The organism is Acidiphilium sp. MT5 (assembly GCF_054767495.1).
In genome coordinates this window covers 1-57,671 of sequence record NZ_BAABMR010000014.1, presented here as the reverse complement: position 1 = coordinate 57,671, position 57,671 = coordinate 1, and the positions used below count along the sequence as shown (strand labels likewise).

At 60.8% G+C, this 57,671-nt stretch carries 52 protein-coding genes and 3 tRNA genes (1 of these 55 running past the window's edge); 17 read left to right on the top strand and 38 right to left on the bottom strand.

Annotation, left to right across the window (positions count from 1 at the left end; translation table 11 throughout):
* The 27 genes from ACYUCQ_RS14475 to mutS all read right to left on the bottom strand — a co-directional run.
* On the bottom strand, positions 1-212 hold the beginning of the coding sequence (locus ACYUCQ_RS14475) for a biotin--[acetyl-CoA-carboxylase] ligase (RefSeq protein WP_460255260.1). It extends 583 nt beyond the left edge of the window; 212 of the gene's 795 nt are visible here — the first part of the coding sequence; the start codon lies at positions 210-212; its stop codon lies off the left edge, out of view.
* Positions 209-1,654 (bottom strand): NADH-quinone oxidoreductase subunit NuoN, encoded by a 1,446-nt coding sequence (gene nuoN, locus ACYUCQ_RS14470; RefSeq protein ID WP_460255259.1) that lies wholly within the window; start codon positions 1,652-1,654, stop codon positions 209-211. Before nuoN ends, ACYUCQ_RS14475 begins: the two co-directional genes overlap by 4 nt.
* Positions 1,651-3,189, bottom strand: coding sequence for an NADH-quinone oxidoreductase subunit M (locus tag ACYUCQ_RS14465; protein WP_460255258.1), 1,539 nt, complete (start codon positions 3,187-3,189; stop codon positions 1,651-1,653). The genes nuoN and ACYUCQ_RS14465 overlap by 4 nt, the downstream gene beginning before the upstream one ends.
* A gap of 10 nt (positions 3,190-3,199) precedes the next feature.
* Positions 3,200-5,125 carry an NADH-quinone oxidoreductase subunit L gene (nuoL, locus tag ACYUCQ_RS14460; protein WP_460255257.1) on the bottom strand — a complete coding sequence of 642 codons (1,926 nt, stop codon included), beginning with the start codon at positions 5,123-5,125 and terminating at the stop codon, positions 3,200-3,202.
* Positions 5,126-5,127: 2 nt separating this feature from the next.
* Positions 5,128-5,439: an NADH-quinone oxidoreductase subunit NuoK gene (gene nuoK, locus ACYUCQ_RS14455; protein ID WP_460255256.1), complete on the bottom strand. Its 312-nt coding sequence runs from the start codon at positions 5,437-5,439 to the stop codon at positions 5,128-5,130.
* Positions 5,436-6,071, bottom strand: a complete 636-nt coding sequence (locus tag ACYUCQ_RS14450; RefSeq protein ID WP_460255255.1) for an NADH-quinone oxidoreductase subunit J — start codon at positions 6,069-6,071, stop codon at positions 5,436-5,438. Before ACYUCQ_RS14450 ends, nuoK begins: the two co-directional genes overlap by 4 nt.
* Positions 6,072-6,095: 24 nt before the next feature.
* Positions 6,096-6,584: an NADH-quinone oxidoreductase subunit NuoI gene (gene nuoI, locus ACYUCQ_RS14445; RefSeq protein WP_460255254.1), complete on the bottom strand. Its 489-nt coding sequence runs from the start codon at positions 6,582-6,584 to the stop codon at positions 6,096-6,098.
* Between the two features lie 15 nt (positions 6,585-6,599).
* Positions 6,600-7,616 (bottom strand): NADH-quinone oxidoreductase subunit NuoH, encoded by a 1,017-nt coding sequence (gene nuoH / locus ACYUCQ_RS14440; protein ID WP_460255253.1) that lies wholly within the window; start codon positions 7,614-7,616, stop codon positions 6,600-6,602.
* Between the two features lie 4 nt (positions 7,617-7,620).
* Positions 7,621-9,684 (bottom strand): NADH-quinone oxidoreductase subunit NuoG, encoded by a 2,064-nt coding sequence (nuoG, locus tag ACYUCQ_RS14435; protein WP_460255252.1) that lies wholly within the window; start codon positions 9,682-9,684, stop codon positions 7,621-7,623.
* A complete protein-coding gene (locus tag ACYUCQ_RS14430) occupies positions 9,684-10,070 on the bottom strand; it encodes a pentapeptide repeat-containing protein (protein WP_460255251.1) in 387 nt (128 codons plus the stop codon). Before ACYUCQ_RS14430 ends, nuoG begins: the two co-directional genes overlap by 1 nt.
* Before the next feature lie 9 nt (positions 10,071-10,079).
* Positions 10,080-11,375, bottom strand: coding sequence for an NADH-quinone oxidoreductase subunit NuoF (gene nuoF, locus ACYUCQ_RS14425; RefSeq protein WP_460255250.1), 1,296 nt, complete (start codon positions 11,373-11,375; stop codon positions 10,080-10,082).
* Positions 11,375-11,995: a complex I 24 kDa subunit family protein gene (locus tag ACYUCQ_RS14420; RefSeq protein WP_460255249.1), complete on the bottom strand. Its 621-nt coding sequence runs from the start codon at positions 11,993-11,995 to the stop codon at positions 11,375-11,377. Before ACYUCQ_RS14420 ends, nuoF begins: the two co-directional genes overlap by 1 nt.
* Positions 11,992-13,194, bottom strand: coding sequence for an NADH-quinone oxidoreductase subunit D (locus tag ACYUCQ_RS14415; protein ID WP_460255248.1), 1,203 nt, complete (start codon positions 13,192-13,194; stop codon positions 11,992-11,994). The genes ACYUCQ_RS14420 and ACYUCQ_RS14415 overlap by 4 nt, the downstream gene beginning before the upstream one ends.
* A complete protein-coding gene (locus ACYUCQ_RS14410; protein ID WP_460255281.1) occupies positions 13,191-13,778 on the bottom strand; it encodes an NADH-quinone oxidoreductase subunit C in 588 nt (195 codons plus the stop codon). Before ACYUCQ_RS14410 ends, ACYUCQ_RS14415 begins: the two co-directional genes overlap by 4 nt.
* Positions 13,779-13,833: 55 nt before the next feature.
* Entirely contained in the window at positions 13,834-14,412 is a 579-nt protein-coding gene (locus ACYUCQ_RS14405; RefSeq protein ID WP_460255247.1) for a NuoB/complex I 20 kDa subunit family protein, read from the bottom strand.
* Between the two features lie 15 nt (positions 14,413-14,427).
* On the bottom strand, positions 14,428-14,793 hold the full coding sequence (locus ACYUCQ_RS14400) for an NADH-quinone oxidoreductase subunit A (RefSeq protein WP_460255246.1): 366 nt from the start codon (positions 14,791-14,793) through the stop codon (positions 14,428-14,430).
* A 243-nt stretch (positions 14,794-15,036) separates the two neighbouring features.
* Positions 15,037-15,113, bottom strand: a tRNA-Asp gene (locus ACYUCQ_RS14395).
* A gap of 99 nt (positions 15,114-15,212) precedes the next feature.
* Positions 15,213-15,284: transfer RNA gene (locus tag ACYUCQ_RS14390), tRNA-Val, on the bottom strand.
* A gap of 175 nt (positions 15,285-15,459) precedes the next feature.
* The gene (locus tag ACYUCQ_RS14385) at positions 15,460-15,723 is read right to left on the bottom strand and encodes an HU family DNA-binding protein (RefSeq protein ID WP_460255245.1); all 264 of its coding nucleotides are present in this window, start codon (positions 15,721-15,723) and stop codon (positions 15,460-15,462) included.
* Between the two features lie 252 nt (positions 15,724-15,975).
* Positions 15,976-18,408: an endopeptidase La gene (lon, locus tag ACYUCQ_RS14380; RefSeq protein ID WP_460255244.1), complete on the bottom strand. Its 2,433-nt coding sequence runs from the start codon at positions 18,406-18,408 to the stop codon at positions 15,976-15,978.
* 192 nt (positions 18,409-18,600) lie between these two features.
* A complete protein-coding gene (gene clpX, locus ACYUCQ_RS14375) occupies positions 18,601-19,857 on the bottom strand; it encodes an ATP-dependent Clp protease ATP-binding subunit ClpX (RefSeq protein WP_460255243.1) in 1,257 nt (418 codons plus the stop codon).
* A 126-nt stretch (positions 19,858-19,983) separates the two neighbouring features.
* On the bottom strand, positions 19,984-20,640 hold the full coding sequence (gene clpP / locus ACYUCQ_RS14370) for an ATP-dependent Clp endopeptidase proteolytic subunit ClpP (protein WP_460255242.1): 657 nt from the start codon (positions 20,638-20,640) through the stop codon (positions 19,984-19,986).
* Between the two features lie 123 nt (positions 20,641-20,763).
* Positions 20,764-22,086: a trigger factor gene (tig, locus tag ACYUCQ_RS14365; protein ID WP_460255241.1), complete on the bottom strand. Its 1,323-nt coding sequence runs from the start codon at positions 22,084-22,086 to the stop codon at positions 20,764-20,766.
* 51 nt (positions 22,087-22,137) lie between these two features.
* Positions 22,138-22,219, bottom strand: a tRNA-Leu gene (locus ACYUCQ_RS14360).
* Positions 22,220-22,327: 108 nt separating this feature from the next.
* Entirely contained in the window at positions 22,328-24,307 is a 1,980-nt protein-coding gene (locus ACYUCQ_RS14355; RefSeq protein ID WP_460255240.1) for an autotransporter domain-containing protein, read from the bottom strand.
* 240 nt (positions 24,308-24,547) lie between these two features.
* The gene (locus tag ACYUCQ_RS14350; protein ID WP_460255239.1) at positions 24,548-27,346 is read right to left on the bottom strand and encodes a [protein-PII] uridylyltransferase; all 2,799 of its coding nucleotides are present in this window, start codon (positions 27,344-27,346) and stop codon (positions 24,548-24,550) included.
* A gap of 4 nt (positions 27,347-27,350) precedes the next feature.
* Entirely contained in the window at positions 27,351-30,050 is a 2,700-nt protein-coding gene (mutS, locus tag ACYUCQ_RS14345; protein ID WP_460255238.1) for a DNA mismatch repair protein MutS, read from the bottom strand.
* A 53-nt stretch (positions 30,051-30,103) separates the two neighbouring features.
* Here mutS and ACYUCQ_RS14340 point away from each other — a divergent pair, with 53 nt between their 5' ends.
* Entirely contained in the window at positions 30,104-32,908 is a 2,805-nt protein-coding gene (locus tag ACYUCQ_RS14340) for a hypothetical protein (RefSeq protein ID WP_460255237.1), read from the top strand.
* Here the strand turns inward: ACYUCQ_RS14340 and ACYUCQ_RS14335 are convergent.
* From ACYUCQ_RS14335 to hslV, 4 genes are read right to left on the bottom strand one after another with little or no spacing between them, the layout of a single operon-like run.
* Positions 32,819-34,228, bottom strand: coding sequence for a trypsin-like peptidase domain-containing protein (locus ACYUCQ_RS14335; RefSeq protein ID WP_460255236.1), 1,410 nt, complete (start codon positions 34,226-34,228; stop codon positions 32,819-32,821). The two genes, ACYUCQ_RS14340 and ACYUCQ_RS14335, sit on opposite strands and share 90 nt — an antisense overlap.
* Positions 34,225-35,082: a tRNA glutamyl-Q(34) synthetase GluQRS gene (gene gluQRS / locus ACYUCQ_RS14330; protein ID WP_460255235.1), complete on the bottom strand. Its 858-nt coding sequence runs from the start codon at positions 35,080-35,082 to the stop codon at positions 34,225-34,227. Before gluQRS ends, ACYUCQ_RS14335 begins: the two co-directional genes overlap by 4 nt.
* Before the next feature lie 6 nt (positions 35,083-35,088).
* On the bottom strand, positions 35,089-36,405 hold the full coding sequence (gene hslU / locus ACYUCQ_RS14325) for an ATP-dependent protease ATPase subunit HslU (protein ID WP_460255280.1): 1,317 nt from the start codon (positions 36,403-36,405) through the stop codon (positions 35,089-35,091).
* The gene (hslV, locus tag ACYUCQ_RS14320; protein ID WP_460255279.1) at positions 36,405-36,956 is read right to left on the bottom strand and encodes an ATP-dependent protease subunit HslV; all 552 of its coding nucleotides are present in this window, start codon (positions 36,954-36,956) and stop codon (positions 36,405-36,407) included. The genes hslU and hslV overlap by 1 nt, the downstream gene beginning before the upstream one ends.
* A 98-nt stretch (positions 36,957-37,054) precedes the next feature.
* On the opposite strand from hslV, the gene ACYUCQ_RS14315 reads away from it, so the two are divergent.
* From ACYUCQ_RS14315 to ACYUCQ_RS14295, 5 genes are all read left to right on the top strand, one after another.
* Positions 37,055-37,534 (top strand): phosphate-starvation-inducible PsiE family protein, encoded by a 480-nt coding sequence (locus tag ACYUCQ_RS14315; RefSeq protein WP_460255234.1) that lies wholly within the window; start codon positions 37,055-37,057, stop codon positions 37,532-37,534.
* A gap of 102 nt (positions 37,535-37,636) precedes the next feature.
* The gene (locus ACYUCQ_RS14310) at positions 37,637-39,181 is read left to right on the top strand and encodes a Hint domain-containing protein (RefSeq protein WP_460255233.1); all 1,545 of its coding nucleotides are present in this window, start codon (positions 37,637-37,639) and stop codon (positions 39,179-39,181) included.
* Positions 39,182-39,188: 7 nt separating this feature from the next.
* Complete coding sequence (locus tag ACYUCQ_RS14305) at positions 39,189-40,838, top strand: glycosyltransferase (protein WP_460255232.1); 1,650 nt, start codon at positions 39,189-39,191, stop codon at positions 40,836-40,838.
* Positions 40,786-41,136 carry a RidA family protein gene (locus tag ACYUCQ_RS14300; RefSeq protein WP_460255231.1) on the top strand — a complete coding sequence of 117 codons (351 nt, stop codon included), beginning with the start codon at positions 40,786-40,788 and terminating at the stop codon, positions 41,134-41,136. The genes ACYUCQ_RS14305 and ACYUCQ_RS14300 overlap by 53 nt, the downstream gene beginning before the upstream one ends.
* A gap of 188 nt (positions 41,137-41,324) precedes the next feature.
* Complete coding sequence (locus tag ACYUCQ_RS14295; RefSeq protein ID WP_460255230.1) at positions 41,325-43,148, top strand: Hint domain-containing protein; 1,824 nt, start codon at positions 41,325-41,327, stop codon at positions 43,146-43,148.
* A 93-nt stretch (positions 43,149-43,241) separates the two neighbouring features.
* On the opposite strand, the gene ispD is transcribed toward ACYUCQ_RS14295, so the two are convergent.
* Complete coding sequence (ispD, locus tag ACYUCQ_RS14290) at positions 43,242-43,985, bottom strand: 2-C-methyl-D-erythritol 4-phosphate cytidylyltransferase (RefSeq protein WP_460255229.1); 744 nt, start codon at positions 43,983-43,985, stop codon at positions 43,242-43,244.
* A gap of 248 nt (positions 43,986-44,233) precedes the next feature.
* On the opposite strand from ispD, the gene ACYUCQ_RS14285 reads away from it, so the two are divergent.
* A complete protein-coding gene (locus ACYUCQ_RS14285) occupies positions 44,234-45,091 on the top strand; it encodes a CHAP domain-containing protein (protein WP_460255228.1) in 858 nt (285 codons plus the stop codon).
* On the opposite strand, the gene ACYUCQ_RS14280 is transcribed toward ACYUCQ_RS14285, so the two are convergent.
* Both ACYUCQ_RS14280 and gloB read right to left on the bottom strand, forming a co-directional pair.
* Positions 45,063-45,347: a hypothetical protein gene (locus ACYUCQ_RS14280; protein WP_460255227.1), complete on the bottom strand. Its 285-nt coding sequence runs from the start codon at positions 45,345-45,347 to the stop codon at positions 45,063-45,065. The two genes, ACYUCQ_RS14285 and ACYUCQ_RS14280, sit on opposite strands and share 29 nt — an antisense overlap.
* 67 nt (positions 45,348-45,414) lie before the next feature.
* Positions 45,415-46,164, bottom strand: coding sequence for a hydroxyacylglutathione hydrolase (gene gloB / locus ACYUCQ_RS14275; RefSeq protein WP_460255226.1), 750 nt, complete (start codon positions 46,162-46,164; stop codon positions 45,415-45,417).
* Between the two features lie 31 nt (positions 46,165-46,195).
* Between gloB and ACYUCQ_RS14270 the strand changes: the two genes are divergently transcribed.
* On the top strand, positions 46,196-46,915 hold the full coding sequence (locus tag ACYUCQ_RS14270; RefSeq protein WP_460255225.1) for a class I SAM-dependent methyltransferase: 720 nt from the start codon (positions 46,196-46,198) through the stop codon (positions 46,913-46,915).
* Here ACYUCQ_RS14270 and ACYUCQ_RS14265 read toward each other — a convergent pair.
* The 4 genes from ACYUCQ_RS14265 to ACYUCQ_RS14250 form a co-directional block, all read right to left on the bottom strand.
* Complete coding sequence (locus ACYUCQ_RS14265) at positions 46,872-47,507, bottom strand: MlaC/ttg2D family ABC transporter substrate-binding protein (protein ID WP_460255224.1); 636 nt, start codon at positions 47,505-47,507, stop codon at positions 46,872-46,874. The genes ACYUCQ_RS14270 and ACYUCQ_RS14265 overlap by 44 nt on opposite strands.
* A 2-nt stretch (positions 47,508-47,509) precedes the next feature.
* A complete protein-coding gene (locus ACYUCQ_RS14260) occupies positions 47,510-48,337 on the bottom strand; it encodes an MlaA family lipoprotein (RefSeq protein ID WP_460255223.1) in 828 nt (275 codons plus the stop codon).
* A complete protein-coding gene (locus ACYUCQ_RS14255) occupies positions 48,327-49,157 on the bottom strand; it encodes an MlaA family lipoprotein (RefSeq protein WP_460255222.1) in 831 nt (276 codons plus the stop codon). The genes ACYUCQ_RS14260 and ACYUCQ_RS14255 overlap by 11 nt, the downstream gene beginning before the upstream one ends.
* Before the next feature lie 84 nt (positions 49,158-49,241).
* Positions 49,242-50,570, bottom strand: a complete 1,329-nt coding sequence (locus tag ACYUCQ_RS14250; RefSeq protein WP_460255221.1) for a DUF3422 family protein — start codon at positions 50,568-50,570, stop codon at positions 49,242-49,244.
* Positions 50,571-50,769: 199 nt separating this feature from the next.
* Here ACYUCQ_RS14250 and ACYUCQ_RS14245 point away from each other — a divergent pair, with 199 nt between their 5' ends.
* From ACYUCQ_RS14245 to aqpZ, 9 genes are all read left to right on the top strand, one after another.
* Complete coding sequence (locus ACYUCQ_RS14245) at positions 50,770-51,612, top strand: PAAR domain-containing protein (RefSeq protein ID WP_460255220.1); 843 nt, start codon at positions 50,770-50,772, stop codon at positions 51,610-51,612.
* Between the two features lie 5 nt (positions 51,613-51,617).
* The gene (locus ACYUCQ_RS14240; protein WP_460255219.1) at positions 51,618-52,607 is read left to right on the top strand and encodes a pentapeptide repeat-containing protein; all 990 of its coding nucleotides are present in this window, start codon (positions 51,618-51,620) and stop codon (positions 52,605-52,607) included.
* 103 nt (positions 52,608-52,710) lie between these two features.
* Positions 52,711-53,820 (top strand): threonine aldolase family protein, encoded by a 1,110-nt coding sequence (locus ACYUCQ_RS14235; RefSeq protein ID WP_460255218.1) that lies wholly within the window; start codon positions 52,711-52,713, stop codon positions 53,818-53,820.
* Positions 53,821-53,938: 118 nt separating this feature from the next.
* Positions 53,939-54,112, top strand: coding sequence for a hypothetical protein (locus ACYUCQ_RS14230; protein ID WP_460255217.1), 174 nt, complete (start codon positions 53,939-53,941; stop codon positions 54,110-54,112).
* A gap of 4 nt (positions 54,113-54,116) precedes the next feature.
* Positions 54,117-54,404: a type II toxin-antitoxin system RelE/ParE family toxin gene (locus ACYUCQ_RS14225; RefSeq protein WP_460255216.1), complete on the top strand. Its 288-nt coding sequence runs from the start codon at positions 54,117-54,119 to the stop codon at positions 54,402-54,404.
* A 93-nt stretch (positions 54,405-54,497) separates the two neighbouring features.
* Positions 54,498-55,223 carry a 2-phosphosulfolactate phosphatase gene (locus ACYUCQ_RS14220; protein ID WP_460255215.1) on the top strand — a complete coding sequence of 242 codons (726 nt, stop codon included), beginning with the start codon at positions 54,498-54,500 and terminating at the stop codon, positions 55,221-55,223.
* Positions 55,224-55,266: 43 nt separating this feature from the next.
* A complete protein-coding gene (locus tag ACYUCQ_RS14215; RefSeq protein WP_460255214.1) occupies positions 55,267-55,719 on the top strand; it encodes a GNAT family N-acetyltransferase in 453 nt (150 codons plus the stop codon).
* Positions 55,720-55,950: 231 nt separating this feature from the next.
* The gene (locus tag ACYUCQ_RS14210) at positions 55,951-56,388 is read left to right on the top strand and encodes a GFA family protein (protein ID WP_460255213.1); all 438 of its coding nucleotides are present in this window, start codon (positions 55,951-55,953) and stop codon (positions 56,386-56,388) included.
* Between the two features lie 217 nt (positions 56,389-56,605).
* Positions 56,606-57,349, top strand: coding sequence for an aquaporin Z (gene aqpZ, locus ACYUCQ_RS14205; RefSeq protein ID WP_460255212.1), 744 nt, complete (start codon positions 56,606-56,608; stop codon positions 57,347-57,349).
* Positions 57,350-57,671 lie beyond the last annotated feature (322 nt).

Below are 57,671 nucleotides of genomic sequence, written 5' to 3'. Positions count from 1 at the left end.
GCCCGGCCCGATCGCCCACGCCCGGCGGTTTGCATCGCGGCCAACAGCACCAGCCCGTCCGGCTCGCCCGCCCGCGCGCGCTCAGCACAAATATCGGAGGTGGAGCCAATTTCAGTGAACCGCTCAATGCGCCAAGCGGAGCGCCAAGCGGGGCACCAAGCGGGGCGCCAAGCGGGCGCGCCCTCACCGGGAACCGGCGCGCCTCGTGTCAAAAACCAGCGCTCATCAGCGCATGGGCCGCATAGGTCGATGCCTCGGTGATCGGTGCTGGCATCAGAATGAACAGAGCGGTCGCTACCGCGCTCGCGTAAATCACCGCGTTCATCCCCACCGTGCGCTGATCAAACCCAGGCTCGCCCCGGTCGAAATACATCACTTTGATCACGCGCAAATAATAGGCCGCCGCTATCAGGCTGGTCACGATACCAATCACCGCCAACCCATCGAGCCCGGCGCGAACCGCCGCCAGAAACACATAGAGCTTACTGAAAAACCCAGCGAGCGGCGGAATCCCGGCCAAACCCCACATAAAAACCGCCAGCGCCAACGCGTAGCGCGGATCTTCCGCCGCCATACCGGCCAAATCCCCAATCTGCTCAACCGGGCGGCCCTTGCGGCTCATCGCGACGATGCAGCCAAACACGCCAAGCGACATCACCACATAGATGGTCAGATAAATCAGCACCCCGCGCACAGCCGCTTGATTCCCCGCAGCCAAGCCCATCAGCACGTAACCCATTTGCCCGATCGCCGAATATCCCATCAGGCGCTTGATATTATTCTGCCGCATACCGCCAATCGCGCCAACAATCATCGATGCCGCCGCGAGAATTTCCACTAGCATCTGCCAATTGACCAGCATGCCGCCAAACGGCCCCAGCAGCACCCGCGCCAGCAGCGCCATCACCGCCACTTTCGGCGCTGTGGCGAAAAACGCCGTCACCGCCGAGGGCGCGCCCTCATAGACATCGGGCGTCCACATATGAAACGGTGCCGCCGAAATCTTGAACGCCAGCCCAACCAGCACGAACACCAACCCAAATGTCGAGCCGATCATCGCGGTGTTATCGCCGCTGAATGCCCGCGCAATCCCGGCAAAGCCGGTCGTGCCGGCAAAACCATAAACCAGCGAAATACCGTAGAGCAGCAACCCCGATGAGAGCGCCCCGAGCACAAAATATTTCAGCCCCGCCTCGCTTGAGCGCAATGAGTGGCGCGCAAACGAAGCGAGCACATACAAGGCGAGCGATTGGATTTCAAAACCGACATATAGGCTGAGCAAATTATTCGCGCCCACCAGCACGATCATGCCCACCACCGCAAACAGCACCAGCACCGGATATTCAAACCGCCCGATCCCGGTGCGTTTATTATACGCAATCGATAAGGCCAGCCCACCAATCGCGCCCAGCAGCACCAAAATATCGGCAAAGCGGGTGAACCCATTGGTCACCAGCAAACCGTGCAACACCACCCCATCCGGCGCAACGAACACCAAACGCCCGGCCAGCGCCAGCACAATAATCGCAGCGGCGGTAATCGCGAAACTATGATCGCGCCGTGCCAGCACCCCGGCCAACAGCATCACCAAGCCACCCAGCCCGATGAACAGCACCGGCAGGACCGACATGATCACCCCACTCCCGGCGCTCATCGTGACACCATCGCCAGCATCCGATGATGCAAATCCGCCTTCATCGCCAAAACCCCGCCTGTTTGCTGCACCAATCCATGCACCGCCCGATCAAACGGCACGGTCAGCGCATCAGGATGGATACCCAGCACCAACACCAGCATCGCCAACGGCGCTAACATCAACCATTCTCCCGCGCCAACATCCGGCGGCGCCAGCGCAACCGATGAGCGCGACTGATCGAACAGCACCCGGCGCACCAGCACCAGCATAAACATCACGCTCAAGATCATGCCGCTCCCCGCCAGCAGCGCCAGCCAGAAATTCACCTTGATCGCGCCGGCCAGGATCAACACCTCACCCACAAAGCCAGATGTTCCCGGCAGCCCGACATTGGCCAACACAAAAATCATCAAAAACGTGGCAAAAACCGGCATCCGCACCGCAAGCCCGCCCAGATGCTCAAGCAAGCGGGACTGCCCCCGCGCGAGCAACACGCCCACGCATAAAAATAATGCGGCAATCACCAAGCCATGCGAAATCATCTGAAACAACGCGCCCTCAATCCCTTCGACGGTGAGGGTAAAAATGCCAACCACAATCATGCCCATATGCGCCGCCGAGGAATAAGCGATCATGCGTTTCATATCGGTTTGCGCAAAGGCCGCGAACGATAAATAAATGATCGCGATCACCCCCAGCGCCAGCATCAGCGGCGCGAAATACATCGTTGCCTGCGGCAACATTGGCAAGCTGAACCGCAAAAACCCGTAACTGCCCATTTTGGACAGCACCGCCGCCAGCATCACCGTGCCCGCAACCGGCGCCTCGCCATAAGCATCCGGCAACCAACTATGCAGCGGCCAAACCGCCGCCTTCACCCCGAACGCTAACAAAAACGCAATGAACAACCAATTCTGCGCGGTTGCGGAAATCGGGGTATGCATCAACGTCACCATGTCGGTGGTGCCGGCATGATGCCACATCCACACCAACGCCAGCAGCATCGGCAATGAGCCCGCCAACGTAAACAAGAAAAACCGCACTGCGGCACGCACACGCTGCTCGCCGCCCCACACGCCGATGATTAAATACATCGGCAGCAAAACGCCCTCGAAAAATACATAGAACAACAGAAAATCAAGCGATTCGAACATGCCGATGGTGAGCGCTTCCAGCAACAAAAACGCCGCCATATAAGCCCGCACCCGTCGCGGCTCACGCCAGCTTGCCACAATCGCAATCGGGGTGAGCAATGCGCTCATCACCACGAATAACAAACTAATCCCGTCAACGCCCAGATGATATGACACACCGGCCTGCGGCAACCAGGCGAGTTTTTCGACAAACTGAAATCCCGCCCGTCGCGGATCAAACGCCGCGAGCAAGCCCAGCGCCAGCACCAATTCAACCAAGCTGGTCCATAACGCGACCCAGCGCACGCTGCGCGCACTCGCCTCGCTGGCATCGCCGGTCGCAAAGATAATCAAAGCACCGATAACAGGCAGCCAAATCAACAACGACAAAATCGGCGCTGCGGCGATCAAAGTTATCATCGATCCATCCTCACCGCACCACCAAGAATAAACTGAGCAACACCAACAGGCCCAGCAGCATCACGAAACTATAGACCGCGAGCGAGCCATTCTGCGCCCGCCCCATTTGCACCGAAAAATCCGTCGTCCAACGCGCCAAGCCGGTGGGCACGCCATCAATCACCTGATCATCCGCGCCACGCCAAATCACCCGCGCCAGCCGCTTCGAGGGTTGCACGAACACCGAGTCATAAAGCTCGTCAAAATACCATTTATTTAGCAAAAACCGATAAGCACCGGGCATCGCCTTCGCCAGCGCCACCGGCATCGACGGGCGGATCACGTAGAAGACGTAAGCAACCCCAAAGCCAACCAGCGCCAGCAATAACGGCAAATCTGCCACCCAGGCCGGCACCGGTACACTCAGTTGCAATACCATACTGGCCGGCGGCACAATGCTGCTGCCCCAAAACGCCGCGTTCCCCGCACCGACAAATGGCCGATCCAACAGCATGCCGCCAAAACTCGCCCCCAGCGCCAGCACCAGCAGCGGCACCAACATCGTCCAGCCGCTCTCATGCACGTGCGCATGAACATCCGCATCCCCGCGCGGCGCACCATGAAAGGTCAAGATCATCAGCCGGCTAATATAAAAAGCGGTCAGCCCGGCACCGAGCACACCGCAAACCCAGCCAAACATCGCAGGCCCACCGTGATTGGCAAACGCCGCCGCCAAAATCGCATCCTTGGAGTAATACCCAGCGAACGGCGGAATGGCTGCCAGAGCGAGCGAACCGATGAGCATGGTGACATAAGTGATTTTCATTTTGCGCCACAGCCCGCCCATTTTGCGCACATCCTGCTCGTCCGCCAGCGCGTGAATCACCGATCCGGCTGCCAGAAACAGCAACGCCTTAAACATGGCATGGGTCACCATGTGGAAAATCGCCGCCTGATCCGCACCAACCCCAGCGCCCAAAAACATATAGCCCAATTGAGAACAGGTGGAATATGCAATGATCCGCTTGATGTCATTCTGCACACAACCAATCGTGCCCGCGAACAATGCCGTGAAACCACCAATCACCGTGATCATCGCCATCGCCCCCGGCGCTGACGAAATCAACGGCGACATCCGCACGATCATGTAAACACCCGCCGCCACCATCGTTGCCGCGTGGATCAAGGCAGAAATCGGCGTCGGCCCCTCCATCGCATCCGCGAGCCAGGTGTGAAGAAAAATCTGCGCCGATTTGCCCATCGCCCCGATGAACAGCAGCACGCCGATCACATCGAGCACCGGCAGCGCGCTGCCAAACAACCGATAATGATGCGATGCCATCTGCGGCACCGCTGCAAAAATCTGATTAAACGATACCGAGCCAAACTGCGCATAGATCAACACAATCCCGATCAAAAATGCGAGATCACCCACCCGGTTCATCACAAACGCCTTGATCGCTGCGGCGTTCGCTGACGCCCGATCATACCAATACCCAATCAGCAAATAGGAAAACAGTCCAACGCCTTCCCAGCCAAAAAACAACTGGAGCAAATTATTCGCTGTCACCAGCATCAACATCGCGAAGGTAAACGCGGAGATATAAACAAAAAACCGCGGCATCGTGCGGTCATGCGCCATATAGCCCACACTATATAAATGGATCAGCGCGGAGACCACACTCACCATCACCACCACCACCAGCGATAGCGTATCTTCACGCAAACTCCACGGCGTTACGAAATGACCCACATGGATCCACGCCCCCAGCGCCACATCATGCATCGCCACATGATCAACCAAATGCCGCACCAGCACCGCGACCGCCGCCAGCGCCGAAACCGCCATCAACGCCACACTCGACCACACCGCCCCCGCACGCGCACCACTCGCCCGCAGCAAAACCGTTAAAATGGAACCCAGTAACGGTGCAAAAACGGCAATTTCGAGCAGCATGATCAGCCCTTCATCAACGTGACGTCGTCAACCTCAATCGAGCCACGATTGCGGAAATACACTACCACAATCGCCAGCCCAATCGCCGCTTCCGCCGCCGCAACGGCCAACACGAACATCGTGAAAATCTGCCCCACCATATCGTGCAAGGCTGATGAAAACGCAACGAAGTTCAAATTCGCCGCCAGCAAAATCAACTCGATCGACATCATGATGACGATCACGTTTTTCCGGTTCAAAAAAATCCCGAAAATCCCGATCACCAAAAGCAGTGACGCCACCACCAAATACGCGTTCAAGCTGCCATGACTCATGGCACATCCTCCCGCGCCGGCAAGGGTGCGATACCCGCGCCAATCACCGGCTTGACCAAGCTCAGCGTATCGGCAATCGCGCGATCATGCTGGCGCGCTAAATCCTGCCGGCGGGGTCGCACCCCCTCGGTCAGCGTCAACACAATCGCCCCGATCATCGCAATCACCAACAACAAGCCGGCCAGCTCAAACACATATAAATAGCGCGTGTATAACAAATCCCCGATCGCCGCCGCATCGGACAATCCGGCAACCCGATGCGTGGCCGCCGCCAAACGCATCGTGCCTGACGCCTCAAACCCCGCGAGTGACAACCCAATCTCGGCCATCAACACAAAGCCAACCGTCAAACCCAACGGCAGAAACTTCTGAAACCCTTCGCGTAACGCAATAAAATCAACATCCAGCATCATCACCACAAACAAAAACAACACCGCAACCGCGCCGACATAAACAATCACCAGCACCATCGCGAGAAACGCTGCCCCCGCCATCACAAACAACGCCGCTGCATTCAAAAATGCCAAAATCAGAAACAATACCGAATGCACCGGATTGCGTGCCGTAATCACCATGCAGGCCGAAACCAGCAGCACTGCCGAAAACATGTAAAAGAAAATCTGCTCGATCATGCGCGGCTCACCCTTTCTCTGCGCTCACCGATACGGCGCATCAAGCTCAAGCCGCTTGGCCAATTCGCTTTCCCACCGGTCGCCATTGGCCAGCAATTTCTGCTTGTCATACATCAGCTCCTCGCGCGTCTCGGTCGCGAATTCGAAATTCGGCCCCTCAACAATCGCATCCACCGGGCAGGCCTCTTCGCACAAGCCACAATAAATGCATTTCGTCATGTCGATATCATAACGGGTTGTCCGCCGCGATCCATCAGCGCGTGGTTCCGCCTCAATCGTAATCGCCTGCGCCGGGCATACCGCCTCACATAATTTGCAGGCAATGCAACGCTCCTCACCATTCGGATAGCGCCGCAACGCGTGCTCGCCCTTGAACCGCGTGCTGATCGGGTTCTTTTCATATGGATAATTCAGCGTCGCCTTTGGCTTAAAAAAATAACGTAGCGTAAGCCAAAGCCCCGCGCCAATCTCTGCCAAAATCGCCTGCCGGGCGAACCGATCAAGCCGCGCCATCAATGTCTCTCCCGATCAACCATGCGGCAACCACCCGAACGCCTCGAGCGCGCCAGCCGTGATCACCAACCAAACCAGTGAAAACGGCAAAAAAACTTTCCAGCCAAGTTGCATTAGCTGGTCATAGCGAAAACGCGGCAACGTCGCACGCACCCACAAGAACACAAACAACACCATCGCCACTTTCGCAACGAACCAGATCGGCCCGGGTATCCAGGTGAATGGCGCAATTGGTGCAATCGGCAACCAGCCCCCGAAAAACAAAATCGTGGTCAGCGCGCTCATCAAAATCATGTTGGCGTATTCGCCCAGGAAAAACAGCGCAAAACTCATGGCACTATATTCAACAAAAAATCCTGCAACAATCTCACTCTCGCCTTCAGGCAAATCAAACGGCGCCCGATTGGTCTCCGCCAACGCTGAGATGAAAAACACCACCAGCATCGGTAATAACGGCACCGCAAACCAAACCGTGCGCTGCGCGAGCACAATCGCATTCAAATTCAAACTACCCACACAGACCAGCACCGTCAGAATAACAATCCCGATCGATACTTCATAACTAATCATCTGCGCGGCACTACGCATCGCGCCCAAGAACGCAAATTTCGAATTACTGGCCCACCCCGCGATGATCACCCCATACACACCGAGCGAGGAAATCGCGAATAGATATAAAATGCCAACGTTGATATTGGCGATAGCCCAGTGATTATTCACCGGAATCACCGCCCAAGCCAAAATCGCCAGCCCAAATGTGATCATCGGCGCCACTAAAAACAGCGCCCGGCTCGCCCCAGCAGGAATCACGGTTTCCTTGAACAGCATTTTTAGCGCATCAGCAAAAGGTTGCCCCAACCCAAACGGCCCCGTCACATTCGGTCCGCGTCGCAGTTGGATTGCCGCCAAAACCTTGCGCTCGGCATAGGTTAAATAAGCAACCCCAATTAACAATGGCACCAGCAACACCACCGCCTTGGCCAGTGTCAAAATCAAAATCCCGATGTCACTTGCGAAAAATCCAGTATCCATCATGCTACTCCGCCGCCGCTGGCATTGGCGCCGCGATTTCCACGACACAACGCGCCATGGTCGGGCTGGCCCGGCTGATCGGATCGGTCTGATAATAAACCGGCATCGGGCGCGCGAACGCCTCCGCACCCATCAACGCAGGATCACCCGCCGGCCCGGTCAAATCCAAACTCGCCAAGCGTCGGCATCCTCCGATATCGGCAAAAACCGGGTGCGATTCCGATAATTGCGCCCGCAATCCAGCCAAATCATCAAAACCTAAACGATGGCCAAGATGATCGCTGAACGCCCGCAAAATCGTCCAATCCTCGCGCGCATCACCCGGCGGAAAACACGCCTGCGCCGCCGCCTGCACGCGCCCCTCGGTATTCACATAAAGCCCAGGCTTTTCCAGGTAACTTGCCCCCGGCAAAATCACATCAGCCCGCGCCGCACCGGCATCACCGTGATGGCCTTGATAGACCACGAAACAATGGGCCGGAACCGTCTTCGCATCAATCTCATCCGCCCCGAGCAGCCAAAGCAGATCAACCCCGCCGGCCAGCATCGCGCGCGCATCCAACCCGCCAGACTGCGGCACAAACCCAATATCCAGCCCACCAACCCGCGCCGCCGCGCGATGCAACACATTAAAACCATGCCAATCAGGCCGGATCATGTTGAATTGCCGCGCGAGCTGCCAGCACGCCGCAAGCACCGCAGCACCATCCGACCGGGTAAGCGCCGATTGACCCAGGATCAAAGCCGGATTTTTCGCGCCCGCCAGAACCTTGGCGAAATCATGCGAACCATCCAGCAGCGCCGTCAACGCCGCCGGGCCATCACCAAGCCAGGTCGCCGGATAGGTCAAATCCACCGGCGCGCCGATCAAACCCGCCTCAAAGCTCGGCAAATCCATCCAACGCCTGCGAATCCGTGCATTCAACACCGGCGCCTCACGCCGAATATCCGCCCCAATAACGAGCAGCGCGTCAATTTCATCAATCCCGGCAATCGTCGTATTGAATAGATAATAATCCCGGCGGGATGCATCCAGCGCCGCCCCATCCTGCCGGCAATCCAAATTACCCGATCCCAGCGCAGTCATCAGGCGCTTGAGCGAAAACATGCTCTCAACATCACAAAGATCGCCGGCAATCGCGCCAATGCGCGCGCCCGCCATCCCGCGCATCCGTGCCGCAATCGCCGCAAACGCCTCGTCCCAACCCACCTCGCGCAACGTGCCATTCACCCGCAGCCAAGGCCGATCCAACCGGCGATATTTGATCCCATCAACCGGCGCGTGACGTCCTTTATCGGCGAGCCAATCCTCATTCACCCCATCATGGCGGCGCGGCAAAATCCGCAACACCGCACCCCCCTTGGTATCCACCCGAATATTCGCACCCACCGCATCCAACACATCGATACTGTCGGTTTTGCTCAGCTCCCAGGTGCGCGCAACAAACGCATAGGGCTTGGAGGTCAAAGCACCAACCGGGCAAATATCCACAATATTGCCCGATAATTCCGAACTCAGCGCCCGTTCGACATAGTTGGTGATCTCCATCGTTTCACCGCGCGAGACCCCGCCTAATTCCGGCACCCCCGCCACCTCGGCCAAAAACCGCACACAACGCGTGCAATGAATGCAGCGCGTCATCACCGTTTTCACCAGCGGACCGAGATATTTATCCGGCACGGCCCGCTTATGTTCCTCATAGCGCGACTGCCCACGGCCATACCCCACCGCCTCATCCTGCAAATCACACTCACCGCCCTGATCACAAATCGGGCAATCCAGCGGATGATTGATCAGCAGCAATTCCATCACATTGCGGCGCGCCGCGCGAATTTTTTCATTGTCGGTATAAATAACCATACCATCGCCCACTGGCTGCCCACAGGACGCAACCGGTTTTGGCATTTTCTCAATCTCAACCAAACACATCCGGCAATTGCCTGCGACCGAGAGGCGCTCATGATAACAAAAACGGGGAATTTCGCGCCCCGCCGCTTCAGCCGCCTGCAACACGCTGTACGTGTTCGGCACCTCGATTTCGATACCGTCAACCGTCACCTTCGCCATTATTTTTGCTCCCGATGCGCGCTCAGCAGGGCATCGATATCCACGCCATCAATATGCAAACCCGCAATCGAACAATTGGAGATCCGCACGCCCGATAGATCCGCACGGGTAATGACTGCACCAGCCAGCGCAACATCGTCAATGCGGGCGCCAGACATATTGCAATCACGCACCGTTACCCCCGCGAGCAAGGCATCATCGAACACGGCACCGGACAAATCCGCCCTGATAAACTGCGTCCCTGCCAAATTCACATCGGCAAACGATGATGAAACAAGGCCTACATCCTCAAACGCCGCCCGATTCATCAGCACCTGGGTAAACCGCGACTCAGAAATATCGGATGTCTTGATGCAAACCGGCTCAGTCAGGTCAGCGTGTTTCATCGCCCGCCCCTATTCCGCCGCCACACGCGGCGCCGTGCGCGCCTGATAATCTCTGATCCGCTGCTCGACCACCGGCCGAAAATGACGCATCAACCCCTGGATCGGCCACGCCGCCGCATCCCCCAGCGCACAAATTGTATGGCCCTCCACCTGCCGGGTGACTTGCTCTAACAAATCAATCTCGGCAATCTCCGCACACCCCTCAACCAACCGGTTCATCATCCGCATCATCCACCCGGTTCCCTCGCGGCACGGCGTGCATTGGCCACAGCTTTCATGCTTATAGAATGCTGAAAGTCGCGCAATCGCCCGGATCAAATCCGTCGATTTATCCATCACAATGACCGCCGCCGTACCCAAGCCGCTGCGCACATCCCGCAAGCTATCATAATCCATCAGCACAGTATCGCACACCGATTTTGGCAGCATCGGCACGGATGATCCGCCCGGGATCACCGCCAATAAATTATCCCAACCGCCGCGCACCCCACCCGCATGTTTATCAATCAGTTCGCGCAGCGGGATTCCCAGCTCTTCCTCAACATTGCAAGGCCGGTTGACATGGCCGGAGATGCAAAAAATCTTAGTGCCGGTATTTTTCGGTCGGCCCAAACCCGAAAACCAATCAGCCCCGCGCCGCAAAATCGTCGGCGTCACCGCAATCGATTCAACATTATTCACCGTCGTTGGGCATCCGTACAGCCCCATCGCCGCCGGGAATGGCGGTTTCATCCGCGGCATCCCCTTCTTGCCCTCGATGCTTTCCAAGAGCGCTGATTCTTCGCCGCAAATATAGGCACCGCCACCGCGATGCACGCGCACGTCAAACGCCCAGCCCGAACCACACGCATCTGGCCCCAGCAACCCCGCCTCATAGGCCTCGTCAATCGCGGCCTTCAGATGCAAATACTCGTTATAAAACTCGCCACGAATATAAATAAACGCGGTGTTAGCGCCCATCGCAAACCCAGCAATCAAGCAGCCTTCCACCAATTTATGCGGATCATGGCGCAAAATATCCCGATCCTTGCAGGTTCCCGGCTCACTTTCGTCAGCATTGACCACCAAGTAACTCGGCCGCCCATCGCTTTGCTTGGGCATAAACGACCATTTCATCCCGGTCGGAAACCCCGCCCCACCGCGCCCGCGCAACCCGGAGGCTTTTACCTCTTCGATAATCGCATCGCGCCCGCGCGCCAAAATCGCCGCCGTTCCATCCCAATCGCCGCGCGCCCGCGCACCCGCCAGCCGCCAATCATGCAGCCCATAGAGATTGGTAAAAATCCGGTCCTTGTCACTCAACATCAGGATGTTGCTCCGTCCGCCGCATCGAGCATAAACAAAGTGGTCGGCCCGCCCTCCGGCGCAGAGCCCCGCCGTCCGATGCGCGAACCGGCAGGCGGGGCCTCACCTTGCTTAACCGCCGCTAACAATGCCTCGGTGCGCGCACCGTCCAAATCTTCATAGAGATCATCATTAATCATCAAAACCGGCGCATTCACGCACGCGCCCAAACACTCCATTTCCTCAACACTGAACAAATCCGGATTGGCCTGCGCCGCCACCTTGCACGCCTGGTGCACCGCATCCGATCCGCGCAACCAGCACGGGGTGGTGGTGCAAACCTGCAAATGATGCCGCGCCACCGGTGCCAGATGAAACATCGTGTAAAATGTTGCAACTTCATAAATTCGGATCGGCGCCACGCCCAGCCGGGCCGCGATCACATCCATCGCCGCGCGCGGCACCCAAGCATGGCCGGTCAGCCGCGCCATTTGGCGCTGCGCTAAATCCAACAGCGGCATCGCCGCACTCGCCTGTCGCCCCGGCGGATAGGTCGCGATAATCGCCGGGATCGCCGCCTCGCTCACCGGATCAAACGCAAATTCTTTCGGTTGATCCACGTGTTTTGCATCCATACTCATCGGTCAACCTCGCCAAACACAATATCGATCGACCCCAGAATCGCGATCGCATCAGCCAGCATATGGCCCTTCGTCATCATCTCAATGGCTTGCAAATGCGCAAAGCCCGTCGGGCGAATTTTGCATCGATACGGATGATTGCTGCCATCCGCGACCAAATAAACCCCAAACTCGCCCTTCGGGGCTTCCACCGCCGTATAGGTGGCACCCGCCGGCACGTGATACCCTTCGGTGTAGAGCTTGAAATGATGGATCATCGCCTCCATCGAGCGCTTCATCTCGGCGCGCTTGGGCGGTGTGAATTTAGGGTCCTGCACCTTGATCGGCCCTTCAGGCATTTTCTTCAGCGCTTGCCTGATGATTTTCCAACTCTGCCGCATCTCGTTGATGCGCACCAAATAGCGATCAAAACAATCGCCATGCTTACCAACCGGAATTTCGAAATCCACCTCGGCGTATTTGTCGTAAGGCCGCGCCCGTCGCAAATCCCACGCCACACCCGAAGCCCGCAAATTCGGCCCGGAAAATCCCATACCAAGCGCGTCCTGCGCTGAAATCACCCCGATATCGACCAAGCGTTGCCGGAAAATCCGGTTATCGTTCAACAGATTTTCCAAATCATCCAGGAATTTCGGAAATGTTTCGCTCCACGCCCAAATATCGTCAGCGAGGCCCACGGGCAAATCCTTCGCCACCCCGCCCGGCCGAAAATAATTGGCATGGAACCGCGCGCCAGACGCCGCCTCATGGAACGTGAGCAGCTTTTCGCGCTCCTCATAGCCCCACAAGCTCGGCGATTGCGCACCAATATCCAGCGCCAAATGCACAACAGTCAGCAAATGATTAAGCACCCGGCTGATCTCGGCAAACAACACCCGGATCCACTGCGCGCGGTCCGGCACCCGAACACCCAGCAAGGTCTCGGTTGCCAGCGCAAACGCATGCTCGCAACACATCGGCGAAACATAATCGAGCCGATCAAAATACGGCACGGCCTGCATATAGGATTTGAATTCAATCAGCTTTTCCGTGCCACGATGCAGCAAGCCGATATGCGGATCGGCCCGCTCCACCGTCTCGCCATCCATCTCAAGCACCAGACGCAACACGCCATGCGTCGCGGGGTGCTGCGGCCCCAAATTAATCGTGTGACGCTCGGCTTTCACCAGCCCCAACCCATCGCCCACAACATCACTCATGGCGCGCTCGCCTTCTCATCGCCCGGCAAGGTCGTCATTGCTTCCCATGGCGAGAGGAAGTCGAAATGGCGAAATTCCTGCGCCAGCACAACATGATCATAAACCACCCGCTGCTCATCCGCATCATAACGCAGCTCGACATGCCCGGTCAGCGGAAAATCCTTGCGCAGCGGATGCCCCTCAAACCCATAATCAGACATGATCCGCCGATGATCGGCCAACCCGTCAAACTGCACACCAAACAAATCCCAAACCTCGCGCTCCCACCAAGCCGCCCCTGGCCAAATCGCACTCACACTCGGCACTGGCTGGCTCTCATCGGTGGTGGTGATCACCCGTAACCGATCATTCCGGGTCAGCGACAAAAGCTGATACACCACATCAAACCGCTCGCCGCGCTGTGGCCAATCAACCCCGCACACATCCATACATTGCTGAAACGCAAAGCGCTCATCATCGCGCAGCGCCTGCATGACCAGCGCCAACGAAGCGCGCTCAACCTGCACAACCCGCTCCGCCCCCTGCCAGAACACCGAAACCACGCCAGGCAGTGCCGTTAAATCAGCGGCAAACCTATCAACCAGCGCCGCCTCCGCAACCGGCGCGCCCGCCGCGTCCTGCTGGTCCTGCTGGTCCTGCTCAGCCACGGGCAATCGTCCCGGTGCGGCGAATTTTTTTCTGCAATTGCAAAATCCCGTACACCAAAGCCTCCGCCGTCGGCGGGCAGCCCGGCACGTAAATATCAACCGGCACAATCCGGTCGCAGCCGCGCACCACCGAGTAGGAAAAATGATAATAGCCGCCGCCATTGGCGCAGCTACCCATCGAAATCACCCAGCGCGGCTCTGGCATCTGATCATAAACCCGCCGCAGCGCCGGCGCCATTTTGTTGGTCAGCGTCCCCGCCACAATCATCACATCGCTCTGCCGGGGCGAATTGCGCGGAATAATCCCAAACCGGTCCAAATCCCAGCGCGGCATATAGGCATGGATCATTTCCACCGCACAGCACGCAAGGCCAAACGTCATTGGCCACAAGCTGCCGGTGCGCGCCCAATTCACCATCTTGTCCAAATTCGCGACAACAAACCCCTTGCCGGCAATCTCACCCGTGATCCCACGGATCACCGCATCCTGCTCAGCCCCCGGCGCCAGTAAACCTTGGTTCCAGGCAATTTCCGCATTCTGCATTTTTGTCACCGCCTCTGATCCCGCCATTGCCGCGCGCACCCCTCAAGCCCAATCGAGGGCCCCCTTACGCCACTCATAGATAAACCCAACCGTCAGCAGCGCCAGAAACCCGATCATCGACCAGAAACCAAGCATGCCAATCCGCCCCAAACTGACCGCCCAGGGAAACAAAAACGTAATCTCAACATCGAAAATGATGAACAAAATCGCCACCAGATAATAGCGCACATCAAACCGCCGGCGCGCATCATCAAAGGCAGGAAAGCCGCACTCATAGGCGCTCAATTTATCGGCATAAGGATGCTGCTTCGCGGCCAAGAGCGAGCCGAACACAAACGCCACGCCAATCAGCGCCGCCAGCCCCAAAAATACCAAAATCGGGAAGTAATGCGATAAAACCGGTTGCATCGGACTTCATCCTTTCCAAACACGGGTCGTCTCAGGCCAAGCGCCCCAGGCATCATCCGTAACGTAATCACATCAAACTTATGCGATCAACCGTCAATTCGTGCTTCTTGGAATTTGTGCAACACCAAGCTCGCGTCAAGCTTAATGAAAGCATCCCCCTCACCGCATCTTTCTCTCTCTGCGGCGCCACCGCCATGACCCTGAACAGATCACCCATCCCAGAGAGCCAACATCGTGATCCGATGGCGCGAGTGACGGGGCTCGAACCCGCGACCTCCGGCGTGACAGGCCGGCGCTCTAACCAACTGAGCTACACCCGCGCAATATCGAAGCGCGATGGACAGGCTAGTATCCCGCCCCCCAAGCCCCGTCAAGCAGGGCCAAACCGGGAAAAGCGGATCGTGATCGCGAAAGCAGAATGGGCGGTGACGGTTTCGAACCGCCGACCCTCTCGGTGTAAACGAGACGCTCTACCGCTGAGCTAACCGCCCCTCAACACCGCGACATCCGAAGAGATCAGATCAGCCGATCCAACCCGTTCGGATGAAAACGCGCCGCGTGCTTAGAGCATTTTCCGTTCGCCTAGGCTCACCGACAATGCTCTAGCTCATTGTTTTGGCGAGCAACTTTATCCGATCAGAAGAGTCGATCTGGTCGGATGTTGCTCTAGTTCACCGCGTCCTTCAAGCTCTTGCCCGGCTTAAACCGAACCGAGCTCGACTCGGCGATCTTGATTGTCTCGCCGGTGCGCGGGTTGCGCCCCGTGCCAGCCTTGCGCGTCGCGGTCACGAAGGTGCCAAAGCCAACCAGCCGCACTTCCTGCTTCGCCTTCAGCGCGCCTTCGATCGCCGCGAATACCGCGTCGACGACTTCCGTCGCCTTCGCCTTGGTCAAATCCGAAGCTTCCGCCACTTCGGCCACGAGGTCCATTTTATTCACAGGGCTGTCTCCCAATAATTGCGAAGCCGCGAGCCAACCCCAACCGCATCAGGCGATCCGAATCGAGCCCCGGCAACCGCCGCACACTAGAGGCCCCGATTTCCTCTCGTCAACGCAACCGCGCCAATTTCTGCCCCGCTCGCACGCCAAATCGCCCAAATCGCCTCAAAAAATAAGGCTCTGACGGTGTCGCCACCGCCAGAGCCCCATCCAAAGCCCACATTCAAGCGTCCGTGCGCCCGGTCAGTGCGGCAACACCGGCACCTCAGCCGTCACCACCCGCGCCGGCACATCATCCGCCGGCTCTTCCCAGGCAATCGGCTCCGGCTCGCGCACCAAGGCGCGGGCAATCACCTGATCGACATTGGCCACCGGAATAATCTCCAGCCCGGCTTTCACATTATCGGGAATTTCCGCCAGATCCTTCTCATTGTCCTTGGGGATCAGCACGGTGCGAATCCCCGCCCGCAACGCCGCCAGCAGCTTCTCCTTCAACCCGCCAATCGGCAGCACCCGCCCGCGCAGCGTAATCTCACCGGTCATCGCAATATCGCGCCGCACCGGTATCCCCGAGAGCACCGAGACGATTGACGTCGCCATCGCAATCCCCGCCGACGGGCCATCCTTCGGCGTCGCCCCTTCGGGCACATGCACATGGATATCGCGCTTCTCGAACAAGGTCGGCTTGATGCCGAACTGGATCGCGCGCGACCGCACATAGGACAATGCCGCCGCCACACTCTCCTGCATCACATCACCGAGCTTGCCAGTATGCTTGATCGTGCCCTTGCCCGGCAGCAACACGCTCTCAATGGTCAGGATTTCCCCGCCCACTTCGGTCCAAGCCAGACCCGTCACCACACCCACCATGTCCTCGGCCTCGGTCTCACCGAAGCGGAAGCGCGGCACGCCGGCAAATTTCTCCAGATTCTTCACCGTCACCGCAACTTTGGCGACTTTTTTGGTGACAATCTCCTTCACCGCCTTGCGCGCCAAATTCGCCAGCTCGCGCTCCAAATTGCGCACCCCGGCCTCACGCGTATAGGTGCGCACCAGCTCGCGCAGCGCCTCGTCGGACACGGTCCACTCGCCCGGCTTCAGCCCATGCGCTTCGGCCTGCTTGCGCATCAAATGCCGCTTGGAAATTTCAATCTTCTCATCCTCGGTATAGCCAGGAATCCGAATGATCTCCATGCGATCCAGCAAAGGCTGCGGCATGTTCAGGCTGTTCGCGGTGGTCACGAACATCACATCCGACAAATCATAATCCACTTCGAGATAATGATCATTGAAGCTGCTATTCTGCTCCGGATCGAGCACCTCCAGCAGCGCCGAGGTTGGATCACCGCGCCAATCGGCCCCCAATTTGTCGATTTCATCGAGCAAAAACAGCGGATTAGAGGTTTTCGCCTTCTTCATCCCCTGGATCACCTTGCCCGGCATCGAGCCGATATAGGTCCGCCGATGACCCCTGATCTCGGCCTCATCGCGCACCCCGCCCAGTGACATCCGCACGAAATTCCGCCCGGTCGCCTTCGCGATCGACTTGCCCAGCGAGGTCTTGCCGACACCCGGCGGCCCGACCAGACATAAAATCGGCCCGCGCAGTTTCGGGCTGCGCGCCTGCACCGCCAAATACTCGGTGATCCGCTCTTTCACCTTGTCCAGCGCAAAATGATCAGCATTCAGCACCGCCTCGGCGGCAATCACATCATTCTTGATTTTGCTACGTTTTTTCCAGGGAATCCCCAGCAGCCAATCCAGATAATTGCGCACCACCGTCGCTTCGGCACTCATCGGGCTCATGGTCTTGAGCTTTTTCAGCTCCGCCACCGCCTTATCGCGCGCTTCCTTGCTCAGCTTGGTGGATTTTATCTTCTCCTCAAGCTCAGCGTTCTCATCACGCCCATCCTCACCCTCGCCAAGCTCTTTCTGGATCGCTTTGAGCTGCTCGTTCAAATAATATTCGCGCTGGGTCTTCTCCATCTGCCGCTTGACCCGGCTGCGGATTCGCTTTTCCACCTGCAGCACGCCGATTTCCGATTCCATATGGGCGAAAACCCGCTCCAACCGCTCTGCGACCGAAACCAGCCCGAGCAATTCCTGCTTATCAGCGATTTTCAGCCCCAAATGGCTCGCCACCGTATCGGCCAGCTTCGAGGGATCATCGATCTGATTGACCGACACCAGCACTTCCGGCGCGATTTTCTTGTTCAGCTTGATATATTGCTCAAACTGCCCGACCACGCTGCGCGCCAGCCCCTCCAGCTCGTCAGCCTCCAAGCCGCCATCTTGCATCGGCTCGGCAAATGCCTCGAAATGGCTATCGACTTCCTTGAAGCCGGTCAGCCGCGCCCGCTGCACGCCCTCGACCAGCACTTTCACCGTGCCATCGGGCAGCTTCAATAATTGCAGAACCGTCGAAATCGTGCCGACATCATAAATATCGGCGCTCGACGGATCATCCTGCTGGGCATTTTTCTGCGCGACCAGCAAAACCTGCTTGTCTTCCTTCATCACCCCTTCCAGGGCCCGCACCGATTTTTCCCGCCCGACAAAGAGCGGCACAATCATATGCGGAAACACCACGATATCGCGCAGCGGCAGCACCGGGAACGAATCGCCCGATGGCGGTGCCACGATTTTGGACTTCGACTTACGCGTGGGTTCAGACATTATTTTACCTTTCCAGAGCGATACGCCCCGCCCGATTTCGGCACGGCACGCAGTGCCGGACAACCGGCCACGATCGCGATATGGGATCGATCCACGGTCCTGGCAACGCCCCGCCCCAAGCTGCGCGCGATGGATGTCAGCAATGCGCGGCCAGGGCTACGGCTACCGATAGGGCTAAAGCTCGGGCTGGGGCTACGACCCCGCGCCAGCCCGTTCTTTGCCGTAGAGAAATAGCGGCGACCCGCGGCCTTCGGCGATCTCACCATTGATCACCACCTCCTCAACCCCATCGAGCCCCGGCAGATCGAACATTGTATTGATCAAAATCTGCTCCATGATCGAGCGCAAGCCACGCGCCCCGGTCTTGCGCTGAATTGCCCGCGCGGACACCACTTTCAGCGCATCCTCGGTGAAGTTGAGTTTTACCCCCTCCATCTCGAACAGCCGCGCATATTGCTTGACCAAAGCATTTTTCGGCTTGGTCAAAATCTCGATCAGCGCAGCCTCATCCAAATCATCTAGCGTCGCCACCACCGGCAAACGGCCAATAAATTCCGGGATCAACCCGAATTTCAGCAAATCCTCCGGCTCCACCGCGCGCAACACCTCGCCCGTCCGGCGCTCTTCGGCACTACGCACTTCCGCGCCAAATCCCATGCCTGAGCCTTTGCCGCGCTGGGTGATAATGCGCTCCAGCCCCGAAAACGCCCCGCCACAAATAAACAGGATATTGGTGGTATCGACCTGCAAAAATTCCTGCTGCGGATGCTTGCGCCCGCCCTGCGGCGGCACCGAAGCGACCGTGCCTTCCATAATTTTCAGCAAGGCCTGCTGCACGCCCTCGCCCGACACATCCCGCGTGATCGAGGGATTATCCGATTTACGTGAAATCTTGTCCACCTCGTCGATATACACAATCCCGCGCTGCGCCCGCTCGACATTATAATCTGCCGCCTGCAGCAATTTCAGGATAATATTCTCGACATCCTCACCAACATACCCCGCCTCGGTCAGCGTCGTCGCATCCGCCATGGTGAACGGCACATCGATGATCCGCGCCAAGGTCTGCGCGAGCAAGGTCTTGCCCGACCCGGTCGGCCCGAGCAGCAAAATATTCGACTTCGCGATCTCGATATCGTTATTCTTCTGCGCATGGGCGAGGCGCTTATAGTGATTATGCACCGCAACGCTCAGCACCTTCTTCGCCTGCGCCTGGCCGATCACATAATCATCCAGAACCTTGCAAATCTCGCGCGGCGTCGGCACGCCATCGCGCGACTTCACCAGATGCGTCCGGTGCTCCTCGCGGATGATATCCATGCATAACTCAACGCATTCATCGCAAATGAACACGGTCGGCCCGGCAATGAGCTTGCGCACCTCGTGCTGCGACTTGCCGCAGAACGAGCAATATAAGGTATTCTTCGACTCTCCGGACTTACTGCTCATACAAGCTCCCGCGGCGCACCCCCCATCGGGCGCGCCATATCACTTTGCCAAACCTAGACCCGGGTGCAAAATCGCACAAGCACCGATTATCAATCCCGCCTAAACCTCAGGTTCTCTCGCCTTCGGCTACGCTACAGGTTCTTTCGCCTTCGGCTCGGGTGCCGAAGCCGGATTGCGCAAGACCACCTCATCGACAATGCCGAAACTCTGCGCTTCCGCCGCCGACATGAACCGGTCGCGCTCCAACGCCGTCTCAATCGTTTCCAAGGTCTGCCCGGTATGCGCCACATAAATATCGTTCAACCGGCGCCGCAGCGTGAGGATTTCCCGCGCCTGAATTTCGATATCAGCCGCCTGACCCTGCGCCCCGCCCGAAGGCTGATGCACCATGATCCGTGCATTCGGCAGCGCGAATCGCTTGCCCTTCTCGCCGGCGGCCAGCAGCAAGCTGCCCATCGACGCCGCTTGGCCGATACACACGGTCGAAACCGGGCTGCGGATATATTGCATCGTGTCGTAAATCGCGAGACCCGCCGACACCACACCGCCCGGACTATTGATATAAAACGCAATATCCTTGGTCGGATTCTCGCTCTCCAAGAACAGCAATTGCGCCGCAATCAACGAACCGACCTGATCATAAACCGGCCCGGTCAAAAAAATAATCCGCTCCTTCAACAGGCGCGAATAAATATCATAAGAGCGCTCGCCCCGCGCGGTCTGCTCGACCACCATCGGCACCAGGTTGTTCATATAGATATCGACCGGATCCCGATCCATCATCGTCATTCCTTTTGCTCAGCCCGACCACCCGACCATCCCCGCATCAGCAAGGCTCAGACTGTCGGCGCCACCCTTAACTTAGCGATGGCGCCGCCCACGTCCAGCCCCCCATCGATCAGGGCATCACTCTTCGGGCTCGTCCATCAACTCATCGAGCGTCACCGGCTTCTCGCTCACCTGCGCCTTACCGATAATGTGATCGACCACCTTATCCTCGAAAATCGGCCCGCGCAGCCGGTCCAATGCCCGTGGGTTCTTTTGATAGAACTCCATGATCATCTTTTCCTGACCCGGAAAACGCTGCAACTCCGCCATCATCGCCCGGCGCAAATCCGCCTCGACCACTTCAATTTTGTGCGCCCGGCCAATCTCCGCGACCAACAAGCCCAGCCGCACGCGCCGATCGGCAATCGCCCGATATTCCGCCCGCAGCGTCGCCTCGTCCTTCGCCGCATCCTCGGCATCAAGCCGCCCGGCTTGCCGCTCCATCTCCACCTGCCGCCAAATCTCGGCGAACTCCGCCTCCACCAGCGAGTCGGGGGCGGTAAAGGCCGCCTGCTCGGAAAGCTGATCGAGCAACGCCCGCTTCAACTTCAACCGGCTGGCACCGGCACGCACCTGCTCCAACCGGCTGCGGAAAAACGCCCGCAAATCATCCAGCGTTTCAAAGCCAAGCTGCTCGGCGAATTTATCATCCAGCACCGCCGGCACTTTGCGCTTCAGCGCCTTGGCGGTGATGTCAAACGTCGCCTCTTGGCCGGCCAGCTCGGCGGCCTGATACTCCGCCGGGAAGGTCACGGTAATCACCTTCTGCTCACCCGGCGCCATGCCGAGCATCTGCTCGGCAAAGCCCGGAATAAAGCCGGACCCACCCATCTCGATATCCGCATCCTGCCCAGCGCCGCCCTCGAACGGCACGCCATCGCGCTTGCCCAGAAAATCGACGGTGAGAATTTCCCCGGTCGCCACCGGGCGAACCTCGTCGATCACCTCGGTGGTCGAACGCGACTGCGCGAATTTTTCCAACTCCGCCGCCACATCCTCATCGCTCACCGGGCAAACCGGCCGCTCCAGCGCCAAGGCCGCCAAATCCGGCACGCTCACCTCGGGCAGAATTTCCATCTCGATGGTGAATTCCAAATCGCCCTCATCGCCCCTTCTGACCAAATCCACCTTGGGTGACAAAGCCGGCCGCAAATTGCGCTCCGCCAGCATCGCATCGGTCGCCTCATTCACCGAGGCTTCGAGCACTTCCGCATTCACCGCCTCACCATAGCGCTTGCGCAGCAACGATTGCGGCACCTTGCCGGGCCGAAAGCCCGGCATTTGCATGGTCTTGCTCAGTTCAGCGAATCGCTTATCGCGCCGCGCGCCCATCTCTTCCTGGGGGATCACCACGGTAAAGCCGCGCTTCAGCCCTTCACTCAGGGTCTCGGTAACCTGCATCGTCAAGGAAATCCTTATTTTAACACACCAAAAACAGCCCCATGCCGCGCCTGCGGGCGGAGGGACTTGAACCCCCACGGCTTGCGCCACCAGAACCTAAATCTGGCGTGTCTGCCAATTTCACCACGCCCGCCCAGGCGCCAGGATCGCTAAACCCCACCCCCATTAGCGTGCAACATCGAACGAAGCGCGGGACTAGCGCGGATCGCGCCCCCCGACAAGGGAGCCGATCCGCCGGTTTCTAGAACCGATAGCGCAACCCAGCCGTGACCATACGCTGCGCGCCATCGGATTTGGCAAAAGTGCTGGCCAATCCAAGCGTCACCGCCATGCGCCCCGCCACCACTGTCGAGACCCCCAACGAGGCTACACCCCAGGCCTTGGCCGGGTTGGTATAATTGGTGGTCAAACCCACCAGCGGTTCATCGGTGAACACGCTGGAGAACCCACCATTCGAGCCATCCAGCTCCGCCTCACCCAAAATCGAGGCGTGCGGCTGCAACACCAGCCCGCCCAGCGAGACCGTGGTGCTCGCGGCAAACCCGGCACTGCCAATCGTGCGCGTCAGCGATTGCTTCTGCACCGCCATGGTCAACACCGGATCACCCTGCTCGGTATAGGCATTCACATTGGCCTCGGTGTAATCCACACCCACCACCGGCCCGATCGCCATGGCGCCAAAATGCTTCACCAGCCCCGCCTGCGCAACAAAGCTAAACGTATGGCCGGTTGGCTTCGCCGTGATCGGCCCCAACACGCCCGGACGACTCAGTTGGGTGAAATTATCAATGCCGTAATCGGCCTGGGTGTTCAAAAAGAAATGCCGCGTATTGAACAGCGCATAAGCCGCCAACTGATAGGCATTGGCCTTCACCGTCGCCCCGCCGGTGACATCGGCGGTCTCATTCGCATACCCCACCGCGCCACCAACCGCCGCGTGCGGTGTGAACCGATAATCCGCCCCTGCCGCCACCGTGCCGATCTGGTCATGAAAGCCAAGGCTGGTCGGCTCATCATTCCGATACCCGGCCTGATAATTCCCGGTCACAAACACCGATAAACGATGCCCCGGCATCGGCGCCGCACCCATCGGCCCGACATCGCCTGCCGCCGCATCGGCCAGAATCGGCCCGCCCGGCAAATTCACCGACAGCCCGGACGCCCCGCCGCGCAACGCGTCCATCCGCGCCGAAATCGTATCCGAGAACGCCGTCGCCCCCCGGTTCAACAATTCCGCCGGCACCGCCAGGCCCTGAAACCCTTGCAACGCGCTCGCCGAATATTGCGCGATCAGGAAATGGGTGCGCGTGGTCGGATGCACATGACCCCAATATAAATACTGATTCTGCACCGAGAGCGGTTGCCCCAGACAATTCGCGCTCAACCGGCACGCCTGGGTGATGTTGGTGTATCCATACGCTGCCGGATTGGCCACCACTTCGCTGAATAATTGCGTCTGATTAATCAGAATAATATTCAACCCGGCCTGATTATGCAGCGTCGCAATCGCACCGGTCAGCGCCTGATCATGCGCCGCTGAAATCAAATTCGCACCATAGGCTTGCACCGGATTGGTGTTAAACAGCGGCGTCGCCCCCAATGGCGGCAAGGTCTGCACAATGAAGGTCCGCCCGCCTAACGACGAAAGTTCCTCAATCCCCTGCACCGTCTGCGTCACCGCCGTGGTGACCGCGCTGGTGATAATCTGCGTCGCGGCACCCGGATCAGCCTGAACCTCACCCGCCGCGATGAAATAATTATTCGCGCCAACCCAAATTCCCACCACATCGCCCGCGCCAAAATGCCCGCCCGATGCCGCAAAACTCTGAATTTCACCCAGGAAACTCGGCAACGGTGCCGGAAAACCCTCCGTATTCGAGATGTTATTATAAGTGGTGCCGCCAATCACCAGCGGCCCGGTAAACGCCCCGCCCACACCATAATCATTCGAGGGCTGGAACCCCAACCCGGTCAATTGCGGCAAATATTGCGCCCAAACCGGCCCGTTCGAAAATTCATGCTGGTAATAAGGCGGGCTCGGCGGATACGGAATCCCGGTCAGGCGCGGAATATTGCCGTTATCGACCAAACTATCGCCAAACGCATAAAAACTGCCGCCGCTGCCGCCCGCTCGCGCCATCGGCGCGAACCCGGCCATCATCGCGGTCACCGCCGCACCACACAGCAAATTCCGCAGAATCGCATTCTTTTGTAACCGCATGATATCCTCCCCGTTTCGGCTTGATAACCGAATAGCAAAGAGGCTTACCAAAACGTCACCCCCCGGTCAATCGAGCGGATCGGCAAAAAAACAAGGCTTTCAATCACATTTTAGATCAATATTGGCTTAGCTCGAATTGATAAATTCGAGCTAAGCCAATGAAATTGATTGGCAAACAAAGACTGGAGCGTGATGGATCATCAACCATCAGGCTCCAGAATATATGGCTGCGCAAAACCGTTAAGCCGATGGCAATTTCTCGTCATCCAGCACGGTGATCAGCGCCGCCCGCAGCAGCGCTAATTTGCGCTCACTCGCCACTTTCAGCCCAAACACATCTTTCACGTAAAACACATCGACCGCGCGCACCCCATAAGTGGTCACATGCGCTGATGCGATTTGCAGCCCCTGCCCGGTGATCGCCGCCGTCACATCATGCAGCAAACCGGGCCGATCGCGCCCGTTAATCTCGATCACCGTATGCCGGTTCGACGCTTGGTTATCGATCACCACCCGCGGCGGCACATGAATCGCACGCATCCGCGACCCCATAATCCCACGCGATGATTTGCTAATCTCCGCCGCCAGCCGCAGCCGTCCTGACAGCGCCTGCTCGATCAACGCCGAAACCTTCGCCAGCCGGTGCGGCTCATCGAGCGACCCGCCGGAGGCGTCCTGGATCCAAAACGTATCCAGCGCCATGCCGTTATTCAGCGTGTGAATCCGCGCATCCACAATCGAGGCGCCAGCCAGCGCCAACGCCCCGGCAATCCGGCTGAACAATCCCGAATGGTCGGCAGTATACACCGTCACCTCGGTCACCCCGCGCGCGGGCGAGGGCTCTGCCGCCACCACCAGCTTCATCTCGCGCGCCCGCGCCTCGCGGATCAAGCGCGCATGCCGCTCGATGCTTTCCGGATCAAACCCCAGCCAATAGCCCGGATAAAATAAATCCAGAAAATAAGCCCGGTCCGCCTCGGTCCAATCGGCCAGCAATTCCGCAACCACATCCTTCACCCGGGCAATGCGCGCATCGCGCTCGGTGGTCGCCAACCCGCCTTCCAACACTTCGCTGACCCGCGCATAAATTTCGCGCAGCAACGTCGCCTTCCAGCCATTCCACACTTTCGGCGAGACGGCGCGAATATCCGCCACCGTCAAAATCAGCAGCAACCGCAAACGCTCGGGCGACTGCACCAGATCCGCCACGTCCAAAATCGTCTTTGGATCATCAATATCGCGCGAGAATGCCGTCTGGCTCAGCAGCAAATGATGCAGCACCAGCCAGGACACCATCTCGGTCTCCTCCGGGCTCAGCCCCAAAGCCGGGCACACGCTCAGCGCCAGCTCAGCCCCCAGCTCCGAATGATCGCCGCCCCGGCCCTTGGCGATGTCATGCAGCAGCATCGCCATATACAAAGCCCGGCGCGACTGCACATGCTTGGCAATCCCGCTCGCCACCGGCGCAATTTCGCTCAACTCCCCGCGCTCGATCATATTGAGCACATTCACCGCCTGGATCGTATGCACATCGACGGTGAACACATGATAACTATCAAACTGCATCTGCCCGACAATGCGCCGCCAATCCGGCAAATACCGCCCCAGCGCGCCGGTTTCATTCAAAATCGTCAGCCACCGCGCGCCATTCATCGAGGGCGCCGCCGCCCCGCATAACAAATCCAAAAACAAGGAAGCCGCCTTCGGATCATGCCGCAAATCCGCCGTCTGGCGCGCCCCGCGAATCATCGCGCGCAGCGCCAGCGGGTGCAAAACCAACCCACGATCACGCGCCATCAGCAAAATCCGAAATAATTGCAGCGGCTCCGCCGTCGGCTCGCGCCCCGGTGCAAATAAAATTTTGCCATCCGCCAGCACAAACCCGGCATCCGCCAGCGCCGCATCCGTCGCCGCCGCCACCGCCGGCGGCCCCAGCGCCACCCGCACCAACGCCGGCTCCAGCACCGCCGTCACCCGCGCCACTTCCCGCACCACCAGAAAATAATGGCGCATGAACCGTTCCACGCCGTCCTGCCGCCCATGGCGCGTATAGCCCATCCGTGCGCCAATCACCGGCTGAAGGTCGAACGTCAACCGCTCCTCCGCCCGGCCCGCGACGTAATGCAAATGAAACCGCACGGTCCATAAATAATCCCACGCCCGCTTGCAGGCCCGCGCCTCCGCCTCGGTCAAAATCCCGCCACCCGGCGCCGCAGGCCCGACCAGCTCCGTCATCGCGAACGTGCCAAACACATAGCGCGACAGCCAATACAGCGTCTGCAAATCGCGCAGCCCGCCCCGTCCTTCTTTGATATTCGGCTCCACCATGAACGGCGAATCGCCAAACCGCGCATGGCGCACCGCCCGCTCATTCTGCTTGGCGGTAATATACCCCGCCGGGCTCTCCGCCGCACAATCAGCCCGAAACGCCGCCTGAAAATGCGCAAATAAACTCCGATCCCCGGTGATGCAGCGCGCATCAAGCAGCGAGGTGCGCACCGTCGCGTCCAGCCGCGCCTCCGCCAAGCAATCCGCCGTGGAGCGCGTCGCGTGCCCGACCTTCAGCCCCAAATCCCATAAAAAATACAGCATGAACTCAACACTGCTGAGCACCGCCGCCGAGGGTTCATGTTCCGTCAAAAACAATAAATCAATGTCCGAAAATGGCGCCAGCGTCGCTCGGCCAAACCCGCCGGTCGCCGCCATCGCCATCCGGTCGCCATGATCCAGCCCCTGCACCGCCGCCGTATAGCCGCACAGCCCGGTCAAAAACTCATCCATCAGCCCCGAATGCAGCCGCGCCGCCGCCAACCCCCCCACATCGCCCGCCTCAAAACGCAGCCGCACATGGGTTTGCAGCTTCATCAATTGCCGGCGAAACGCCTCAATCGCCACCTCGCGCTCAGGCACGCCATCCGCCAAAATCTGCGCCAGCGCGCTGGCGATCGCTGGGCGCGGCCCCGCCTGCGCCACCGGATCATCCTGCGGACCATTCGAAGCCTGATCGGGAGCGGAACTATAAATGGGCATATCCTGCATGATCTTACTCATCTACCGCGTCTATCGGCGGATCGCCAAGAAACTTTCGCCGCAAGGCATAAATTGTCTCCAAAGCCGCACGCGGGCTGAGCCGATCCGGATCAATCTCCTGCAACGCCGCCAAAAATTCCGCATACTGCGCCGCCATCCCCGCATCCCCAACCACATCCCCACCCGCATCCCCGCCCACATCCCCGCCCACATCCCTCCTGGCCGCAAACAGCGGCAACGCCGCCTCGCCCCGCTCCGCCGCCCGGAGCAATGTTTCCGCCCGGCGCACCACCAACGGCGGCACACCGGCCAATTTCGCCACATGCACGCCCCAACTCCGCCCGGCGGCACCCGCGATCACCTCATGCATGAACACCACATCGCCCCGCCACTCCTTCACCCGCATGGTCCCCAACGCCGCACGCGGCAGCGTTTCCACCAAGGGCACCAAATCATGGAAATGCGTCGCAAAAATGGCTCGGCAGCGTATCGTCCCATGCAACGCCTCCAGCACCGCCTGCGCGATCGCCAGCCCATCGCGCGTGCCGGTCCCGCGCCCGATCTCATCAATGATCACAAAACTCCGTGGCCCCGCCTGATTCAAAATCGCCGCCGTCTCAATCATCTCCACCATGAAGGTCGAGCGTCCCGCCGCCAGATCATCCGCCGCCCCCACCCGCGAAAATAACCGATCCGCCAGCCCAATCCGGGCGCGCTCCGCGGGCACCGGCAACCCGGCCTGGGCCAGCACCAGCATCAGCGCATTTTGCCGCAAAAACGTCGATTTCCCCGCCATATTCGGCCCGGTGAGCAATAATAACCGCCGCTCCGGCCCCAAATCGCTGTCATTGGCGATGAAACGCTGCCCCACCCCCAACGCCGCCTCCACCACCGGATGCCGCCCGCCAATAATTTGAAACTGCGCATCGGCACTCAATTCCGGCGCGCACCAGCGCCCGGAACTCGCCAAATCCGCCGCCGATTGCGCCGCATCCAGCACCGCCAACGCGGCGGCCAACCCCTCCAGCGCGCGCACCTCGGCCAATACCCGTCGGCGCAGCACCGCCAGCACCATTGCCTCACTCCGCACCGCCCGCTCGCTCGCCTCGGCAATCCGCTGATCCAACGCCGCAACATCCGGATGCGAAAACCGCGCCGCCGCCGCCAACCCCTGGCGCAGCAACAACTCAGGAAACGCCCGCAACCCCTCCACCGACGCGGCGGGCACCTCGATCACATAGCCCAATTGCGCGTGATGCCGGATTTTCAAACTCGCCACGCCATAGCGCCGCGCCAACTCGGTCTGCAGCGCCGCAATCACCTGGCGCGCATCATCGCGCAAGGCGCGCTCGCCATCCAACTCACCATCATAACCCGGCGCAATCGCGGGCGCATCGCCCGCACGCACCGGCGGGCTCGCCACCAGCGCCCGGGTCAAATCATCCATCAACCCCAGCGGCGGATCCGGCCAAGCCAGCCCCGGCAAGGCCGCCCCCTCCAGAATCGCCTGCACCTGCGCGCCCACCGAAAGCGCATCGCGCACCAGCCCCAAATCCCGGGGCGAGACCGGCCGAATCGCATCTCCGGCCAAGCGCAGCCGGGTCAGCGCCCGCGCCAAATCCGCCGCCCCCCGCAGCGCCGCCCGCAAGGCCGATAAACGCCCTGGCATCGCCACCAAGCCCAACCAAAGCCCCTGACGCGCGCGCAACAGCGCCAAATCATCCAGCGGTGCGGCAATCCACTGCGCGAGGCAGCGCGCCCCCGCCGCACTCACCGTCCGGCGCACCGCGCCGAACAAACTCCCCGCCTCCTGACCATGTCGATCACGCAACAAATCCAAACTCGCCCGCGTCGCCGCATCCATCGCGAGCAACCCCGCCTCGCTCACCCGCACCGGCGGCGCCAAATTGCCCAATCCGCCCTGTCCTAGTCCCTGCCCACCGCCCTGGCTGCGCTGCACATGGCGCAGCGCCAGCGCCGCCGCGATCACCTCCTCATCGCTGAACGCCCCAAACGCCTCGATCGAGGCCACGGCGAACCCATCGGCCAGCACCCCGCGCGCCCGCGCCAGCGTCAGCGCCGCATCCGCGCTTGATCGTTTCGCTTCATACGCCCCGAGCGCTAACGCCGGATCAGCCAGAATCTCCGCCGGATCAAGCCGCGCCAGCAACGCCGCCAAATCACCGAGCCCCACCGACTCGGTTTCGAACCGCCCGGTCGAGGCATCGATCCAGGCTACGCCACAATGCGCACCCGCCTGATCCGAGACAATCGCCACCAACAGCCGCGTCTGCCCGGCATCGAGCAGCGCCTCCTCGGTCAGCGTCCCCGGCGTGATCAAACGCACCACCGCCCGGTCGATCAACGATTTACCACCCCGCGCCCCAGCCCGCGCCCCAGCCCGCGCCTTAGCCTCTGCAGGCGCCTCCATCTGCTCGGCAATCGCCACGGCAAAGCCGCGCCGCACCAGCCGCGCCAAATACACATCGCGCTGCCCCACCGGCACCCCGCACATGCGAATAGGCTGGCCCTGATGGCTCCCGCGCGCGGTCAGCGCAATATCTAACGCCCCCGCCGCAATCTCGGCATCCTCAAAAAACAGCTCGTAAAAATCGCCCATCCGGAAAAAAATCAACGCGTCCGGATAGTCCGCCTTGGCGCGAAACCATTGCGCCATCGCCGGCGTCGCCCCTGCACTCTGCGCCTCATCCATCGCGCTACCCTATCATTGCCCAAGCCCTGAAACCAAGGCACAAGCGCACCACCATGATCAGCCTGCCGCGCACCCGTCATCTCGCTCCCGTGCTGATCCTCACTTTGCTGCCGCTGATCGCCGATGCACCGCTGGTGCTCGGCCTGCTCCACGCCAATCCGCTGATCTATGCCTCATGGCTCACCACCGGTGATATCCCAGGCCCGGTGCAGGGCAGCCCCGGCTGGTATGATCCCACCATCGGCCAAATCACCCAGCCGCTCGGCAGGCTCAGCGCCCATGATTGGCTGCACGGCATCATCCCCTGGTGGAACCCGGATTCCGGCCTCGGCATGCCGCTGGCCGCCGAAATGCAGCCGCTCGCTTTCTTCTTGCCCTTCGTGCTGCTGCTGCATTTCTGGAATGGCTGGCTCGCCCTGAAGCTGATCCTCGAAATGCTCTGCGGCCTGTTCACCTACGCTTTGCTGATCGAACTGCGCACCACCCGCACCGCCGCCCTGATCAGCGGCGCGATCTACGCGCTCAACGCCGCCTTCTTCATGGTGCCCCATGCCATCGGCCCGCTGCCCTTCGCCCCCTTGCTGCTGCTCGGCATCGAACGCGCCGCCCGCGCCAGCCGCGATGGAAGCCCCTTGGGCTGGGGCCTGATCCCGCTCGCCCTCGCCTATCTGCTCTATGGCGGCTATCCCGAAACCGCCTATATCGCGGGCCTGCTCGGCGCGGTCTGGACCCTGCGCCATGTCGTGCTGACCGGCCCCGCACGCTGGCGCTTCGCGGGCAAAATCCTGCTCGGTGGCGGCATCGGCCTTGCTGTATCGCTGCCGCTGATCGTGCCGTTTCTGCTCTATGTCAGCCAATCGGTGCTCGCCCAACATGGTGGGGTCTATCGCCATCTCTGGCTGCCCTTCCCCTCAGCGCCGCTTTCGCTGCTGCCCTTTGTCTATGGCCCGATCTGGAGTTTTGCCGCCAACCCCCCGGCCTTATCCCTCGCCCTCACCCTTGCCCTCAACCAAATCGGCGGCTGGATCGGCGCACTCACCGCCACACTCGGCCTCGCCGCCCTCGCCTTCCGCCATCCCCAGCGCGGCCTGGCACTCTTGCTATTCGGCTTCATCGCGGTCTGGGAAATCCGCATCTGGGGCAATCCTTGGGTCACCCATCTGATCAATTTCATCCCCGCCATCGCCGAAACTGATGCACCGCGTTTCGCCCCACCCACCCTGATCCTCGCCGCCGCCATCATGGCCGGCCTCGCCATCAATGCCTGGCAAACCCAAGCCCCACTTACCCGCACATCCCGCCGCACCTTCATCACCGCCGTTGGCCTCATTATCGCACTCCCGCTGCTCGCCACCCTGCCCGATCTGCGCGCCTGGTTCATCGCTAATCCCACGCTCCTGCCGCAAGCCGCCCTGGCCAGCGCCGCGGAAATCCTGCTCGCCGGCCTCGCCATGCTGCTCCTCGCGCAATCGCCAACCCGCACCAAACGCACCCTGCTCGCCCTGCTGGTGATGATCGATCTGCTCGGCACCCGCACGCTCGAACAGCTCGGCGCCGTGCGCGGCACCCATATCGTGCTGGGCGGCGTGCATTATTTGCAAGCCCATCTGAACCAACCGAACGCAATCGGGCAGCGCTTCTATACGCTGCAACCGTTCGAGCCGAACTACGCCGCCGCGTTCGGCCTCGCCTCGATCAATAACAATGCCCTGCCGGTCGCCCGAACCTGGAACCATTATCTGCACGCCAAGCTTGACCCTTATGCCAGCGTCATCCAGTTCGATGGCTCACTCCCACGCACCCAAAACACCACCTTCAACGCCCATCATATCAACGCGCTGCAACGCCGTTTGCTCGCCCGCAACCTCGCCCAATTACAATCGGGCATTCTGATCCGCCCCCATAAATACATCACCCCGCCCGATCAGGCCGCCGAGCTGCGCCGCCACCTCCAAGCCTATGAGGCCATCGGTGTGCGCTATATCCTCACCAAACCGACCCAAAACCCCTTCATCACCCCCCTGCCACCTGCCCCCACCACGCGCATCGCCTACGCGCTCGCCCCCGGCCAAAGCCTCACCACCACAATCCAAGCACGCCTGCCCGGTGCTGGCACCATCCACGCCGCCGCCCTGTTGATCGGCACCTATCTCGGCGCCGCGCGCGGCACCCTCACCCTGCAACTCTGCGCCGGCGCAATCTGCCAATCAGGCAGCGCTGCGCTCGCGCACGCCAAGGATAACGCCTATCTGATCATCAATCTTGCCCACGGGCTGCGCCTACCCACCCGCCACCGGCTGCGCGTCACCATCACCCACGCGCCCGGCGGCACCCCGGTCGCCCTCTGGCTCGCCCCCGTGCCGCAAACCGGCCTCGCCCGCTTAGCCCCCGCGCCCGGACCGGGTGGCAACGCGCCGATCCTGCATCTGATCTGGCTGCGCCGCATCCCCAAAATCGTCTATCAAGACGATATCATGCGCATTTTCGCGCTGCCCCACCCGGCTGCTTTCTTCACCAGCAGCCCCGCCTGCCAAATCACCCCGCACGGGCTGAACCGCCTCACCGCACGCTGCGCCGCCCCCGCCAGCCTGCTGCGCCGCGAAGCCGCCGATCCGGGCTGGCACGCCACCGTTAATGGAAGCGCGATCCCCATCGGCGTGCGCGATGGCTTGTTGCAAACCATCGCCCTGCCCGCAGGCACCAGCCAAATCCAGTTTTGGTATCGCCCGCCTTACACCCGCACCAGCAGCGCCCTCGCGTTGATTGCGCTAGGGCTTTGGCTTGGCCTCTGGTGGCGCGGGCGCGAGCCGCACCGCGAGCCAGCCCGGCCCCTCAGCCCCCGCGTCAGCCACCAATAACGAAATCATCCGCCGGCCCACCAGCGCCTTACGCAATTGATCCGGATTCGTGACAAAATCCGCCCCCGCCGCCTCAATCTTGCTGCCCGCACGCAATCCGGCCTTGGCCCCCGGCCCATCCTTCAGCACACTGACCACCGCCACGCCGTGCGGTGCCGGGCGCACCCGCACCCCCAACGCCACCACCGCGCTATCCAATACTCCCGGCGCGGTGGGCTTGGCCGCACCCGGCTGGTGCGGCAACGCGCCAATGGTCACACTGACATCGCGCATCGCCCCATCGCGCCGCAGTCGCAGCGCCAATTTTTGCCCCACCGCATGCTCACCCACCGCCACGTGAAACGAGTGCGTGCCGCGCAGTCCATGCCCATCCACCGCCATCAACACATCGCCCGGCTGCAAAATGCCCTGCGAGGGTCCATCCGCCACCACCCCGGCCACCACCACACCATGCTGACTGGTCAAATGCCAAGCCGCCTGCATCGCCGCCGAGACATGCTCGATCCGCAGCCCCAGCCAGCCGCGCCGCATCACCCCATGGGCAATTAACTGCGCTGACACCGGCTTGACCATGCTCGCCGGGATCGCAAACCCAATCCCAACCGAGCCGCCCGAGGGGGAATAAATCGCCGAATCCACCCCAATCACCCGCCCCTTAATATCCAGCAGCGGCCCGCCCGAATTGCCACGATTAATCGCTGCATCGGTCTGGATGTAATCATCAAACGGCTTAGCGCCGATATCACGATGCAGCGCACTCACCACCCCCGCCGACACCGAGGTGCCCAGCCCGAACGGATTGCCAATCGCCACCACCCAATCGCCCAGCGCCAACCGGCTCGAATGGCCAAATTTCAAATACGGCACCTTATGCCCAACATCGATTTTCAGCACCGCCAGATCCGCCTGCTTATCCACCCCTACCCGGCGCGCGGCATAAACCCGCCCATCGCTCAGCGTCACCGTCACCCGGCTCGCCCCGGCGATCACGTGATGATTGGTCACCAAATACCCGCTCGGATCGATGAAAAACCCAGTCCCCAGCGCCTGCTCGGCCCGCGGCGGCACCACCAGCCCGCCATGGCCCGGTCCGTCATGCCCTGGCCCACTTTGCCCATCCGGTCGCGGCGTCGCCGCCCCCTGCACGGCGCCCGGTCGGCCATGCGGCGGCTTGACCGGATCGATGCTCTGCACCTCCACCACCGCGCCAAGCGCCTGATGGGCAATCTTTGCCACCGGCGGCGGGGTCGGCATCGCGCGCCCCCACCCTGGCAGCGCCAACCCCAACCCCAACATCCACGCCGCGAGCTTCTGTTTCATTCGGCTAAAGTGACCGCGCCAACCCAATCCGGCAAGAGCTTTCGCACCGCATCGGGCGAATATCCCGCCGCCCGCAAATCGCGCAGCGCACCATCACCATCGCGCTTGGCCAGCCGCCGGCCCGTCGCATCGCGCAGCAGAGGGTGATGCCGGTAGGCCGGATGCGGCCAGCCCAGCAGCGCCTGCAGCAAAATCTGCACCGATGTCGCCGCCCGCAAATCCTCACCGCGCACCACCAGATCGATGTTTTGCATCGCATCATCATGGGTCGCCGCCAGAAAATAACTCACCGGCGCATCCTTGCGCCCCAGCACCACATCGCCCAATCGCTCCGGCGTCGCCGCAACCCAACCCGCGCCGATTTCACGCCACCCCAAAGGCCGATCAACCATCGCCCGCGCCCGCGCCACATCCAGCCGCCAGGCAAAAGCCTGCCCCGCCTGCATCAAATCGGCAATTTCGCTGGCCGGGCGCGTCCGGCACCGGCCCGGATACGGGATCGGCGTCTCGCCCTGCGGCGCGCCCACCGACGCCGCAATATCACGCCGCGAGCAAAAACACGGATAAATCACCCCCATTGCCTGCAAACGCGCCAAACAATCCTGGTATTGCGCGACATGCGCCGATTGCACCCGCATCGGGCCATCCCAATCAAGCCCCAACCAGGTCAAATCCTCGATGATCGCGCTGGCAAATTCAGCCCGGCAACGCTGCGCATCAATATCTTCCAGCCGCAGCAAAAACTGCCCGCCCGCCGCCCGCGCACTGCCCCAAGCGAGCAGCGCGGACGCGGCGTGCCCGAGATGCAAAAACCCGGTCGGGCTCGGCGCGAATCGGGTGACCGTCGCACCCATCGCGGCCTATAAAATAAACCGGCTCAAATCACCCTTCGCCGCCAAAGGCGCAACCCGCTCATGCACCAAATCGGCATCCACCCGCACCACCTGCCCGGCGCGATCGGTCGCGGCAAAACTAATCTCCTCCAACAACCGCTCCAGCACCGTCGCCAAGCGCCGCGCGCCGATATTTTCCACCCGGTCGTTAATATCCGCAGCCAACCCGGCAATCGCATCCACCGCATCATCGCTGAATTCCAAATCCACCGATTCCGTCGCCAACAGCGCCCGATATTGCTTGAGCAGCGAATGTTCCGGCTCGGTGAGAATCCGGCGGAAATCCGCCCGCGTGAGCGATGCCAGCTCAACGCGAATCGGCAACCGCCCCTGCAATTCCGGCAGCAAATCCGATGGTTTCGCCACATGAAACGCGCCCGAGGCGATGAATAAAATATGATCGGTCTTCACCGGCCCATATTTGGTCGAAACAATCGTCCCCTCAATCAAGGGCAACAAATCGCGCTGCACCCCCTCGCGTGATACATCGCCGCCACGCACCCCGCCTTCGCCGCGCGCGCAAATCTTGTCGATCTCATCGAGAAACACGATGCCATGATTCTCCGCCAAGGCGCAGGCATCGCGCGTCAGCGCCTCCTGATCCAGCAGCCGGTCCGCCTCCTCGCGCACCAAAGCCGCCCGCGCCGCCGCCACACTCATCCGCTTGCGCCCCTGCTGGCGGGCAAACATCCCCTTCATCATCTCGCCCAGATTAATCGCCCCGCCCGGCGGCATCCCCGGCATATCAAACTGGCCAATCGCCATCGGCGGCGCATCCTGCACCTCGATCTCGATTTCCTTGGCCTCCAGCTCGCCATCGCGCAGCATTTTGCGAAATTTTTGGCGCGTCTCGCCCGATGATCCCTCACCCACCAGCGCCGTCACCAGCCGATCCTCCGCCGCCAGCTCCGCGCGCGCCTGCACGCCCTTGCGGCTAAATTCACGCAGCATCCCGATCGACACTTCGACCAAATCGCGCACAATGCTCTCCACATCGCGCCCGACATACCCCACTTCGGTGAATTTCGTGGCCTCCACCTTGATGAAGGGGGCCTGCGCCAATTTCGCCAGCCGCCGCGCAATCTCGGTCTTGCCGCAGCCGGTCGGCCCGATCATCAAAATATTCTTCGGCACCACCTCTTCGCGCAACCCCTCGGGCAATTGCTGGCGGCGCCAGCGATTGCGCAGCGCAATCGCCACTGCCCGCTTGGCGTCATTCTGGCCGATAATGAACCGGTCCAACTCCGAGACAATCTCGCGGGGCGTATAGGTCGGGCTGTCCATCATAGCGTCTCGACAATCACGTTATGATTGGTGAACACGCAAATATCCCCGGCAATTTTCATCGCCCGGCGCGCAATTTCCTCTGCCGCCAACCCCTCAACCTCCATCAACGCCCGCGCCGCCGCCAGCGCATAATTCCCGCCCGAGCCAATCGCAATCACCCCGTCCGAAGGCTCTAGCACATCGCCATTGCCGGTCAGGGTAAAAGAATGATCCTTATCCGCCACCGCCATCATCGCCTCCAACCGCCGCAAATAGCGATCAGTGCGCCAATCCTTGGCCAGCTCCACACAAGCGCGCTCCAATTGATTGGGAAAGCGCTCAAGCTTGCTCTCCAGCCGCTCCAGCAGCGTAAACGCATCCGCCGTCGCCCCGGCAAACCCGGCCAACACCGCGCCATTGCCAATCCGCCGCACCTTGCGGGCATTGGCCTTGATCACCGTATTGCCCAGCGAAACCTGCCCATCACCAGCCATCGCCACGCTCTGGCCACGCCGCACACTCAAAATGGTCGTGCCATGCCAGCCGACCGGATCATCCCGATGTTCCATGCCGGTCAAATGGCATTGCGCCCCGCCCACGGCAAGCACCCCGTTTTGCACCGCCCTCAATTAGCGGCTAACCTCTGCGCGAACCCTCGGAGCGCCCCATGGACCTGCCAGACAAGCTCGAAACCCGACTCTATCGTCATTTCGAGCGCACCGTGTCGATCATCCTCACGCTCTTGCTCGCGGTGATCGTGATCGCCGCCTTGCTGCATCTTACCTACAATATCGGCCATGCGGTGCTGTTCACCTCGTTCGACCCGACCAAGCCGTTAGTGTTCCAAGATTTGTTCGGCGGCATTTTCACCGTCATCATCGCCCTCGAATTCAAACGCTCAATCCTGGTCACCGCCGAACATGACGAAGGTGCGGCGCGCGTGCGCGTCGTTATTCTGATCGGCATGCTCGCCATCGCCCGGAAACTGATCATTCTCGATCTCAGCCATGTCAGCGCCGCCCAATTGCTCGGCCTGTCCGCCGCCTTTTTCTCCCTCGGCGTGGTCTATTGGCTGGTCCGCGACCAAGATCGCCGCGCCCATCGCAGCCGCGCCGACGCGCAGGAACCGCCCGCCCATTCTGGTTAATATTTCGCCTTGACAATCTCCGCGCGAACCCCCGATAACACAACCTGAAGTCGTATTCGGCCCGATCAAACCATCGCCGAACCGCACGGAGGGAAATCGCGCATGAGCAGCACCGTCACGGTTGGCGTTTCCATCGGCGCCGTCGCCACCATCGATCAAGCGGGCAGCTATGATCTCTATTTCGCCCAATATCCCGGCGTGCTGAATATCGCCCTCAATAGCGGCACGGTGGATATCACCGGCTTCTCCGGCCAAACCGCCAGCGCGTTTCTTACCAATGATCTGAGCGGCGGCGGCACCGAAATCATCGCCGCCCCGCTTTATCTCTCCGGCGCCAATTTCAATCTGGGTTTGAACGATGTCACCGGCAGCACGGTCGGCAGCGGCACCTTGGAACTCGCGAGCAGCCTCGCCCCCGGCGGAGCCGCACCCAACATCAATTTCGATGGCCCGAACGACGCGCTGATCCTTGATCCGATCTTCAGCCCCAGCAATCTCGGCGTGATCAACAGCTTCGGCCCCTCCGACATGATTGTGCTCCGGGGCGTCACCAACGCCCTCACCCCGGTCTGGACCCAAAATAGCGGCGGCGGCGGCACCCTCAATATCGATAACGGCGCCTCGGTCGCGGCCAGCCTCACCCTCGCCACCGGCAGCTTCACCTCCGCCGCCTTCAACGTCACCACCGATGCCAGCGGCGGCGAAGCCATCAACGTCACCTGCTTTTGCCCCGGCACCAACATCGCCACGCCCGATGGCCCGGTCGCCGTCGAACAGCTCGCGATTGGCGACCCGATCATCACCCGCAGCGGTGCCATCCGCCCGATCAAATGGATCGGCCGGCGCACCTACGCCGCGCGCTTCGCCACCGGCAATCTCCGGCTCGCCCCGGTCTGCGTGCGCGCCGGCGCCCTCGGCGATGCAAGGCCCCAGCGCGATCTCTGGATCAGCCCGCAACATGCCTTGTTCATCGATGGCGCCCTGATCCCGGTCGCTTTGCTGATCAACGGCAGCACCATCCTCCAGCCCGAGATCACCGACGACATCACCTATTACCATATCGAGCTCGACAGCCATGACGTGCTGCTCGCCGAAGGCGCGCCCGCCGAAACCTATGTCAATGACGATAACCGCCTGATGTTCCACAATGCCAGCACCTACGCCGCCCTTTATCCCGGTGCCGAGCCGCCCGCGCGCTATTGTGCCGAGCGCCTGCTCGACGGGCCAAAACTCGCGTCCATCCGCTCAAGCCTCGCCACCCGCGCCCACCGCCCGCACCTGCAAGCCGCAAACCCGTTACAAGGCCATCTCGATACCATCCGCTGCTATGCCACAGGCACCACCCTCACCGGCTGGGCGCAATCGCCCGACACCACCGAACTCCCGGTATGTCTGGACATTCTGCTCGCCGGTCGGCGCATCGCGCGCACCCTCGCCAATCTCTACCGCCGCGATCTCGAAACCGCCGGCCTCGGCAGCGGCCGCCACGGCTTTGCAATTACCCTACCCCACACCGTCATCTCGCTCCAAACCGACCTCACCACCCTGCAACTGCGCCGCAGCGCCGACCAGCATCCTCTCTCCAGCGCCGCCACCACCCTGATCGATCACATCGCGCAACCCCAAGCAGCACAGCACTTCGCCTAACCCCGCCATGCTGACTGGCCGCCTCGATCAGGCCTGCCGCACGCGGATCAGCGGCTGGGCGCTCGATACCGCGCAACCGCACCACCCGCTCGCGCTGCTGATCACCGCCAACGGCACCCTACTCGACCGCGTCATCGCCAATGTCCACCGGCCCGATCTGGTGCAAGCCGGCCTCGGCCCCGGCCCGCACGGTTTTGATTTTTTTCTCCCCGCCGGCCTACCCGCCCATCAATCCCATCTGATCCGCGTCACCTGCGAGCGTGACGGCACCGAACTCGCCGGTTCTCCCGCCTTGATCGACCCCACCACCCGCCTTGATGACGCCGCCGCCAGCCTCGCCGCCCTGGCAAACACCGCCGATACCCCAGCCGAAATAACCCACGCCATTCTGCTCCTCCGCCACGCCCTGAACCATCAAATCGCCCGCCTCATCCCCACGACCGAACCACACGCGTCATCCCGCCGCGCCTTGGTCATCGATTCGCAATCCCCCCGCCCCGCGCATAATGCCGGTGCCAACGCCATCACCGCGCATCTGCACGCCCTCACCCGCCTCGGCTATGAGGTGCATTTCGCCGCCGCCGACGCGCTGGCCGAGCCACCCGCCTCCATCCAAAGCATCACCCATCACGCCGCCACCATCGGCTCGATCGAAGAATTACTCGCCCACACGCCCCACCGGTTCGACCTGATCTATCTGCACCGCCTGACCATCGCCGCGCGCTACCTGCCGCTGCTGAGCCATCACTGCCCGAAGGCTCATATTCTCTATAATGTCGCCGATTTGCATCATCTGCGCCTGGCCCGCGAAGCTGCAGCGCTCGATCTCGCGCAACTCCTCCCCCGCGCTGCCGCCCTGCGCCGCACCGAACTCGCTTTGGCGGACGCCGCCGATGCCACCATCACCCATCCCACCACCGAGGCCGCTCTGCTGCGCGCCGCCCTGCCGCACGCCAACATCCATTGCGTCCCCTGGCACGTGCCCCCAACCCCGCCAACCACCCGCCCAACCGTCGCAACCTCCCGCACCGCCATCGGCTTCATCGGCCATTTCGGCCACAACCCCAACCGGGACGCCGCCAGCCGCCTGATCCATGACATTCTCCCCGCCCTGCACGGCGCCAACCCCGCGATCCAATGCCTGATCGCGGGCAGCGCCATGCCAACGTCGATCCGCCAGCACCAAGCCCCGAACCTCGTGCTCCTGCCCGACCTGCCCGACCTGCCCGCGGGCGAAAATTTCTGGTCGCAACTGCGCCTCAGCGTCGCGCCGATGGCGTTTGGGGCCGGCGTCAAAGGCAAAGTGCTCGATAGTCTCGCCGCCGGCATACCCTGCCTGATGTCACCCATCGCCGCCGAAGGCCTTTCGCTCCCCGCCGCGCTCAGCGACCTGATCGTGCCCAACCTCGCTGATTTCCCCGCCGCCATCCTCGCCCTTTACGATCATCCCAAGCGCCTCACCGCCCTCAGCCATGCCGGGCGCGCCTATATCAACACGCACTGGTCGCAAGCCGCACAAGATCAAGCCCTGCGCGCCGCCTGCACCCCCTTGCCGAAATCCCGCCACCCCGATACGCAGCATCTCCAGCATTCGGAGAACACCCATGAGCCGCATCATCCGCACCGACGCGAACGAAATCCTGTCCAAAGTCGTTGAATATCACGGCTTCATCTACACCCAGGGCGTCGTCGCAACCGACCCGACCGGCGACATCACCGCCCAAACCAGCGACATTCTCGCGCAAATCGACGCGCTGCTGGAAACCCACGGCACCGACAAAACCCGCCTGCTGCAAGCGCAAATCTGGCTCGCCGACATCAATGACCGCGCCGCCATGAACAAAATCTGGTCCGCCTGGCTGCCCGAAGCCAGCGCCCCCGCCCGCGCCTGCGTCGAAGCCAAACTCGCCGACCCGCGCTACCGCGTCGAGATCATGATCACCGCCTGCCGGTAATCAAGCGCGCCGCGCCAAGCCGCCCCCCAACGCTTAATACCCCCAATTACAACCTAGGATCATTAATGTGCAAGGATTGTCTAAAAAATAAGTTTTTATATCGTTTTATCCAAAAATCTATTTGGTTGACAGGCGTTTCTGAGACGATTATTGCCTAAAGCGCAATCACATTGTCTGAGGGTTAGTTTATGTCTGGATCAACGATCAGCGGCACGATCTCGCACACTGTCACATTCGGCACGGGCGCCTACACATCGCCGCTCACCATCACCAGCACGGGCGACATCACCCCCTCAACAACGGCCGCCATCGGCCTGGTCATGCCCTCAAGCGTCTCCGGCTCAGTCATCAATTTCGGCACCATCACCGGCGGACTGGACACTAATAATCTTTTCTCCGGCGGCGTCGGCGTCCAAATCTCTGCCGGTACCTTCATCAATGACGGCCATGTGGCCGGCGGCGCTTCTTTCGCCTCAACCGATCCGGGTGGCGACGGCGTCAACATCTATGGCGGCTTATTTGACAATACCGCGCGCGGCACTGTCGCCGGCGGCGTAGCCACTCACGGCTATGCTGTGGATCTCGCTGGCGGCACTTTCATTAATGCTGGCATGGTGATCGCCGGCGGCGGCAGCGGCGAGGCCATCGTTTTCAATGGCGGCGGCGCTGGCGGCGTCGGCACCCTGGTCATCGATCCCGGCTCCTCCATCGTCGGTTCCGTGGTCGCCAGCACCAGCGTCGCCGATCTGCTCGAATTCGGCGCAGGCGGCTCGGTCGGCACCGTCACCGGCATTGGCAGCCAATATCAGAATTTCAGCCATTTCAGCTTCGCCACCGGCGCGAGCTTTGATGTCAGCGGCACCTATACCGCCTTCGATGCCCAGCAAACCATCGCCGGTTTCGCCGTGGGCGACACCCTCACCCTTGATGGCTTCACCGAAAAATCCGCCACCTATGTCAGCGGCACCGGCCTGGAACTGACCGGCAGCGCCGGTTCAACCGCCGCCACGATCACGCTCGATGTCACCGGCGCCTTCTCCACCGCCAATTTCCAAATCACCCCGAACGGTGCCAACACCGCCATCTCGCTCAATCCCTGCTTCGCCCAAGGCACCCGCATCCTCACCGCCCGGGGCGAAATCCCGGTCGAGCAGCTCGCCCCCGGTGATCACGTCGTGCTGCATGACGGCACCAGCGCCCCGATCACCTGGATCGGTCATCGCAGCGTCGCGATCACCGCGCACCCGACCCCTGAGAAAATCCAGCCGGTGCTGATCATCAGTGGCGCGCTCGGCCATGGCCTGCCCACGCGCGATCTCTATGTCTCGCCCGATCACGCCCTGTTTTTCGAGGATCACCTGATCCCGGCCAAATGCCTGATCAACGGCGTCACCATCCGCCAAATCCCCCGCGAGCGGATCACCTATTACCATGTCGAGCTCGCCCAGCACGCCGTCCTGCTCGCCGAAGGTGCGCCCGCCGAATCCTATCTCGAAACCGGCAATCGCAGCGCCTTCGCCAACGGCGATGAGCCGGTGCGCCTGCACCCGGATTTCGCCCGCTCGCTCCGCGCCGCCGGCAGTTGCGCGCCGCTGGTCGAATCCGGCCCGGTGGTCGAGGCGGTCCGCGCCCGCCTGCTCACCCTGTTCACCGCCGCCACCACCGATGATCCGGCCCTGACCACCCAAACCCGCCCGGATGGCAGCCTGCTGATCGCCAGCCGCAACACCATCCCCGGCCATCGCAACCCGGACCCGCGCGATCAACGCCAACTCGGCGTCAAAATCGCCCGCATCACCCGCGCCGATGGCACCATCCTCCCGCTCGATCACCCGGCCCTGACCACCGGCTGGCACGATCTTGAGGCCGATGGCCGCTGGACCAACGGCCAAGCCATCATTCCCGCCGCACTCCTCGGCGGCCAAGCGGTAACCCTCACCCTCGCCGCCACCCTCGCCTACCCGGCGGCGCAAAATTCCGCGCCACACCAGCGCAGCCTGCAACGCGGATGATAGCGAACCCACCTGGCACCAAACCCACCGAGCACCAAACGTAGGGAGCAGAAAATCAACGGGGCGGCTTGCCACAAGCCGCTCCCCAATGGTTCAAATGCTCTGGCGCTCGCGCACCAGCAATTCTGCCAAGCGTAAATCCGCCTCGGTGGTAATCTTAAAATTTTCCTCCGCCCCCGGCACAATCATCACCGCCATGCCCGCCGCCTCGGCGATCATGCAATCATCGGTCATCTCCCGCCCATCCGCCGCCAAAGCCCGATGCGCGGCCAAAATCTCGGCAAAGCGAAAGCCCTGCGGCGTCTGCGCCCGCCATAGGCCTTTGCGCTCCACCGTCCCGGTCACCACCCCGTCCGCGACCCGCTTCAACGTATCGGCCACCGGCACCCCCGCCATCGCGGCCTTCCCGTGCTCCAGCGCCGCAATCACCCCGGAAATCACCGAAGCCGATATCAAAGGCCGCACCGAATCATGGATCAACACCAGCGTCGGTTGCCACGCCACCAGCGCCTCCAGCCCCGCCCGCACCGACTCTTGCCGCGTCGCCCCGCCCAGCACCGGCGCGGGCAAATCAAGCCCCGCCACCGCCGCCTGATATAAATCCCGATCATCGCGATGGATCACTATTTGCACCCGATCAATTAACGGATGCGCCTGCAACGCCGCCGCCGTGCGCGCCAAAATCGCCCGATCGCCCAGCAGCCGATATTGCTTGGGCACCGCCCCGCCAAATCGCTGCCCGCGCCCGCCGGCCACCACCAACGCCGCCACCCTTAAAGCCTGCTCCATCCGTCCGCCCTTTCGCGCTCCCGCCCGCAACGCGATCATCTGACGCATGGACCCATGCACGGGCAACAACCCAAGCCCCGCCGATCGGAGCGATTCTCAGAAAAATCCGCGCCGCGCACCGAAGATATTAATGGAATTTTAGGAAAACTGTCTTAAACCGACCCTTGCACACACGCCCGATATCAAAAAATCCGGCGTATGTGATTTTTTTGCCGCATCCAGCCTTGCCCTGCGTGCAATGCCGCCTTAACAGAAATGCCGACACAGGGTTTGGCTCGACTAAGGGATTTTACTGAATGCAGAACCGACCGATGCCGCGCAACATGCTCAGCCACATGACCAAAACGCTGGTCGCGGGATTAATCGGTTGCGCCGCAGGCCTTTTCGCCACCCATCCGGCTCAAGCCGCCCCCACCGCCAAAACCACGCGGCATGTGGTCATCCACACTGCCACCCATCACCCGGTTTATCATCACCCCATCTATCACCACCCGGTTTATCAGCATGTGGTGTACCATCATCCCATTTATCGTAAGCCTGTTTCTCATCATGTCCTTTATCACCGGCCCGTCGAGCATCATGTCGTGCTCCGCCGTCCCATTTATCATGCACCGCTGATCCATTACGCCGTTCGCAAGACCACCCATCATTTTCTATACCACCCGATCTATCGCCGAGCAGATTATCTCTGGTGCGTACCCTATGCGCGTGACGTATCGCACATCGATTTATCGGGGGATGCGTTTCTCTGGTGGGCTGAAGCCGCAGGCCGGTATGCGCGGGGCCAGCGCCCGCAAGACGGTGCCGTGCTCAATTTCCGGTCCAGTGCGCGGATTCGCCTCGGTCACGTCGCCGTGGTCGAAAAAGTGGTCAACAGCCGCGAAATCCTGGTCGATCAAGCCAATTGGGTGCCCGATCAAGTCTCGCGTGACGTGCCGGTGATCGATGTTTCACCCGATAATAACTGGACCATGGTGCGCGTCTCCATCGGCGGTGGCCGCTTCGGCGCGCCCTACCCGACCTATGGCTTCATTTATGACCAGCCGATCGGTGGCGGCGCCATCTATGCTTCGCGTGGCACCGAAACCGAAGTGGCCGCAGCGCCCCCGGTTCGTCGCCTGCGCCTCACCGCGCCAAACCGCTCGGTGCGCTGATCAGGGCGGGATCACCCACCGATCCTGGCATCCTGCGCGCTATTCCTGGCATCCTGCGCGCTAGAGCAACATCCGGGATATCGAATGGCGGTTTCACGCCGTCAATGAAAATAAGGAAAGACTGCTTTTTTGAAAAAAAGCAGCAAAAACTTTCTTCAGTTGGTGCAGTAGCGTCGAAACCAGCACCGACCCAGCGGAGCAAAGTTTTTTTTGCTTCTTTTTTGTTCACAAAAAAGAAGTGCTTTCGCGCCTCCAATCTACGCTGCGCCTTCACCCTGGGCTGACCTGAGAGCAACATCCGATCACACGGGTTGGAATTCGCGCTAAAACCGATCTTTCGCCGCCCGTAACCGGCCAAATTCCTCAGCATTGCGCGCCCGCAAAAACGGGTTGGTCGCCAATTCGTCGCCCAGCCGCACCGGCAGCGTCGCCGCGCCGCGCGCGCGCAACGCCTCAATTTCTGCCGCCCGCGCGCGCAATGAAGCGTTCTCCGGCTCAACCGACAGGGCAAACCCAACATTACCTTTGGTATATTCATGCCCGCACAGCAGCAGCGTGTCCGCCGGCAACGCGGCAATGCGCTGCAAACTCGCATAAAACTGCACCGGCGTGCCCTCAAACATCCGCCCGCAACCCAGGCTGAACAGCGTATCGCCCACGGCGGCAATCCGCTCGCCGATCACATAGGTCACATGGCCCACCGTATGGCCCGAACTCTCGATCATCCGGATTTGCGCGCCGCCAAACGCCAGCGACTCGCCCGGTCGCATCGCCACATCCAAAACCGGCAGCCGCGCCGCATCCGCCTGGTGCCCGACCAGCTTGGCGCCATACCGCGCCGCCAGCGCCACCGCCCCGGCGATATGATCGTCATGGTGATGGGTCAGCAACACCAAATCCAACCGCCCGCCTAGCGCCTCAATCACCGCCTCGGCGGGTGCTGCCTCCGCCGGATCGATGATCGCCACCACCCCGCTCGCCACCTCGCGCAGCAGCCACGCATAATTATCGCTCAGCATCGGAATCCGCGTCACCGCAATCCCATCCACCATCATTGTCGCATCATCGCTCATGCCATCCTCCATTTTGTGATACGCTTCTGCCATGAGCCCAGATGGCCCCGATTTCCATGATTTCTACCGCAGCCCGCTCGGTGCCATCACCGCCAGCCTGCTGCGCGCCCAACTCCGCCAAATCTGGCCCCATCTCACCGGCCAAACCCTGCTCGGCCTCGGCCATACCGATCCATATCTCAATCTCTGGCACCCCAGCGCCGCACGCAGCCTGACCATCCTGCCGGTGCTGCCCACCACCCCGCGCCCAATCTTGGGTTCCGTGCGCTGCATCGCCGATGCCGAAACCCTGCCGCTGGCCGATCTCAGTATCGACCGCATCCTGCTGATCCACGGGCTCGAGCACGCCGAATCCGCCCGCCGCCTGCTGCGCGAACTCTGGCGCGTCCTGCGCCATGATGGCCGCATGATCGTGGTGGTGCCCAACCGCGTCTCGCCCTGGGCCTATCTCCAGCGCACCCCCTTCGGCAGCGGCCAGCCTTACACCGCCGCCCAATTGGGCCGCCTGCTCGCGAGCATGATGTTTCAGGTCGAAACCCGCCGCTCGGCCTTATTCATCCCGCCGCTGCATAACCGCCCGCGCGTGCGCAACGCCGCCTCGATCGAGCGGCTCGGCCAGCGTTTTGCGCCGCAAGCGGGCGGCGCCATCCTGATCGAAGCAACGAAAGATCTCGCCGCCCCGATCGGCCCGGTCGCCGCCCAGCCGGTCAGCCGGCGCGCATCCGCGCCAATTGTTGATGCATCGCGGTGAGCAACGCCGAAACCTGCCCGCCATGGTCATCGATCACACTGGCATAATCCGACCGCTCGGTGACCCGCAGCGAGGTTCCCTCAACCACAACGTCAACAATCTTCAACTGCCCGCCAATTGTCTGCACCACCCATTGCACATGCGCGGGTGACTGCCCCGGTCGGCTAATCACCGTGGACACCATCTCGCCCTCCGGCCCCGCCGATGACCCCAGCACCTTGAAGGTCAGGCCCTGATAGGCGCGGATCTGCGTGGTGATGTTATAGGAAAGCAATTGGTGGAATAATTTCTGATACTCAGTAACCTGCGCCGGCGTCGCCACCCGCACGAACCGCCCTAGCACGAACCGGCCAATCTTGCCCACCGCAACAATCTGGTTGACTAAATCGCGCAATTTCTCGGCCTTCTCAGCCTTGCTGCCCGGCCCGTTGACAATCGCCACCAGCGCCTCACCGGACGTCTTGATGAACGCCGCCGCCGCCGGGCCGGACGCCCCAGCCGCCTGCGCGACGCCGGGCGTCCAAGCCGCGAGCGCGCCCAGCATCGGCATCACCGCAAAACCACCCAACAAAACCCGTCGTGAACGCATCATACTCAAGACCCTTTCTGATATTTCTGATCAACCGCCCGCTGCATCGCCGCGCGCTGCGCGGGCGGATACCAAGCCGGGACGGTCGGCACATCGTGGCGATCAATGGACTTCAACTCTGCGGCACGATGTTGGCGATAAAGACTCCGAAATGTGGCATAGGGATCAAGCGCCGTTGCCTTGATATTGCTCAGCGTCCCCAACAAACTGGCCCGCTCATTCACCACATTCAACGTGTCTGACGAATAATTAAACACCGATAAGCCGGTGGAAGGCGGCGCCGCCGCTGCCGGCGTCAACACAAAATCAGCCGGGATTTGCGTCGCATCGCGCACGCCCGAGGGGCCAAACAGCGGCAAATACAAATAAGGCCCCGGCGGCACGCCATAGCCCGCCAGCGTCAACCCGACATCCGTATGCACATGATGATAGCCCAAGCTGCCCGCCGGATCGAAAATCCCGCCAATCCCCACGGTTGAATTGAGCACAAAGCGCATCAGCGCCGTGCCCGCATCGCGCGGCTTGCCCGCCGCCATGAAATTCACCAACTCACCTGGCTCATTCAAATTGCGCATGAAATCCGTCACATGCGCGCGCATCCCCACCGTCGTCACCGCCTGATAGCCCTGCGCCACCGGCTTTAACGCATAGGCATCCAACACATTATTGAACCGGTATGACGCCTGGTTGAACGGTTTTAGCGGATCATTCTGCTGCTGATAGGCCCGGTAGGCCGCGACGTTGCTGCGCGGTGGTGGCGTTGCGCACCCGGCCAGCACCCCGGCTAGCCCCAGCCCCGCCATCAGCGCCACAACCGACCCTCTAAAACCCATGTCCCGATCCTTTCTGAACCGCCAAAATCTCTGCCCGCTGCATCGCCCGGCGCACCCGCGCCGGATACCAGGCCGGCACCGTCGCCACATCGCGCCGGTCAATCCGCCGCAATTCCGCCGCCCGCCGTTGCCGGTATAGGCTGCGAAACGCCGCGTAAGGGTCAAGCGAGGTCCGCTTGATCCGGCTAATCGTCCCGTGCAATGCCGCCCGCTGATTAGCAGAAGACACCGCAATCGTCCCATAGCCAAAAGCCCGCCCCGCCGCACCGCGCGGCAACACCGGCAACGGCGAAACCAGCCCGCCCGCCACCATCGCCGTCGCGTCACGCAAATCCGATGGCCCTGACAACGGAATAAACAAATACGGCCCCTCCGGCACGCCATAATTGGCCAAAACCAACCCAAAATCCGTATAAACCCGCCGATACCCCCAATCGCGCGCCGGATCAAAAATCCCGCCCAGCCCCACCGTGCTATTCACCGCAAACCGCACCAGCATCGTCCCCGCATCGCGCGGCTTGCCCGCGGCCATGAACTCAATCACCTCGCGCGGCGCCGCCAAATTGCGGGTAAAATCCTGCAAATGCGCCCGCAACCACGGTGGCGTGACATGGATATAGGTAACCGTCACTGGCTTCACAACATGATGATCCAGGCTGTTGCTGACCCGATACATAAACCGATTGGTCGGCTGCAGCGGATCATTCGCCCGCTCGAACGATTGATACGCCACCCGATCCGCCTTCGGCGGCGGCGTCGCACAGCCCGCCAAACCCATCGCCACCACGAGCAAACACGCCCATTGCCCCATCCGCGCCATGCCAGCCCCTTTGCCGCATCGCCCCATGCGCCATAGCACGAGGTCTACCCGCAAAAGATGTAGGAATGGTTTACAAACCCGCAATCAGCCGGGCGAACCGCCCGTCTCGCTCGTCCGCCCCCCGGCAATCTGCCGATGCACCCGCCGATGAATACGCCGGATCGCCAGCGCCACCAGCACCACAATCACCGGCACGCTCGCCCCCTCCACCAACGCCGGATTGACCAGCGCCCCCGCTGATACCGCCCCTTGCGCCAAATCACCCACCAAAGCCGCAATATAATAACTGATCGCCGCCACCGATAAACCTTCCACCGTGGTCTGCAACCGCAACTGCAAATCCGCCCGCCGATTCATCGATTCCAACACCGCCATTTCCTGACGCTCGCGCGTCATCGCCACCCGCGTCGATAATAACGCCGTCGCCCGCGCCACCCGCGTGGACAACGCATCCTGGCGCGCCGCCGCCGCCTCACAGGTCTGCATCGCCGGCGCTAACCGCAACTCGGTAAAATCATGAAATGTCTGAATCGCCGGCAGCCGCTCCTCGCGCAACTCGCCAATCCGCCGGCGCACCAGCGCATAATAAGCCCGCGCCGCACTAAACCGATATTGCGCTTGCGATTCCAAACTCTCAATCTGCGCCGCCAACGCCGTCAACCGCTCCAACAAACGCGGCTCATCCGCCGTCTCCACATGCACCAACGCCGCCGTGATCTCGGCCAATTCCTGCTCATGCTCACTCAACAGCACGGTCAGCCGCCGCGCGATCGGCAGGGTCAGTTGCGCTAACAACCGATAGCTATCAATCTCCACCAAGCGCTGCACCGCCCGCCCCGCCTGGCGCGGTCGCAAGCCGCGATCCAAAATCAACACCCGATTGAACCCATCGGCCCGAATTCGAAAATCCATCACCGCCACCGCCGCCCGCCCGGCAATATTCGCGCCCACTAACGGGTTCCCGGCAAACCACCGCTCAGCAATCTGCTCGAAATTCGGCTCATCATCGCCCCGTGGCAGCAACGCCACATGCGAGGCCACCAAAACCTGCCCCACCATCGCCGCCCGCCACGCAGCCGGCACCCGCAAAATCGGCGGATCGGCAAACGGATCATCGGCATCCCCCACCCCGGCCACAATGAATTTATAGCGCACAAACTCCGAATGCAGCTCCCATTTCAACCGAAACCGCCCCAAATCCACACTGAAATGATTTTGCTCCGGCCCCGGCCCCGCCACCCCAAACGACGCCAGCAACGTCGCCAAATGCGCCCGCTGCGCCGCCCGCAACGACGCCTCCGAATACAACGCCAAATACGAAATCCGCACCGGCGCCACCAAAGATTCCGGCGGCCGCGCATGCGCCTCATCATTCAACACCAACCGCAACGGATGATCAGCCGCCCGCTCCATACTCACCCCACTCCCCCGCCCAATCGCTCCTTGTCAATGATTTTGCTCTACCAAGCAACAATAATCCTTCTTTTTGCGCCGCCCATCCCCGCGCCAACATGCCACCGTTCATCCACGCCTCGATCAATTAATCTGATAACACCAAATAACCTCAAGTTGAAACTTTACCATAGCTGCACTTCCAGGTAGGGTACTGTCCATGGCTGGAGGAAAACCCGCAGCACGAATGAGCGATATGCACATTTGCCCAGCCAGCGACGGGCCAGTGCCGCATGTTGGTGGGGCGATTATCCTCGGGTCTCCAAATGTTTTGATCGGTGGGTTACCCGCTGCCCGAATGACAGATACGGCAACGTGCGTCGGACCACCGGCAACGATAACAAAGGGATCATCTGGGGTATTTATCAACGGCCTGCCAGCCGCGCGCATGGGCGACCAAACTTCCCACGGCGGAGCGATTATTCTGGGGAATCCTACGGTTCTAATCGGAGAGACCGGCGGGGGAAGCGGAAGCGCAGGGGCACTTGCGGTTACCCAGGCATCGGATACGACCACGTCCCAACAACCACCACTAACCCGCGAACAGGTCTTCCGTCGCCTGCAGGACCACACCACCAGCGCCGCCCGGAAAATCGACCGCGGACCAGACAAAGATGTTTACAGCCAGAGGCAATTGAACGCAATCAAGAAAGATCCAGACGCGCGAGCGAGATTTCGTGGCAGCCAAATCGATAAAGAAACTCGAAATAGCGTAAAGAAAGATGATAATCTTAAAGATCGTGTTACGGGAAAGTCCAATAAAGGCCCAGATTTTATCGACAAAGATACTGGCGATCAGTATGACATGACCACCCAGGGTCAGCTCCAGGCTCATCAGCAAAAATACGGTGACGATCTCATACACCTTGATACCAGCGGCAAAGCAATTGATCCTCAGCCGCCCATGCCACCGCCCAAAATCAACTCCGCTTCGCCACAAGGACCACCCGATACCCCGATCATCCCTGAAGATCCCGAACTCCCGATTTTCGACATACCGTGAGCGCCATGACCGAAACCGAGTTTACCGCAGCAAGGCCACCCAAACGCTACACCGCCCTGCAATTCAACGCTTGGCGTGCGCGCTGGGCGAGCATTGACCCCGAAGACGCGCTCAAAGCGCCACCCTTCGGCAAAACCGAAGACGGATTATTAGACTTTCGTGGATTCCGTCTCTGCCGCCCCGAAGCACGCCGTAAAGCCATCTTGAATCGCACCCTGCTGAGAGGCTGCGACTTCACGGCAGCCATTCTAGCTGAAACAATATCCGAGCATGCCGTCATTGAAAATTGCATCTTTGATTATACCGACATGAACGAATTCGGCGACTATGGAAGCAATTTTACCAATTGCCGCTTTTTTCGGTGCGAATGGCAGGCTGGAGCAATCGGCTATGATACGAACAAAAGCCAACGCGGCGAATACCAGTCACGCTATATGAATTGCCATTTCGAGAACGTAAAGTTGACCAAAACAAGTATCGGTGATCCGCATTTTTTCGGCTGTTCTTTCATCTTCAAAAAGCTTAGCGGTATCGATTTCGGATGTAGTTTCTTTGTCAATTGCCGCTTTGAAGGTGCATTCCAAGACCTCACATTTCGCGGCAAATACCATGACGAACACGACACCGCCCGCAAAGGCGACCCGCAATTTGTCGGCTTCCTTGATGTCAGCTTCGAGAAGGCCGCCTTGCAATGGTTTACCCTGCGTGATGGTTTTCCAGTCCGATCTACCAAGATGCCAAACGATGGCAGCGCTTTCATCGCTGATTTACGAAAACTATGCCAAGACCAGCACGCACTTGCGAACCGACTGCCCGATCAACGATCCAGAGCCGTCATGGCAGATTACCTCGACATCGAATGCGGCGTCGCCGAACGCCAACCACTCGGAATCGTCTCCCGATATGACCTCTTTGAAAGTTTTGACAAAGGCGAGGAAGCCCTGATTCCCCCAGCCTACGATCTCCTCAAGCAAAGTTACGCAGTCACCCTATAGGCAAAAAAACGAAAAGACCGCACGCGCCAAGTTCTCCCACCCCCCCCGCACTAACACCCACCCCCACCTTGCCACACCGCCCGCCGCCCCTTACCCTCGCGCCATGACCCAGCCCACCGCCGATGAAAAAGCCGCCATCAAACGCAACTGCACCCGCTTTCTCTCCTTCGAAAAACCCCGCAGCGCTGGCGATTGGCTGAGCAATCTCGCCGCCTCCCCGGCACTCGATCTCGCCCTCGATTCGTACAGTACCGGCCCCGCCATCGAACAGCTCGAACAAAAAGTCGCAGCCCTACTCGGCAAAGAAGCCGCCCTCTGGTTCCCCAAAGGCATCATCGCCCAGCAAGCCGCCCTGCTCGTCCACGCCCAAACCACCGGGCGGCGCACCATTGCGCTCCACCCCAAATCCCACCTCGCCCTCGATGAAGCCAACGCCATCGAACGCTTGGCCGGCCTCACCGCCATCCGCACCGGCAAAGATCACCAGCATTTTGCACCGTCCGACCTCGATCAAATCGCCGAACCCCTCGCCGCCATCACCCTCGAATTGCCACTCCGCCGCGCAGGCTTCCTCGCCCCAAGCTGGGACGAACTCAACGCCATCGCCGCCTGGGCGCGCGACCACCAAACCCCCTTCCACCTCGATGGCGCCCGCCTCTGGGAAACCCAACCCTGGTACAACCAACCCCTCACCACCATCGCAGCCCTGGCGGACAGCCTCTACGTCTCCCTCTATAAAGGCCTCGGCGGCATGAGCGGCAGCGTCCTCGCCGGCCCCGCCCCCTTCATCGCCGCCGCCAAAATCTGGCGCCTGCGCTTCGGCGGCGACCTGCCCCTCGCCTTCCCCTTCATCATCAGCGCGCTCGATGGCCTCACCAACACCCTGCCCCTAATGCCCCGCTACCACCAACACGCAACCACCCTCGCCGCCGCCATCCACGCCACACCAGGCCTCAGCACCTTCCCCCACCCACCCCACTGCAACTCATTCCAAGTCCACTTCCAAGCCTCCCCCGCCGCCCTACAGCAAGCCGCCCTCACAATCGCCCGCCAACACCAAACCTGGCTGTTCGGCTGGTTCGAACAAACCGCCAGCCCCACCACCGCCTACGGCGAAATCACCGTCGGCCCCGCCACCCTCGATTGGCCCATCCCCGATAGTCTCGAAGCCCTCATCGCGCTCCAAACCACCGCCCAATCTTTTGCTCCCTGATTTTCTCTCCTTTCGCTCCCACCAATCTCACCGACCACCAAAACCGACCCTTCGAGCACAATTTCGCTTGACACCAACACCCAACGAACCAACACTCTCTTGCAGAGGAATTGACCGAATGAGCCATCCCGCCCCCCAGATCGATGCCGAACGTGAGGCCGAACGCCGCCTCCTTGAAGCTTCTGTCGCTGAAGCCCGGTCAGATCCCCGCCCAAGCGTGCCGCACGATCAGGTGCGTGCCGATATGTTACGCGAAATTGAACGCCTGAATCGGAAAATTGCCGGGCACTGAGCGGGTGAAAGTCGAATGGCGACCGAACGCCTTGGCAGACCGAGATGCGATTATCCGCTACCTCGAACCCCTCAATCCCCACGCCGCGGCAAATCTTCTGCGCGCCCTGGTCCTGGCTGGCGACAGTCTGGCATTGTTTCCGCAGCGTGGCCGCCCTGGCTTGGCGATGGCCACGCGGGAATTGGTTGCGACCTGGCCATACATAATCGTCTACGAAATCGATCCTGCAGACAACATCGTGCGCATCCTTCGGCTCTGGCACGGCGTCCAAGAGCGTGAAGGCTCCATTTGACCAGTCCCCGCCGCCCTGTGACGACCGGCTCGCCCTGCTCCCGAGCACTGGACTATGGCGTGACATCGCCGAGACTGGCCAAACACTGTCACAGTGGATGATTCTGCAGCAATGACGTCAATTTTGATGGAATGGGGGATGGCTGGCATTGCCGCCCTGCGAGAGCAAGTTTCGGCGCTGGTCATTATTGACGTTCTGTCCTTCTCGACGGCTGTCGATGTGGCAGTATCGCAAGGCGCAATTATCTTCCCGTTCCCCTATGGTGACCCAAACGCGGCACAAATTGCTGCCGCCCACTTGGGAGCAACGCTGGCGCAACCGCGAGAAGCCGCTGGCGGTCAGTTAAGCTTATCGCCCGCCAGCCTGCGATCAATCCAAACCGGCACCAAGCTGATGCTGCCGTCCCCCAACGGGTCGCGCCTATCCATGGGCTGCGGCGGCAAGCCGGTAATCGCTGGTTGCCTGCGCAACGCCGCTGCTGTCGCTCAAGCCGCGCTCAAGATGGCTGGCGACGGACGGATCGGCGTGATCCCGGCAGGAGAACGCTGGCCAGACGACAGCTTGCGTCCAGCCATTGAGGATCTTCTGGGCGCCGGTGCCATCATTCATCATCTCACAGGCCTCTGCTCGCCCGAAGCCCACATCGCCCGTGATGCCTTTCGCTCAGCAGGAAATGACCTAGCCCGTTTAATCCGCGAGTCGGTATCAGGACGCGAATTGATCGATCGAGGCTTTGCCAGCGATGTCGATATCGCGTTGGACGTCGAAGCCAGCCGATGCACGCCGACCTTAATCGACGGGGCTTATCGTAACGTCTGAACGAGGAATGAATATCCGCCCCCCGCTCAGGCATAATGCCCCAATGGACCCAACCCTTCGAGCCGCCACCAACAAGGACATCGCCACCGTCGAGACCATCGTTCGATCAGCCTACGCCCGCTACGTGTCCCGGATCGGACGAGAACCAAGCCCAATGCGCGATGATTACCAGAAACTAACCCGAAATGGTCAGGTCCATGTCATCGAACATAATGGCATTGTGCAGGGCATTATCGTGTTGATCCCACAAAAAGATGCAATGCTATTGGACAACGTCGCGGTTTCCCCGGAAGCGCAAGGTCTCGGCCTGGGTCGCAAACTATTCAAATTCGCCGAAACGGTCGCTATTCAGCAAGGCTATCGCACCATCAAACTCTATACAAACGTGGCGATGACCGAGAATATCGAACGCTACACCCGGCTCGGCTACGCCGAAACACATCGGGTCGAGGAAAATGGGCTGCGGCGGGTCTATATGTCAAAGCCGATTGGCTAAGGGATTGCCCACCCCCACCATCCGCGCCGCCCTCATCTCCCTCCAAACTACCACCCAATTTTTCGCTCCCCCCAAACATCGACCGCCAAAACCAATCCCCCAATTACAATTTCTCTTGACATCATCCCCCGCGGACCGAACACTCGCGCCGAGGACCGATCCAAATGACCCCCCCCCAAACCACGCCCCCAAACCTCACCCCACATCGCAACAATCAACGAGAACACACGCATGAACTCGACTGAAACCGGTGAGAAAACGCAAAAACCAACAATCTCCGGCGGATGCCAATGCGGTGCCGTGCGATACGTCATTAACGGCCTGCCCCGCCGCCATTCGCTATGCTGCTGTGCCGACTGCCGCCGCTCCGCCGGCGCGCCCATCGTCGGCTGGGCCGTGGTCAAAGCCGAAACCCTGACCGTCACCGGTAACCTCGCAACATTCAATTCATCCGGCGACGTAGAACGCTCATTCTGCCCACGCTGCGGCACCGGCCTCTTCTACCGCAGCGAAACACTCTTCCCAGGCAGCGTCGATGTGCAGTCCAGCACATTCGACGACCCCAACATCCTCCCACCCACCGAAATCATCCAAGTAGCCGAAGCACCCTCCTGGATCGCAACCATCGGAACACTGCCACAACACCAGCGATTCCCAGAACCGCCATAACAGATTTTTGCTCCACCGCCCCGCCCCCGAGCACTAGACGATGCGGCAATTTCCCCATGACTGACACGGCGTTTCCGTAATGAATGATTCTGCGGCCTGGTCCGCGCAAATCGATGGCACCCCTGCACAAGAGCGAGACTCCCTTGTGTTCTCGGCACGGTCTCTTTAGTATTTTTCTCTGCAAGTGCGAAATAAACTTGAAAGAAAGGATGTTATCATGAAAGCCTACATCGCTGAAATGGTCGGAACCTTTGTGCTGGTTCTGGGTGGCGTCGGTAGTGCGGTGCTGGCCGGAAACCATATCGGGTTCCTCGGCGTGGCGTTAGCGTTTGGCCTATCGCTGCTTGTCATGGTGTATACGATCGGGCCGATTTCTGGCTGCCACATCAACCCAGCCGTCACCTTTGGGTTGTTCCTGGTCGGCAAATTTCCCGCCGCGAAGATTCCTGGTTACTGGGCAGCGCAGATCATCGGCGCCATCATGGCGTCGGCGTTGCTGTTCCTAATCGCCAGCGGTCAGCCACATTTCAGTGCGGTAACCAGCGGCTTCGGCAGCAACGGCTATGGCGCGCGTTCACCAGGTCACTTCTCCATGGCGGCGGCGCTTCTAACCGAGATCGTGATGACGGCATTTTTGGTTCTCACCGTTCTCGGGTCAACCGATGTCCGCGCTCCAGTTGGCTTCGCCGGTCTGGCCATCGGGCTAGTCCTCACGGTGATCCACTTAGTCTCGATTCCGGTCGATAACACGTCGGTCAACCCGGCGCGCAGCATCGGCCCCGCGTTGTTCGCCGGCGCCGGCGCGATCGATCAACTCTGGCTGTTCATCGTTGCCCCCCTGGTTGGGGCGGCTCTGGCGGCCGGTATTTATGCAGTCATCAGGGTAAACGAGCCGCTGATCACCACAAAGATCGCCGAACAGTCGCTACCCTCGGAACAGTCGCAACGCCGAGTTCCATGACGCGGAACGTCACTTAACCTCGTAGGGTGGGGTGCGCTTGAGCACCCCACCATCTCAACACCACCCCGCCCGCATCAACAAATCGCGCCAACAACGCCATCGCATTTTCCCCTTTCGCACCCACCCCCGCCTATGCCATGTTAGCGAAATGGAGCAGGTCACTAACCCCCTCGCACAGAGTCTCGCCGACCGCTTCACCGCGATCGCGCACATGCTCCGCAAAACCCTCGGCGCCCCCGACTACGCCCTCTTTAATCTAGCCCTCAAATGTTGGGGTGGACGGCCCTACGGCATCGGATGTGCCAAGATGGGGTCGGACTAC

Bases quoted from the DNA above. Each gene is read 5' to 3' on its own strand.
- ACYUCQ_RS14415 (WP_460255248.1), bottom strand. From the start codon at position 13,194: ATGAGTGATGTTGTGGGCGATGGGTTGGGGCTGGTGAAAGCCGAGCGT.
- ACYUCQ_RS14285 (WP_460255228.1), top strand. From the start codon at position 44,234: ATGCAGAACCGACCGATGCCGCGCAACATGCTCAGCCACATGACCAAA.
- ACYUCQ_RS14215 (WP_460255214.1), top strand. From the start codon at position 55,267: ATGGACCCAACCCTTCGAGCCGCCACCAACAAGGACATCGCCACCGTC.
- nuoK (WP_460255256.1), bottom strand. From the start codon at position 5,439: ATGAGTCATGGCAGCTTGAACGCGTATTTGGTGGTGGCGTCACTGCTT.
- ACYUCQ_RS14260 (WP_460255223.1), bottom strand. From the start codon at position 48,337: ATGGGTTTTAGAGGGTCGGTTGTGGCGCTGATGGCGGGGCTGGGGCTA.
- tig (WP_460255241.1), bottom strand. From the start codon at position 22,086: ATGCAGGTTACCGAGACCCTGAGTGAAGGGCTGAAGCGCGGCTTTACC.
- ACYUCQ_RS14450 (WP_460255255.1), bottom strand. From the start codon at position 6,071: ATGATCGAGCAGATTTTCTTTTACATGTTTTCGGCAGTGCTGCTGGTT.
- ACYUCQ_RS14310 (WP_460255233.1), top strand. From the start codon at position 37,637: ATGAGCAGCACCGTCACGGTTGGCGTTTCCATCGGCGCCGTCGCCACC.
- ACYUCQ_RS14295 (WP_460255230.1), top strand. From the start codon at position 41,325: ATGTCTGGATCAACGATCAGCGGCACGATCTCGCACACTGTCACATTC.
- ACYUCQ_RS14420 (WP_460255249.1), bottom strand. From the start codon at position 11,995: ATGAGTATGGATGCAAAACACGTGGATCAACCGAAAGAATTTGCGTTT.
- nuoI (WP_460255254.1), bottom strand. From the start codon at position 6,584: ATGGCGCGGCTTGATCGGTTCGCCCGGCAGGCGATTTTGGCAGAGATT.
- ACYUCQ_RS14400 (WP_460255246.1), bottom strand. From the start codon at position 14,793: ATGCAACCGGTTTTATCGCATTACTTCCCGATTTTGGTATTTTTGGGG.
- ACYUCQ_RS14340 (WP_460255237.1), top strand. From the start codon at position 30,104: ATGATCAGCCTGCCGCGCACCCGTCATCTCGCTCCCGTGCTGATCCTC.
- ACYUCQ_RS14240 (WP_460255219.1), top strand. From the start codon at position 51,618: ATGACCGAAACCGAGTTTACCGCAGCAAGGCCACCCAAACGCTACACC.
- nuoL (WP_460255257.1), bottom strand. From the start codon at position 5,125: ATGCTGCTCGAAATTGCCGTTTTTGCACCGTTACTGGGTTCCATTTTA.
- nuoG (WP_460255252.1), bottom strand. From the start codon at position 9,684: ATGGCGAAGGTGACGGTTGACGGTATCGAAATCGAGGTGCCGAACACG.
- ACYUCQ_RS14350 (WP_460255239.1), bottom strand. From the start codon at position 27,346: ATGCAGGATATGCCCATTTATAGTTCCGCTCCCGATCAGGCTTCGAAT.
- mutS (WP_460255238.1), bottom strand. From the start codon at position 30,050: ATGGATGAGGCGCAGAGTGCAGGGGCGACGCCGGCGATGGCGCAATGG.
- ACYUCQ_RS14245 (WP_460255220.1), top strand. From the start codon at position 50,770: ATGGCTGGAGGAAAACCCGCAGCACGAATGAGCGATATGCACATTTGC.
- nuoF (WP_460255250.1), bottom strand. From the start codon at position 11,375: ATGTTGAGTGACAAGGACCGGATTTTTACCAATCTCTATGGGCTGCAT.
- ACYUCQ_RS14300 (WP_460255231.1), top strand. From the start codon at position 40,786: ATGAGCCGCATCATCCGCACCGACGCGAACGAAATCCTGTCCAAAGTC.
- ACYUCQ_RS14250 (WP_460255221.1), bottom strand. From the start codon at position 50,570: ATGGAGCGGGCGGCTGATCATCCGTTGCGGTTGGTGTTGAATGATGAG.
- ACYUCQ_RS14355 (WP_460255240.1), bottom strand. From the start codon at position 24,307: ATGCGGTTACAAAAGAATGCGATTCTGCGGAATTTGCTGTGTGGTGCG.
- gluQRS (WP_460255235.1), bottom strand. From the start codon at position 35,082: ATGGGTGCGACGGTCACCCGATTCGCGCCGAGCCCGACCGGGTTTTTG.
- ACYUCQ_RS14315 (WP_460255234.1), top strand. From the start codon at position 37,055: ATGGACCTGCCAGACAAGCTCGAAACCCGACTCTATCGTCATTTCGAG.
- aqpZ (WP_460255212.1), top strand. From the start codon at position 56,606: ATGAAAGCCTACATCGCTGAAATGGTCGGAACCTTTGTGCTGGTTCTG.
- hslV (WP_460255279.1), bottom strand. From the start codon at position 36,956: ATGGAACATCGGGATGATCCGGTCGGCTGGCATGGCACGACCATTTTG.
- ispD (WP_460255229.1), bottom strand. From the start codon at position 43,985: ATGCGTCAGATGATCGCGTTGCGGGCGGGAGCGCGAAAGGGCGGACGG.
- ACYUCQ_RS14465 (WP_460255258.1), bottom strand. From the start codon at position 3,189: ATGATAACTTTGATCGCCGCAGCGCCGATTTTGTCGTTGTTGATTTGG.
- clpX (WP_460255243.1), bottom strand. From the start codon at position 19,857: ATGAGCAGTAAGTCCGGAGAGTCGAAGAATACCTTATATTGCTCGTTC.
- clpP (WP_460255242.1), bottom strand. From the start codon at position 20,640: ATGATGGATCGGGATCCGGTCGATATCTATATGAACAACCTGGTGCCG.
- nuoH (WP_460255253.1), bottom strand. From the start codon at position 7,616: ATGGATACTGGATTTTTCGCAAGTGACATCGGGATTTTGATTTTGACA.
- nuoN (WP_460255259.1), bottom strand. From the start codon at position 1,654: ATGAGCGCCGGGAGTGGGGTGATCATGTCGGTCCTGCCGGTGCTGTTC.
- ACYUCQ_RS14210 (WP_460255213.1), top strand. From the start codon at position 55,951: ATGAACTCGACTGAAACCGGTGAGAAAACGCAAAAACCAACAATCTCC.
- ACYUCQ_RS14385 (WP_460255245.1), bottom strand. From the start codon at position 15,723: ATGGACCTCGTGGCCGAAGTGGCGGAAGCTTCGGATTTGACCAAGGCG.
- gloB (WP_460255226.1), bottom strand. From the start codon at position 46,164: ATGAGCGATGATGCGACAATGATGGTGGATGGGATTGCGGTGACGCGG.
- ACYUCQ_RS14270 (WP_460255225.1), top strand. From the start codon at position 46,196: ATGAGCCCAGATGGCCCCGATTTCCATGATTTCTACCGCAGCCCGCTC.
- ACYUCQ_RS14335 (WP_460255236.1), bottom strand. From the start codon at position 34,228: ATGAAACAGAAGCTCGCGGCGTGGATGTTGGGGTTGGGGTTGGCGCTG.
- ACYUCQ_RS14305 (WP_460255232.1), top strand. From the start codon at position 39,189: ATGCTGACTGGCCGCCTCGATCAGGCCTGCCGCACGCGGATCAGCGGC.
- ACYUCQ_RS14235 (WP_460255218.1), top strand. From the start codon at position 52,711: ATGACCCAGCCCACCGCCGATGAAAAAGCCGCCATCAAACGCAACTGC.
- hslU (WP_460255280.1), bottom strand. From the start codon at position 36,405: ATGGACAGCCCGACCTATACGCCCCGCGAGATTGTCTCGGAGTTGGAC.
- ACYUCQ_RS14405 (WP_460255247.1), bottom strand. From the start codon at position 14,412: ATGGCGGGATCAGAGGCGGTGACAAAAATGCAGAATGCGGAAATTGCC.
- ACYUCQ_RS14255 (WP_460255222.1), bottom strand. From the start codon at position 49,157: ATGGCGCGGATGGGGCAATGGGCGTGTTTGCTCGTGGTGGCGATGGGT.
- lon (WP_460255244.1), bottom strand. From the start codon at position 18,408: ATGTCTGAACCCACGCGTAAGTCGAAGTCCAAAATCGTGGCACCGCCA.
- ACYUCQ_RS14230 (WP_460255217.1), top strand. From the start codon at position 53,939: ATGAGCCATCCCGCCCCCCAGATCGATGCCGAACGTGAGGCCGAACGC.
- ACYUCQ_RS14430 (WP_460255251.1), bottom strand. From the start codon at position 10,070: ATGAAACACGCTGACCTGACTGAGCCGGTTTGCATCAAGACATCCGAT.
- ACYUCQ_RS14265 (WP_460255224.1), bottom strand. From the start codon at position 47,507: ATGATGCGTTCACGACGGGTTTTGTTGGGTGGTTTTGCGGTGATGCCG.